Annotated in this window: 56 protein-coding genes; 31 read left to right on the top strand and 25 right to left on the bottom strand. The window is 66.6% G+C overall.

The window, feature by feature from the left end:
• Positions 1–418 precede the first annotated feature (418 nt).
• Positions 419–1,027 (bottom strand): TetR/AcrR family transcriptional regulator, encoded by a 609-nt coding sequence (locus tag QH276_RS27395; protein ID WP_280397955.1) that lies wholly within the window; start codon positions 1,025–1,027, stop codon positions 419–421.
• Positions 1,028–1,089: 62 nt separating this feature from the next.
• On the opposite strand from QH276_RS27395, the gene QH276_RS27390 reads away from it, so the two are divergent.
• Entirely contained in the window at positions 1,090–2,013 is a 924-nt protein-coding gene (locus QH276_RS27390) for an oxidoreductase (RefSeq protein ID WP_280397956.1), read from the top strand.
• Complete coding sequence (locus tag QH276_RS27385; protein ID WP_280397957.1) at positions 2,010–2,948, top strand: NADP-dependent oxidoreductase; 939 nt, start codon at positions 2,010–2,012, stop codon at positions 2,946–2,948. The genes QH276_RS27390 and QH276_RS27385 overlap by 4 nt, the downstream gene beginning before the upstream one ends.
• 111 nt (positions 2,949–3,059) lie before the next feature.
• On the opposite strand, the gene QH276_RS27380 is transcribed toward QH276_RS27385, so the two are convergent.
• The 3 genes from QH276_RS27380 to QH276_RS27370 form a co-directional block, all read right to left on the bottom strand.
• Positions 3,060–3,578, bottom strand: coding sequence for a hypothetical protein (locus QH276_RS27380; protein WP_280397958.1), 519 nt, complete (start codon positions 3,576–3,578; stop codon positions 3,060–3,062).
• A 21-nt stretch (positions 3,579–3,599) separates the two neighbouring features.
• Positions 3,600–4,496 carry an aminoglycoside phosphotransferase family protein gene (locus QH276_RS27375; RefSeq protein ID WP_280397959.1) on the bottom strand — a complete coding sequence of 299 codons (897 nt, stop codon included), beginning with the start codon at positions 4,494–4,496 and terminating at the stop codon, positions 3,600–3,602.
• Positions 4,497–4,560: 64 nt separating this feature from the next.
• A complete protein-coding gene (locus QH276_RS27370; RefSeq protein ID WP_280397960.1) occupies positions 4,561–5,196 on the bottom strand; it encodes a histidine phosphatase family protein in 636 nt (211 codons plus the stop codon).
• A gap of 328 nt (positions 5,197–5,524) precedes the next feature.
• On the opposite strand from QH276_RS27370, the gene QH276_RS27365 reads away from it, so the two are divergent.
• From QH276_RS27365 to QH276_RS27350, 4 genes are all read left to right on the top strand, one after another.
• Complete coding sequence (locus QH276_RS27365) at positions 5,525–6,145, top strand: DUF3558 domain-containing protein (protein WP_280397961.1); 621 nt, start codon at positions 5,525–5,527, stop codon at positions 6,143–6,145.
• An 87-nt stretch (positions 6,146–6,232) separates the two neighbouring features.
• A complete protein-coding gene (locus QH276_RS27360; RefSeq protein ID WP_280397962.1) occupies positions 6,233–7,492 on the top strand; it encodes a hypothetical protein in 1,260 nt (419 codons plus the stop codon).
• Complete coding sequence (locus QH276_RS27355; protein ID WP_280397963.1) at positions 7,489–7,851, top strand: hypothetical protein; 363 nt, start codon at positions 7,489–7,491, stop codon at positions 7,849–7,851. The genes QH276_RS27360 and QH276_RS27355 overlap by 4 nt, the downstream gene beginning before the upstream one ends.
• Positions 7,852–8,067: 216 nt before the next feature.
• Positions 8,068–8,520, top strand: a complete 453-nt coding sequence (locus tag QH276_RS27350) for a hypothetical protein (RefSeq protein ID WP_280397964.1) — start codon at positions 8,068–8,070, stop codon at positions 8,518–8,520.
• Here QH276_RS27350 and QH276_RS35620 read toward each other — a convergent pair.
• From QH276_RS35620 to QH276_RS27340, 3 genes are all read right to left on the bottom strand, one after another.
• Positions 8,469–8,978, bottom strand: coding sequence for an asparagine synthase-related protein (locus QH276_RS35620; protein WP_432278588.1), 510 nt, complete (start codon positions 8,976–8,978; stop codon positions 8,469–8,471). The two genes, QH276_RS27350 and QH276_RS35620, sit on opposite strands and share 52 nt — an antisense overlap.
• A gap of 132 nt (positions 8,979–9,110) precedes the next feature.
• Positions 9,111–9,944, bottom strand: a complete 834-nt coding sequence (locus QH276_RS27345; RefSeq protein WP_280397965.1) for an SDR family oxidoreductase — start codon at positions 9,942–9,944, stop codon at positions 9,111–9,113.
• A gap of 269 nt (positions 9,945–10,213) precedes the next feature.
• Positions 10,214–11,977: a protein kinase domain-containing protein gene (locus tag QH276_RS27340; protein ID WP_280397966.1), complete on the bottom strand. Its 1,764-nt coding sequence runs from the start codon at positions 11,975–11,977 to the stop codon at positions 10,214–10,216.
• 335 nt (positions 11,978–12,312) lie between these two features.
• Between QH276_RS27340 and QH276_RS27335 the strand changes: the two genes are divergently transcribed.
• The 6 genes from QH276_RS27335 (at position 12,313) to QH276_RS27310 (ending at position 17,591) form a co-directional block, all read left to right on the top strand.
• Positions 12,313–13,215 carry a TIGR04222 domain-containing membrane protein gene (locus QH276_RS27335; RefSeq protein ID WP_280397967.1) on the top strand — a complete coding sequence of 301 codons (903 nt, stop codon included), beginning with the start codon at positions 12,313–12,315 and terminating at the stop codon, positions 13,213–13,215.
• A 426-nt stretch (positions 13,216–13,641) separates the two neighbouring features.
• Positions 13,642–14,415, top strand: coding sequence for a hypothetical protein (locus QH276_RS27330; protein WP_280397968.1), 774 nt, complete (start codon positions 13,642–13,644; stop codon positions 14,413–14,415).
• A gap of 448 nt (positions 14,416–14,863) precedes the next feature.
• The gene (locus QH276_RS27325) at positions 14,864–15,799 is read left to right on the top strand and encodes an AAA domain-containing protein (protein ID WP_280397969.1); all 936 of its coding nucleotides are present in this window, start codon (positions 14,864–14,866) and stop codon (positions 15,797–15,799) included.
• A gap of 70 nt (positions 15,800–15,869) precedes the next feature.
• Positions 15,870–16,700: a DUF5710 domain-containing protein gene (locus tag QH276_RS27320; RefSeq protein ID WP_280397970.1), complete on the top strand. Its 831-nt coding sequence runs from the start codon at positions 15,870–15,872 to the stop codon at positions 16,698–16,700.
• Between the two features lie 52 nt (positions 16,701–16,752).
• Positions 16,753–17,220 carry an NUDIX hydrolase gene (locus QH276_RS27315; RefSeq protein ID WP_280397971.1) on the top strand — a complete coding sequence of 156 codons (468 nt, stop codon included), beginning with the start codon at positions 16,753–16,755 and terminating at the stop codon, positions 17,218–17,220.
• 182 nt (positions 17,221–17,402) lie between these two features.
• Entirely contained in the window at positions 17,403–17,591 is a 189-nt protein-coding gene (locus tag QH276_RS27310) for a hypothetical protein (protein ID WP_280397972.1), read from the top strand.
• Between the two features lie 18 nt (positions 17,592–17,609).
• Here the strand turns inward: QH276_RS27310 and QH276_RS27305 are convergent, their stop codons facing one another.
• Positions 17,610–17,972, bottom strand: a complete 363-nt coding sequence (locus tag QH276_RS27305; RefSeq protein ID WP_280397973.1) for a hypothetical protein — start codon at positions 17,970–17,972, stop codon at positions 17,610–17,612.
• Positions 17,973–18,481: 509 nt separating this feature from the next.
• Between QH276_RS27305 and QH276_RS27300 the strand changes: the two genes are divergently transcribed.
• Entirely contained in the window at positions 18,482–19,357 is an 876-nt protein-coding gene (locus QH276_RS27300) for a hypothetical protein (protein ID WP_280397974.1), read from the top strand.
• Positions 19,358–19,448: 91 nt separating this feature from the next.
• The gene (locus QH276_RS27295; RefSeq protein ID WP_280398008.1) at positions 19,449–20,858 is read left to right on the top strand and encodes an MFS transporter; all 1,410 of its coding nucleotides are present in this window, start codon (positions 19,449–19,451) and stop codon (positions 20,856–20,858) included.
• Positions 20,859–21,223: 365 nt separating this feature from the next.
• Here the strand turns inward: QH276_RS27295 and QH276_RS27290 are convergent, their stop codons facing one another.
• Complete coding sequence (locus QH276_RS27290) at positions 21,224–21,634, bottom strand: DUF6223 family protein (protein ID WP_280397975.1); 411 nt, start codon at positions 21,632–21,634, stop codon at positions 21,224–21,226.
• A 217-nt stretch (positions 21,635–21,851) separates the two neighbouring features.
• Between QH276_RS27290 and QH276_RS27285 the strand changes: the two genes are divergently transcribed.
• From QH276_RS27285 to QH276_RS27265, 5 genes are all read left to right on the top strand, one after another.
• Positions 21,852–22,958, top strand: coding sequence for a sensor histidine kinase (locus QH276_RS27285; RefSeq protein WP_280397976.1), 1,107 nt, complete (start codon positions 21,852–21,854; stop codon positions 22,956–22,958).
• Positions 22,955–23,659, top strand: a complete 705-nt coding sequence (locus QH276_RS27280; protein ID WP_280397977.1) for a response regulator transcription factor — start codon at positions 22,955–22,957, stop codon at positions 23,657–23,659. The genes QH276_RS27285 and QH276_RS27280 overlap by 4 nt, the downstream gene beginning before the upstream one ends.
• A gap of 250 nt (positions 23,660–23,909) precedes the next feature.
• Complete coding sequence (locus tag QH276_RS27275; protein ID WP_280397978.1) at positions 23,910–24,440, top strand: hypothetical protein; 531 nt, start codon at positions 23,910–23,912, stop codon at positions 24,438–24,440.
• A gap of 25 nt (positions 24,441–24,465) precedes the next feature.
• The gene (locus QH276_RS27270; protein WP_280397979.1) at positions 24,466–25,098 is read left to right on the top strand and encodes a nuclear transport factor 2 family protein; all 633 of its coding nucleotides are present in this window, start codon (positions 24,466–24,468) and stop codon (positions 25,096–25,098) included.
• Positions 25,095–26,066: a sigma-70 family RNA polymerase sigma factor gene (locus tag QH276_RS27265; protein WP_280397980.1), complete on the top strand. Its 972-nt coding sequence runs from the start codon at positions 25,095–25,097 to the stop codon at positions 26,064–26,066. The genes QH276_RS27270 and QH276_RS27265 overlap by 4 nt, the downstream gene beginning before the upstream one ends.
• A gap of 107 nt (positions 26,067–26,173) precedes the next feature.
• Here QH276_RS27265 and QH276_RS27260 read toward each other — a convergent pair whose 3' ends face one another.
• Entirely contained in the window at positions 26,174–26,953 is a 780-nt protein-coding gene (locus QH276_RS27260) for a glucose 1-dehydrogenase (RefSeq protein ID WP_280397981.1), read from the bottom strand.
• A 140-nt stretch (positions 26,954–27,093) separates the two neighbouring features.
• Between QH276_RS27260 and QH276_RS27255 the strand changes: the two genes are divergently transcribed.
• The 3 genes from QH276_RS27255 to QH276_RS27245 all read left to right on the top strand — a co-directional run bounded on the left by QH276_RS27255 (position 27,094) and on the right by QH276_RS27245 (position 29,176).
• Positions 27,094–27,738, top strand: coding sequence for a TetR/AcrR family transcriptional regulator (locus QH276_RS27255; protein WP_280397982.1), 645 nt, complete (start codon positions 27,094–27,096; stop codon positions 27,736–27,738).
• A gap of 141 nt (positions 27,739–27,879) precedes the next feature.
• Entirely contained in the window at positions 27,880–28,602 is a 723-nt protein-coding gene (locus QH276_RS27250; RefSeq protein WP_280397983.1) for a hypothetical protein, read from the top strand.
• 130 nt (positions 28,603–28,732) lie between these two features.
• On the top strand, positions 28,733–29,176 hold the full coding sequence (locus QH276_RS27245) for a nitroreductase family deazaflavin-dependent oxidoreductase (RefSeq protein ID WP_280397984.1): 444 nt from the start codon (positions 28,733–28,735) through the stop codon (positions 29,174–29,176).
• A 214-nt stretch (positions 29,177–29,390) separates the two neighbouring features.
• Here the strand turns inward: QH276_RS27245 and QH276_RS27240 are convergent, their stop codons facing one another.
• The 3 genes from QH276_RS27240 to QH276_RS27230 are packed head-to-tail and all read right to left on the bottom strand — an operon-like array spanning position 29,391 to position 31,269.
• Positions 29,391–29,909, bottom strand: coding sequence for a hypothetical protein (locus QH276_RS27240; RefSeq protein WP_280397985.1), 519 nt, complete (start codon positions 29,907–29,909; stop codon positions 29,391–29,393).
• Positions 29,910–29,930: 21 nt separating this feature from the next.
• Positions 29,931–30,776: an aminoglycoside phosphotransferase family protein gene (locus QH276_RS27235; protein WP_280406939.1), complete on the bottom strand. Its 846-nt coding sequence runs from the start codon at positions 30,774–30,776 to the stop codon at positions 29,931–29,933.
• Positions 30,688–31,269: a histidine phosphatase family protein gene (locus QH276_RS27230; RefSeq protein ID WP_280397986.1), complete on the bottom strand. Its 582-nt coding sequence runs from the start codon at positions 31,267–31,269 to the stop codon at positions 30,688–30,690. The genes QH276_RS27235 and QH276_RS27230 overlap by 89 nt, the downstream gene beginning before the upstream one ends.
• Before the next feature lie 208 nt (positions 31,270–31,477).
• Between QH276_RS27230 and QH276_RS27225 the strand changes: the two genes are divergently transcribed.
• Positions 31,478–32,107, top strand: coding sequence for a DUF3558 domain-containing protein (locus QH276_RS27225; protein WP_280397987.1), 630 nt, complete (start codon positions 31,478–31,480; stop codon positions 32,105–32,107).
• A gap of 158 nt (positions 32,108–32,265) precedes the next feature.
• Here QH276_RS27225 and QH276_RS27220 read toward each other — a convergent pair whose 3' ends face one another.
• A complete protein-coding gene (locus QH276_RS27220; protein ID WP_280397988.1) occupies positions 32,266–32,505 on the bottom strand; it encodes a hypothetical protein in 240 nt (79 codons plus the stop codon).
• A 19-nt stretch (positions 32,506–32,524) separates the two neighbouring features.
• Between QH276_RS27220 and QH276_RS27215 the strand changes: the two genes are divergently transcribed.
• A complete protein-coding gene (locus QH276_RS27215; RefSeq protein ID WP_280397989.1) occupies positions 32,525–33,130 on the top strand; it encodes an SDR family NAD(P)-dependent oxidoreductase in 606 nt (201 codons plus the stop codon).
• Positions 33,131–33,161: 31 nt separating this feature from the next.
• Here QH276_RS27215 and arfB read toward each other — a convergent pair whose 3' ends face one another.
• Positions 33,162–33,590, bottom strand: coding sequence for an alternative ribosome rescue aminoacyl-tRNA hydrolase ArfB (gene arfB, locus QH276_RS27210; RefSeq protein ID WP_280397990.1), 429 nt, complete (start codon positions 33,588–33,590; stop codon positions 33,162–33,164).
• A gap of 199 nt (positions 33,591–33,789) precedes the next feature.
• Between arfB and QH276_RS27205 the strand changes: the two genes are divergently transcribed.
• Positions 33,790–34,611: a CPBP family intramembrane glutamic endopeptidase gene (locus tag QH276_RS27205; protein WP_280397991.1), complete on the top strand. Its 822-nt coding sequence runs from the start codon at positions 33,790–33,792 to the stop codon at positions 34,609–34,611.
• 77 nt (positions 34,612–34,688) lie between these two features.
• Here the strand turns inward: QH276_RS27205 and QH276_RS27200 are convergent, their stop codons facing one another.
• On the bottom strand, positions 34,689–35,288 hold the full coding sequence (locus tag QH276_RS27200) for a helix-turn-helix domain-containing protein (RefSeq protein ID WP_280397992.1): 600 nt from the start codon (positions 35,286–35,288) through the stop codon (positions 34,689–34,691).
• Between the two features lie 116 nt (positions 35,289–35,404).
• Between QH276_RS27200 and QH276_RS27195 the strand changes: the two genes are divergently transcribed.
• Positions 35,405–36,424 (top strand): alpha/beta fold hydrolase, encoded by a 1,020-nt coding sequence (locus tag QH276_RS27195; protein WP_280397993.1) that lies wholly within the window; start codon positions 35,405–35,407, stop codon positions 36,422–36,424.
• A gap of 49 nt (positions 36,425–36,473) precedes the next feature.
• On the opposite strand, the gene eccCb is transcribed toward QH276_RS27195, so the two are convergent.
• Positions 36,474–40,793 (bottom strand): type VII secretion protein EccCb, encoded by a 4,320-nt coding sequence (gene eccCb / locus QH276_RS27190; protein WP_280398010.1) that lies wholly within the window; start codon positions 40,791–40,793, stop codon positions 36,474–36,476.
• Positions 40,786–41,157 carry a hypothetical protein gene (locus QH276_RS27185; RefSeq protein WP_280397994.1) on the bottom strand — a complete coding sequence of 124 codons (372 nt, stop codon included), beginning with the start codon at positions 41,155–41,157 and terminating at the stop codon, positions 40,786–40,788. The genes eccCb and QH276_RS27185 overlap by 8 nt, the downstream gene beginning before the upstream one ends.
• Before the next feature lie 224 nt (positions 41,158–41,381).
• Between QH276_RS27185 and QH276_RS27180 the strand changes: the two genes are divergently transcribed.
• Entirely contained in the window at positions 41,382–42,188 is an 807-nt protein-coding gene (locus QH276_RS27180) for an LLM class flavin-dependent oxidoreductase (RefSeq protein WP_280397995.1), read from the top strand.
• Positions 42,189–42,287: 99 nt separating this feature from the next.
• Here QH276_RS27180 and QH276_RS27175 read toward each other — a convergent pair whose 3' ends face one another.
• Both QH276_RS27175 and QH276_RS27170 read right to left on the bottom strand, forming a co-directional pair.
• Positions 42,288–43,013 carry a dienelactone hydrolase family protein gene (locus tag QH276_RS27175; RefSeq protein ID WP_280397996.1) on the bottom strand — a complete coding sequence of 242 codons (726 nt, stop codon included), beginning with the start codon at positions 43,011–43,013 and terminating at the stop codon, positions 42,288–42,290.
• 253 nt (positions 43,014–43,266) lie between these two features.
• Positions 43,267–44,301 carry a DUF3558 family protein gene (locus tag QH276_RS27170; RefSeq protein ID WP_280397997.1) on the bottom strand — a complete coding sequence of 345 codons (1,035 nt, stop codon included), beginning with the start codon at positions 44,299–44,301 and terminating at the stop codon, positions 43,267–43,269.
• A gap of 556 nt (positions 44,302–44,857) precedes the next feature.
• Here QH276_RS27170 and QH276_RS27165 point away from each other — a divergent pair.
• Entirely contained in the window at positions 44,858–45,214 is a 357-nt protein-coding gene (locus QH276_RS27165; RefSeq protein ID WP_280397998.1) for a VOC family protein, read from the top strand.
• 245 nt (positions 45,215–45,459) lie between these two features.
• On the opposite strand, the gene QH276_RS27160 is transcribed toward QH276_RS27165, so the two are convergent.
• Positions 45,460–46,065, bottom strand: coding sequence for a dihydrofolate reductase family protein (locus tag QH276_RS27160; RefSeq protein ID WP_280397999.1), 606 nt, complete (start codon positions 46,063–46,065; stop codon positions 45,460–45,462).
• Between the two features lie 222 nt (positions 46,066–46,287).
• Here QH276_RS27160 and QH276_RS27155 point away from each other — a divergent pair, with 222 nt between their 5' ends.
• Positions 46,288–47,151: an alpha/beta fold hydrolase gene (locus tag QH276_RS27155; RefSeq protein ID WP_280398000.1), complete on the top strand. Its 864-nt coding sequence runs from the start codon at positions 46,288–46,290 to the stop codon at positions 47,149–47,151.
• A gap of 50 nt (positions 47,152–47,201) precedes the next feature.
• Positions 47,202–47,345, top strand: a complete 144-nt coding sequence (locus tag QH276_RS27150) for a hypothetical protein (protein WP_280398001.1) — start codon at positions 47,202–47,204, stop codon at positions 47,343–47,345.
• A 64-nt stretch (positions 47,346–47,409) separates the two neighbouring features.
• Here QH276_RS27150 and QH276_RS27145 read toward each other — a convergent pair whose 3' ends face one another.
• From QH276_RS27145 to QH276_RS27135, 3 genes are all read right to left on the bottom strand, one after another.
• Positions 47,410–47,994, bottom strand: coding sequence for a dihydrofolate reductase family protein (locus tag QH276_RS27145; protein WP_280398002.1), 585 nt, complete (start codon positions 47,992–47,994; stop codon positions 47,410–47,412).
• Between the two features lie 369 nt (positions 47,995–48,363).
• Entirely contained in the window at positions 48,364–48,915 is a 552-nt protein-coding gene (locus tag QH276_RS27140; protein ID WP_280398003.1) for a CAP family protein, read from the bottom strand.
• 168 nt (positions 48,916–49,083) lie between these two features.
• A complete protein-coding gene (locus tag QH276_RS27135) occupies positions 49,084–49,680 on the bottom strand; it encodes a hypothetical protein (RefSeq protein WP_280398004.1) in 597 nt (198 codons plus the stop codon).
• 157 nt (positions 49,681–49,837) lie between these two features.
• Between QH276_RS27135 and QH276_RS27130 the strand changes: the two genes are divergently transcribed.
• Positions 49,838–50,401, top strand: coding sequence for a TetR/AcrR family transcriptional regulator (locus QH276_RS27130; RefSeq protein WP_280398005.1), 564 nt, complete (start codon positions 49,838–49,840; stop codon positions 50,399–50,401).
• Positions 50,402–50,443: 42 nt separating this feature from the next.
• Here QH276_RS27130 and QH276_RS27125 read toward each other — a convergent pair whose 3' ends face one another.
• The gene (locus QH276_RS27125; RefSeq protein WP_280398006.1) at positions 50,444–50,836 is read right to left on the bottom strand and encodes a hypothetical protein; all 393 of its coding nucleotides are present in this window, start codon (positions 50,834–50,836) and stop codon (positions 50,444–50,446) included.
• Between the last annotated feature and the right edge of the window lie 186 nt (positions 50,837–51,022).

The following is a 51,022-nucleotide window of genomic DNA, read 5'->3' as shown; positions in this document are numbered from 1 at the left end:
GCGTAGAACTCGGCGGTACCGTGCGTGGCCTCCCCGATCAGCACGTACCGGGCATCGCCCACCAGGTCCAGCAGGGCCTCGTCGGACGGCACCTCGCCGTCGAGCGGGGTGGCGGGGGCCGCCCCCCCCGCCGCCGCGGGTCTGGCGTTCCTTGCGCTCGTGATCATGCTGCCGGCCACACGGAGCCGTACTGCTGGACCGGCCAAGAAGTCAGCGGCGCCGGAGACTGTCTGATTCCCCCCTCGGACAGTAGGCACTCGGACTCGTTGCCGGAACCCGAAGTTGCACACAAGCGCGAACCCGACGAGACGCCGCCCGGCGCCAGGTTTCCGGTAGCCCGACCTCGCCGGACGCACTCCGAAAGGCTCGACTGAATCACACTGTCGTCACTCATGATTCACAACGGACAGATCTTTCGTCAGATACCTGCCCTCTCCGCGCTATCGTCCACATCGCCCTGCGGGAATTGCGCAACAGCCTCATCGATGAACCCACCGAGCCGGTCGGCGCTGATCATGCCGCAGTTGACGAGCCCGGCCAGCCCTTGAAGGGTGGCGAAGAAGATCAGCGCGGTCCGCTCCGGGCTCGTGCTCCGTGGGTCGCCGGCCAGGCCGCGTTGGAACACCAGCAATATCGGCGAAAAGGCGGCCTCGGCACTCTCGCTCACAGCGTCGCCACCTTCTCCGTGTTTGTGGGCGAACATCAGCTCGGCCAGGTTCGCCTCGGAAGTCACGAAGTCGAGGTAGGCCCGGGCAATCGAGTGGATCTGCGCACGATAGTCGGGCGCACCTTCGACAGCGCCCCGTAGCCGGGCGCCGAGCAGTGCGAACCCTTCGACGGCCAGTGCGTCGTGAAGCTGCTGACGGTCCGGAAAGTAGCGCCGCACAGCGGCGTGCGTAACGCCGATGGTGGCGGCCAGCTCGCGCAGCGACAGCTCCGCGGCTCCCCTCTCACGCACCACCGGCATGGCTTGCTCCAGGACGGCTTGGCGCAGGTTGCCGTGGTGGTAGGGGCGGGCAGGCGTCATGCGGGCAGTTTACCAAGTATGTATCCGTTGACTAGATAGTATCCAGTGGGTACATTGGCGATATGCTCACACTCGCCTCTCCTTCGCAGATACCGGATCAGACCGGCCGCACCGTCATCGTCACCGGCGCCGGCAGCGGAATCGGCCGTGCCGCGGCGGCCGCCCTGGCCGCCAAGGGCGCACGGCTCATCCTCGCTGTCCGAGACCAGGACAAGGGCCGTGCCGCCGCCGCCGAGATGAGCGGCACGGTCGAAGTCCGCCCGCTCGACCTCAGCTCGCTGGCATCGGTCCGGCAGTTCGCGGACGGCATCGACAGCACAGTGGACGTGCTCATCAACAACGCCGGCACCATGACCGACTCGCTACAGCACACCGCAGACGGTTTCGAACTCCAGTTCGGCGTCAACCACCTGGCGCCCTTCGCGTTGACGAACCTGCTGCTGGACCGAATCACCGACCGCGTCGTGTCCACCTCGTCGACCGCGTACCGCACCGCGCAGCTCGACTTCGACGACATGCAGTGGACACAACGCCCCTACCAGCCGTTCGGCGCCTACGGTGCGTCGAAGTTGTCGGTCCTGCTGTTCACTGCCGAACTACAACACCGCCTGAACGCGGTCGGTTCGCCGGTTATCGCGACCACCGCGCATCCTGGTTGGGCCGCCACCGGCTTCCGGATTACCAGCGGAAACCGGCTTCTCGACGCCCTGTCGGCCCTCTTCACACCCATGCTCGCCCAGAGTTCCGACGCCGGTGCGCTTCCCACCCTGCTGGCGGCCGTCGGCGACATTCCCGGCGGCAGTTTCGCCGGCCCGAGCCGCTTCGGCGGTGTACGCGGACCGGCCACGGTGGGCCGGATATCCCCCGTGGCCGAGGATCCGGACGCCGCCACGCGGCTCTGGCACGTCTCCGAACACCTCACCGGCACGCGTTTCCCCTTCGCCTCGCCGACGCCCGCCCCGGCAACAGACGCCGCGGGCGCATGACGATGCAGCGCATCCAGTACCACCGGTACGGCGGACCCGAGGTGTTGCGGCTGGACAACTTCGAGCCCCGGCGGCCGGGGCCACACGAGGTGCTTGTGCGCGTGCGCGCCGCATCGGCCAACCCGATGGACTGGAAGATCCGCGGCGGCGCGATGGAGATGGTGACCGGCCGCGCCTTCCCACGTGGATTCGGCACGGACTTCGCGGGCGTGGTGGAAGCGGTCGGAACCGATGTTGCTCGACTGCGGGTCGGCGACGAGGTACTGGGCGGCACGAGCCCCGAAGGGGCCGGGTCTTTCTCCGAGGTGGTCGTCGCCGCGGAAAGCGGGGTGGTCCACAAGCCCGCAAGCCTCTCCTTCGAACAGGCCGCAGCCATCCCGACAGTCGGCATCACCGCCTACCAAGCGATAGTCCGCGAAGGCAAGCTGAACGAGGGACAGGCTGTGTTCATCCACGGCTGTCTCGGCGGCGTCGGCCGGGCCGCGGTCCAATTCGCGCTGTCCCGAGGGGCGTCGGTCGCCGGTAGCTGCCGCCCCACCGCAATGGCGGAAGCCCGCGCCTTGGGCATCGACCCGATAATGGGATTCGACTTCGACCCCGAGAGCGTGGCGGGACGGTTCGACCTCGTCCTCGACACCGCAGGCACGTTGCCGACGGAGGCGACGATAATGCTCACCGAGCGCACCGGACACCTGATCGACATCAACCCGAGCCCATCGAAGTTCGCCCGCAGTGCGGAACCCGGGCCGTACCGATTGATGATCGCCCAACCTTTCACCGCCGACCTCGACGCCGTCGCACATGCCGCTGGGCTGGGGACGCTCCACGTGCCGATCGCCCGAACGGTGCCACTGACCGAGGCGATCCCGGCGCTCACGGAACTCGAACTTCACCACTTCCCGCGGGGCGGCAAACTCGTTGCTGTCACCGAGTGACCTGACCGCTATCCGGCCCCTCTCCCCTGCGCCGGGGTCATCGGGTTGGGGGCGTTCGTCGGGACCCGAAGGCACAGATAGCAGAGATGACGTATACGAATCGGGCCGCGTTCAGCAATCCAGCCGGTACCGCACATAGTCCTGGTGGGCCGCACCGACGTGAATGCTGTTCTGATCGAGACCGTTGGTGATGTGCAACTGTCGGTCAGCGAAGGCGAACTCCACGGCAACCGTGCCCCTGGCCAGGTCACGGCCCGCTGGATGCCACTCGAGCAGGGCGACTTCACGCAACTCGTGACCGACGAACTGCCCGAGCCGCTCGTCGGCGAAGGACCATTCGGGTGTCAGCTCGGACGTCTCCCAGCCGGTGATCGCCGCCGCGGTGTCGATCGTGTTCCAGCCGATCGATAGTTCATCGAGCTTCCAGTGACAGATCTCCACCCGCATGCCCTCGAACTCCAAGACGACCGGGCAGTCGGCGAACCAGTCCCCGTCCTCGGCGAAACGCACGAGCGCGAACCCGGTGAGACGCCGCCCGGCGAGCGCCGCCAAGCCTGAGCCATGTTCCCGGCGGATCGCTTCGATCCCGGCCAGGAACGACGGATCGAAACCAGAGATGCCCATTCTCACGAGTCCGATTCTCCCCGTTCGTCACACGCCCTTCAGAACACGCTCGAGTGCCGCCCGGCCGGCAGGTCCCCAGTGCGCCTTTCCGCCCGGAAGACCCCGATCTCCGTTCTGCCCCATGAGCATCAGAAACAGACTTTTCATGGCCGCCAGCCCGCGGGCCCGCTGGACCGCCGCCTCATCCGCGTGCGCGTACATGTCGAAGAACCGCGCGGCCTCGCCCGCGGGCAGCAGCACCCAGGCGGCGGCGAGGTCCCACGCCGGGTCACCGGCGAACAGGTCACCGAAATCGACTATGCCCGAGAGCGTTCCATCCGAGACGACGACGTTCGCGGGATGCAGGTCGCCGTGCACCCACACCGGTGGACCCTCCCAGGCATCGGCGGCGACGGCATCGTGCCAGACCGCCCGGACATCAGTAGCGAGGTCGGCAGGGGCGACGGCTTGGCAGAATGCCTCGAAGCCGTCCGTGCAGTCACCGAGATGGGTGCCGCGGTCGGTAGCGATCGGCGCCTCGGCGGGTGCGGGAACATGGAGTGCCCGTAGGAATGCTGCCAGCGTATCGGCCGCATGGGTGCCGCGGCTGATCGTGGCGTGGTCGAGCGGTTCGCCGGGAACCCATGTCATCACGGTCCAGTGTTTGGGGAAACGCTCGGACGGTTCACCGAATCGCACCGGGGTCGGCACCGGCAGTGGCAGGTGCGGGGCCAGCACGGGGAGCCACCGTCGCTCCTTCAGCTGCAAGTCCGGGGTGGGGTCCATGCGCTGCATACGTACGGCCAACTCGTCCCCGAGGCGCCACATCTGGTTGCCCCAGCCACCCGCAACCTCGCGGATGGACAGCCCCGCGAGGTCGGGATGTTGCGCCCGCAGCAGGTCACGGACCAGGTCCGCGGTGATCTCCAGCTCGGTGCCGGTCATGCGGTGTCACTGTACTGAGGCGGTGTGGTGGCCTGACTACGGGATGGACGGTGATCGTGATCGGTCAGTTCTTATCGGTTTTCAGATGGCTGGTGTCTGCGAGGGCGACCAGTGCGCGGTTGCGCCAGTAGTCGTCGAGGCGTAGATGGGTGATCGCACCGGGTGTTGTCGCGAAGGAGGCGAATCCCACCGCATCGACGGGGATCTGCATCCAGCTGGTCACCACGAACGTCAGCGCGTATCCGTGGGTGACCACGATGTGATCGTGACCGATATCGGTCATCAAGGTACTGATGCAGGCACCGACCCGGGTTGCTACCTCGCGCCGTGTCTCGGCACCAGCGATAGGGCCGCGATGGTCGAGGCGGTCATGGTCCGGCGCGGGGATCTGCCGCTGGGCGAGCCACTCGTTCGGCCGGCCTTCGGCTTCGCCGAAGCTGATCTCACGCAGGCGCGGATCCGCCGAAACCGGGGCAGCGAGGACTGTGGCGAGAATTCCGGCGGTTTCGGCGCATCGGGACAGGTCGGATGTGGTGATGCGGATCGGTCGCAGTGGGTCGCGGCGGCGGCGGAGTTCCTCGGCGATCAGGTGTGCGTCGCGCCGTCCGGGCGGCGTCAGGTGCGAGTCGTACCAACCGCCGACCAGGTCGGTTTCGGTGTGGTCGGCATGCGGGTGGCTCACCACATAGAGATTCTGCATATTCCCTCGTTGGATCTGGTTTGTCGGCAGGCCCGCGACGCCGGCATCCGCCCGGCACCTCGCCCCAGCCGGCGGTCGGCAACCGTGGCAGGTGTTCATATCCAGGTGGATTCACACCGCCCGCATCGGCTTCGAGCGTCACTTCGGCTCGATAATCGGCAGCCGCTCCCCCACCCCACTCGTCGAACGCACAACTCGGAGCACCGAACCTCTACATCGAGGGTTCCGCGCGACCGATTCAGCGGAATTGTGCCATCATTACCGACTGCTGGTGACTGTCTGTACCCGAGGGGGGCGGACGATAATCTCGATGTTCGGGGGTTCGACGATGAGGACGATTTTCGCTGCCGGTTGCCTGGTGATGGGTGCGCTGGTACTGACGGCGTGTTCTGGTGGTTCTGTGGACCAGGAAGCAACGACGGAGGCTTCGTCGCCGACAGCGGCTGCGGGAACGAGCGTCTCCGTGCAGGTCAGTGTCCCGCCCGCACCGGCACAGACCGGCGCGAAACAGGTCCGGTTCGACCCGTGTGTGAGCGTGGGCGACGATCCGGTGGCCAGGGCCGGATTCGCCCCGGAGACCCGCGAAAGAGCCACCGCTGAAGGTGTCGGCATCTTCACCGAAATCGGCTGCCAGTTCTGGCGCGAAACCCTGGTCGACGGCGAGAAGCTTCCCACCGGCGCGGTATCTGTGACATCGAGCGACTTGACTCTCGACGATATCCGGAAGAACCCCGGTCACGAGGTTTTCAGCTCGGACCCGATCGGTGGGCGCGCGGCGGTGCTGTATCGAACTCCGGCGAATCCCGGCGCCTGCTCGGCAGCCGTCGAATCAACCGACGGGATCTTCCGGGTGGGCATCATGACACTGCCGGCGGTACCGGCTCCCCCACCCTGCGATGAGATCCGTCGGATCACCGAGATTCTGAGCGAATCACTCGGCACCAACTGAAACCTGGAACCCGGCCGCGATCTGTCCGCCCGATCCGATGGCCAGGGCCTGCAGGCAACGTAGAACGAACGGAATCAGAGGATATCGATGACCGAGACGTTATCGGCAAATTCCAGCGAGATCGCCGGCCTGGGTGTTCTCCTCGCCTCCATCGGTGCCGACGTCCAAGCGACGTCGGATTTCGTGGCGAAGGAAGGTAGAGCGGCAGAGTGGCTGCACGGGCCGATCATCGACACGCTCGTGGCCCCGATCAACGACGCGGCCGACTGGATGTCTCAGCGGCACCGGGTGCTTGCCGAGACCACGACCGGCAGCGGGACGGAACTCAACAAAGCCGCCTGGATGTATCACCACCAGGATCAGAGAACCTATGCGGCACTGAATGCGGCCACCGAGTCAGCCGCTCCGGGAAACGACAGCACCGAGGAGATCGGCGTCACCGCGCAATACGCAGGTGCCGTCAGCTATCCGAAACCGGAGTCGTTCAAACTCGAGGCGCCGGCTGCGAACAAGGAGGAGCTCGCCGGTCTCATCGCCGAGGTTTTCCCGGTGCTCGGTAACGTGAACGAGTCCATCAAGAGCATTACGCGCGCAGCGGGAACCGAATACGACCCGTTGGTCAAATGCCTGGAGCCGATACCCGGAAACTGGTCCGAAATCCGCAGGCTAGGCGAGGTGTACAAAGCGGCCGGCAATGGAATCGAAGCATGCGGCAAAAACCTCGAATCCGGGGTGAAGCGGATCGACGGAAGCACAAACGGCCAACCCAATTGGGACGGCGCGGCCGCCGTATCGTTTCACGACTGGGCCACCAAGCAGATCGCGGCGATGAAATGGGAAGGACCGGTCGGCCGGGTCGTCAGTGACTGTGCGGGGGAAGTCTCCGACATGATCAGGGACGGCATCCGCATCATCCTCGAGAAACTCTGGGGGATGCTCAACAAGTACGTCGACTTCGACGACATCAAAGGAGCCCTCAAGTCGGTCGCGAACATCCTTTCCGCGGCGGTACCCGGGCTCGGAGCCGCTCGTATCGCCAAACTGGTCGTAGATATCGGTCTCCTCGTCAACGCCGCGATCGACGTGGTAGGCAAGATCAAAGAACTCGCCGACGCATTCAAGAAACTCCTCGACATCATCAAAGATCCGGTTGGCCAGCTGAGAGAGAACGCGAAACAAAAGCTCGAGGAGGCCGTCGCGCCCGTCACCAGCAAGATCGACGACGCGACCCGTGCCGTGGCCGTCGGCCAGGATATTGCACAGATCGCGGATTACGGCGCCACCACCAATCGGCCCACCCAGTCCTACGACGTAGGCTCCGGCACCGCACCCTGGGAGAACGCGTGAGCAAACCACAATGGGGCAGCATGCGGGAACCCGATATCGATCCCGCGGTCGACGCGATCGCCCGCAAGGTCATGGATGCGGTAGACAATCTGCGTACGGCCACGATCCGCTTGGCCAGGCTGGACGTCGAGCAACTTTTCGACGGACCCACCGAGGTCACGGAGGAATTCATTTCCATTGTCGCCGGGATGGACACAGCGTCCCCGGCGCTCAAGGAATACGCCGAGCGAGTCGCCAGCGAAGAACTCCCCGCAGTTCACCTGGACGTGGACTCCCGAACCACCACAAACACCCACACCACCACCGACGCCCACCTGGCCGTCACCCCAGACTCCGACCCGGCGTCCGAGAACGGGTGAAACCGTCGTCGGACCCAGCGACTGGCCTGATGATTTCGACGAATATCCCGGCGAGCAGCGGTGGCGCTGAGATGAACGCTGTTTGTATTCGATTGCCGTATCGGCCGGCGTATTCCCGGTCGAATCCGAGGAGCTGACATGGGGCGGCCTGGCCGGATGGTCGGCCCTATGTCACTGGTGTGGACACTGGGTGTCCCGGTAGCTGCAGTGGCGTTCATGGCCGGCGCGTTGAATCTGGGTGCCGTTATCGCCCGGGCGATCGGTTCACCGGTCGCCATGGCGCTGTTTCTACCGGCGAGCGCGTTGGTGGGCATCGGGGCGTGGATGTTTGTGCTGGCCGCGGCATGGCGACTACGCCGTAGCTATCTGCTGCGCACCGGGGATGCGATAACTGCGGCGGTGGTCGATTCCGAACTACAACGCAAGCACAGTCGTGCGCCGTTCGGATTCGACCTGTGGCGAGTCCGCGTGGAAGTCCATTTCCTGCACCCGGATACGGGCGGTGACTCCCGGATACAGAAACAATTCTTCTATTTTCAGTACCAAGAGACAAAGGCACGCGCTCTGATCGAACAGTTGCATCCCGGCGCCTCGGTTCCAGTCGTTGTCCGCCGAAACTACGCCATGTTCGATATCCCCAAGCGCCCGGTCTGGGCGGATATCTGGTAAACCCGACCCTCTGGGTCGGCTTCAGGGCAATTGACCCGACGGACCAGGCGCGGCCTGCGATCGTTGTGACGGTATCCGTACACATACGCTCCCGGCTCGGGAAGCGACAGCGAAGATGGCCCTCCGAAGACGTGGTCTCCACCGTGGCCCGTCAGATGCACTCGCGGACCGCGGGCCGACGCCAGTCGCGCGAGCGCACCGACACGGCGTCTGCCGACAATCAGCGGTGAAGGCTCGTTCAACCAGGTCGGCCCGTCCCACAGCCCGGCATAGGTGAGCGGTAACTCGGAACTCGGCAGAACTATGTGTTCCACCTGTGGTAGATGCCGTGCCGCCCGGAGCGCCCGCTCGAGGTCCTCGTTGGCGGAATCACGCCCCTGCGCGGTCACGGCCGTGACCTGCGCGGAGCCCGCGGCTGCGAGGAAGCTGATGCCCCGGACTGGCCGGGGCCTTTCCATCCGATTGCGGCCTTGGTCATGGCATCGCTCAGGCCGGGAAATGGTTCGGCCGGTCAGATAGGACCGGTGCGGCCAGCACACTACCGTAGGCCAGCACAGGAGTGGGCCGATTGCATTCCACGGACCGGCACCTCACCGGAAAGCGTCGATATTCTCCTCGGCCCACTGCGTGAAGGTCCTGGCCACTGAATCGGTCACCCTCGGGACCGTGTCGCGCACCTGCAGCAGAGCGTCGTTGACGTCGCCGCCGGTCACGTCCAGGACGGCGTCGGCGGCGTCTTCGCCGAAGACCGCGACCATGCTCGGGCGGGCATCCTCCCGGGTGATCTCGGTGAACTCGATGTCCTGGTTCAGCAGCCCGGCGATGGTTGCGACCTGTTGACGCGCACTGACCGGTGCGGGACCGGTCAGTGCATACCGTTGCCCCCGGTGGCCAGGCTCGGTCAGCGCGACCCGGGCCACCGACGCAACGTCAGCGGGGTGAATGGTGGGCAGCCCGATGTCGGCATAGGGCACTTGAACGGGTTGACCCGTTTGGATAGTCGATGCCCACATCAGGGCATTGGATGCGAACTGCGTCGGCCGCAGGATTGTCCACTCCATTCCGCTGGCCTCGAGGAGCTTCTCGACTGCCGCGTTGTCGGCAGCGGGACCGAGGTGGGGGTGGGTCTCCACGGTGATCGACGACACCAGCACCACATGCTCGACACCGGCCCGGCGAGCGAGGTCGATGATCTCGGCATCCGTTCCGAGTCCCGGCACGAGAAACATCGACCGCACCCCGTCCAGCGCGGCCGTCAGCGAGGAGACGTCGGCCAGGTCGCCCTGGACTGCCTCGACTCCAGCCGGAAAGGCGGCTCCAGCGGTGTCCCGGGTGAATGCCCTGATCGGCCCGGAGCCGGACGCGCGCAACTCCTTCAGCAACGAGCGTCCGATATTGCCGGTGGCTCCCGTGACCAGAAACATGAGCATGTCCTCTCGCATGGTAATCAACTGACGCCCACGCTAAGACCTCAACTTAAGTAGAGGTCAAGAGGGAGCGGAAAGTGATGGCGTAGCGGGTATTCCACGGGGTCTGCACTGGTCGAACCGTCCGATCGGTACCGCAGAGAAAATATCGATCGACTCGGCGGCGCGGGCAATGTCGTCAGCGGTCGCATTTGCCGGGGACAGGCCGGGGAGGCGAGCACGCGGCGCCACGCCGAGTACACGCTCTGGAGGAAACGGTTGCGCAGTCAGCCCTGGATGTCGATGCCGTTGAAGACGAGGTTGCTCAGTCGTTCACTTCGGCCGTCGTAGTCCAGGGGTAGGAGACTGTCGATGACCTTCATCCCCTCGTCGGAGATTGTGCCGAACACCGTGTATTCCGGATTGAGTTGTCCGTCGGCGAAGAACAAGTCGAAAGTAGCGCCGAAGAAGGAAAGACTACCCATAACCAGATAGCCGCGACGGTACTGCAACTCGATGAAGGCCTCGGAATCCAGATCGTAACCAGGGCTTTCACTGTTGCCGCACGCAATCCACTCCACGCGCCCTCCGCCGCAGCGGACTCCGTCGAACTCGCCCTGCTCGACCAGGCTGATGAAACTGTTGACCGTGCAAGGCGCCAGTGAGCGGTCGAGAAGTAGCGGGATCGCTCCCGCATTGGTGTTGATCGTCGCCCGGACGGTGCCTTTGGAAGAAACCGGGCCATCGTCCGGGCGCTTCACCCTGGGTTCCTTGCCGTCCGGTTTGTACCGGCAGTAGACCGGATCGGGTAACGGAGTCGGGCGTACAGGCGGCGGCACGAAACCGGCTGGGATCTGTGTCGGTTGAGGAGTGGTCGGCTGCGGAGGTGGCTGCTGCGCAGTGGAGTCACCATCGCTGTGTATGAGGCCGGGGAGATAAATCGCCGCAGCGACCACCATCGTCACCACCGCGAAGATCACCGCGGCGCCCGAGGCGACTTTCCGCCGACCGGCCGCCCCGGCCCTCCAATTGTGTGAACTCCTCTGCGGGTTCCGTCTGGGGCTCGGTAAACCGGAGGCCAATGGAGAGTCGCGAGAAGGTGCGGTGGTTGCGTCAGGTGGATATGGAGGTGGCGCGGTGTGAGCATGCGCTGACGCCGGTGCTGGACCCCCGGCTGCCGACCCGGGTTCCACGATGCCGGCCGCGACCGACGGTGTGCCCGCGAGCGCCGCGCGGGCCGCTGCGGCAAGTTCACCACAGGAGCGATACCTGTCGGCGGGTCGTTTGGCCAGCGCGGTGGCGATGACCACATCGAGCGCGGCCGGCAGATCCGGGCGTAACACGCTGGGACGCGGCGGTGGTTCGTTCAGGTGGGCGGCCATCACGGCGGCGTGCGTATCACGGGGAAACGGTCGCTGCCCCGTGAGCAGGTGATGCAGTGTGCAGCCGAGGGAGTAGACATCGGTGCGGCGCTCGGAGGGCTGAGCGAGAAATCGCTCGGGTGCCGCGTAGGCGAAGGTTACGGCCAGCGTGGACGCCGTCACCGATTCGTCGAGTGCACGGGCGATGCCGAAATCGGTGAGTATAGCCCGGCACTGCCGGCGTGGGTCGGGCCCGATCAGCAGATTGGCCGGTTTCACATCGCGGTGCAGGACGCCGGCGGCGTGGGCGGCATCCAACGCGTGCGCGGCGTCGGCGATCAGTTCCACCGCCAGATCCGGGGCCAGACCGTCCGGGTCCGCGGCGAGCAGGGCGTTGGCGTCCCCGCCGCTGATGTACTGCATCGACAGCCACAGATCGGGATCGCCGGGGTCGCTGCGATCGTAGACGGCAACGATATTGGGATGGTCGAAGCGTGCCGCCAGCGCTACTTCCCGCTCGAAGGCGATACGTGCTTTCGGATCGGCGGCCAAGGCATCGTTGAGGACTTTCAGCGCCACATGACGTTCCAGCCGCGGATGGCGAGCAAGATACACCACGCCCATCCCGCCGGACCCGAGAGGTCGATCGATGACGAACCCGCTGAACTCATCCCCCGACTGCAAAACCACCTCGGCTCCTGAGGTTTTGGGCGTCTCGCACACCCGCGCCGATCGAATACCTATGTGCCATCAGCGAATATAACCTACGTGGTCGCCGACCGCGCCGCTCCGGCGCCGGGCGCGGTGAGGCCCGAGAGAGGTTCCACTCCGTGCGAAACCGCGCGCCCCCGGGTTCGGGACAACCCACGTGGTCGCGGGCAGAAGCACCGGACACCGACCGCCGGAGATACCGTGCCCCGTCGATGCTCGTGCGATAACACTCCGAAGTCTGCCCGGGATAACCGGCATGAGTGACGAAGCGACCTGTGCGCGTGGGCAACACGGCCGCGGGAGCCGGGCGGAAGATGATTCGGAGGACTAGAGTGCCTACTGCCGAACTGTCGGAAGCGGTCCCGAGCCACTACGCCCTTGGTACAGGGAACCCAGCCGACGACTTCCTGTGGCTCATTGTGCCGATGACGGCATTCGCTGTGGGGCTGGCCTTCTGGCTGCTGCGCCGGGTACCACCTGCCGCTGCCGAACCGCCGGGCAGGCAGCTGACCGTGTACGAGATGGCACTGTTGTACGGCGAGGAGCGTGCCGTACTGGCCGCGGTGATGCTGTTGCGCGCCAAGACATTGATCGGCTCGGACGGATTGCCCTCGCGTCGGTGCAGTGTTGCCGAGCACGCACAGTTCGACCCGCTCACCGGAGCGGTGTTCAACTACCTGCACATGCCAGGGCAGACCATCGACAAGCTGACGTGGATGGTGCACGGGCAGCTGACCCAACTCCGGGAAGAGCTGACACAGCGCGGGTATCTGGCCGACGGCCGTGCCCAGCGGAAGGCTCGCAGAGCACTGATTCCGCTGTGGGTCGCGACCCTGCTCAGCACCGTCATGGTTGTTGCCGCTTATCCCGACGACGGCGTCTACCACAATCTCTACCCACTCGTGCCGCTCCTCAGCTTTTACGGCACTCGGTTTATGAGCCGAAGGCTGCGGGTTACTCTCACATCGCTGGGCACAGCGGTCCGGCAGCGCGCAAGACACGAACTGCGCCATCTCCGACCGCAACATCAGCGGTGGGCGGAGGGGGCAGAGCCATATGAACAGTACGGGCCGGAGGGAGCCGCCATGGCCGCTGCCGTGTTCGGAGTCCCAGCATTGCGGACACTCGATTGGAGGCTGGCAGCGCAGGTCAAAGCGTCGAATAGTGCTTCCCGCTCGGACGGCCAGGGTGGGGACGGCGGTGACGGCGGCGAATAGTCCTGGTTCGCGGCCGTGCCGGAGACCGCGATACCGATGGCCGCGCCGACCTCCCGCGAGGCATTGTTGACCGCCGAGGCGACCCCGTGCTTCTCCGGGGGCGTGCCGTTGATGATGGCGGCGGTCGCGGGGGCGGTGCACAGCGGTGTCCAAGTGCATCTCAACGTATGGATCACGCGGCGATCCGGCCATGCGGCAGGTGGTCGAGCCGACCATGGCGCCGATCACTCCGCCGATGATTCCGAACGGGCCGGCCCATGAACCGAGGCACACCACGGCCACCCACGCCGGGGCCGCTCCGCTGCAGCTCAACACGAGGCAAAATTTTCCGTCCCCAGTCGTGCGGGCGTACTCGAGTTGTCCAAGATTGGGGTCCCCAGCGCGTTCCGGTCCCCATCCGGATCGCCACACACCTCAGGAGGTCCGATGTCCCAGCCCGGGCAGCCCGGTCCGCTGCCGGAGGCCGGCCGGCCCATGCCGCAGCAGATGCTCACACCCCCCGGGCAGCCGTATCCACCGCAGGGACACTGGGCGCCCATGCCCGGGCAGCAACCGTATACTCCCGGCCCGCAATGGGCCCCACCTCCACCACCGCGCTCGAATCGCGGCGGAGTCATCGCACTCGTCCTGGTACTCGTCCTCGTCGTACTCGGCGGTGGTGGTGCCGGCGCCTACTTCCTGTTCGCCGCCGGAAGCTCCGATGACGATCCGGTGGTCGACACCTCCCGGGACCTGGCCGAGGCCCCGATGGGATGCGGATTGTTCACAGAGGCCGAGATCGCGCCGTTGATACCCGGACGGTTCACCACGGAACCGACGGCCATCTTCGGCGGCAACAAGGAATACGAGAACTCCGCGCAGTGCATGTACTCCAATCAGGACACCGCCCCCGACAGCCTGCCCACCGCCTTCCTCTCTGTCACCACCCGGCTCCACAAGGCCAACCCCCGCGAGTCCGGACTCGACAAAGCAGTCGACGATCTGCGCCGTAAGACGGGCTCGCCCGCCGGAGTCCCCGGAGCCGATGACGACAAGTTCCGGGAAATCGAGAGCAGCAGGAACCGAATCATCGCGGCCGAAATGTCAGTCCGATACCGCAACGTCGTCATCACCCTCCACTACACCCACTACGCCCTCGGCGAGAACCAGTTCACCCAGCCACTACTGGCCCTCTCCGCGCTGGGGCTGGAGAAGCTGTGACCGCGACTCCGGCAGCTACGATCGCGCTACTCATGTCCGATCGACTGCCGGACGCGGTCGCCCTCCCCACTACGCGCGGGAGAATGGCTCGTCGCGAGCCCTGCGGCCGACAAGGAGCTGGCCCGGCAACGAACACCGCCCGAATTCGTCGTGGTAGCCGAGAGAACCGCTGGGAGCATCTACACTCGTTGAGGCGCAACACCTTTCAGGTGTCGCGACGTGTCGATTCGGAGCGGGTTCAGGGGTGGAAATGGCAGCAAGAGTGGGAGGCTCGGCTCCGCCGGCGAAGCCAGGATCTGTAGTTATGCCGGAAGCCGAGCAGCGCAGCGGCCGGCGGTGATCCGGTGGCCGAATCCGAACCAGCCCCTTTTCCCGGTCCCGGATCTCCTGCGAGCGGTGCGCGCCGAACTCCGCAGCACTGAACGACAACGCCGGCTCGGGCGACAAGGTGGCACTCCATGACGGCCGGCGGCTGGGAACCAACGAGTACGTGTTCAGCTGCAAGGCGTGGAAGCAGTCGCTCTCCGGTAAAGACCTGCTGATCAAGCGAGCTCGTACGCGAACTGCCCGAACCGCCTGGGAGAAGGCTGAAGCCGCACCGATGCCGGGCGGCAGTATCCGCGTGGTGACGGAGGCCGATCTCGGCGCGACGATTCCCTCCGCGACCTTGATCGAAGATGACACGGTCGGCCTGGAGAAACTTGCCGAACGGCTGGAGCAAACGAGTGAACCGAACGATTCCTTTCACGCGGCGACCGCGGGCCGGCTCGTCGGCCTCGGTTCGCCGCACATCGACCGTTGTGCCGGACCCGAGCAGTTCCTACCCGGTTACCGCGACAGGACTCCCAACCTCCGCCAGCGTCGCGCCGTCGAGCAGGCCTTGGCCAGTGAGGCAACATTCATCTGGGGCCCGCCCGGCACAGGCAAAACCGAGGTAGTGGGCTGCATAGTCGAAGGCTGCTACCGGCAAGGACTGAACATATTGTTCGTCGCGCCGACGAACGTCGCGGTCGATCAGGCGCTGCGGCGTATCTGCGATCTTCTGTGCAAGGAGGAGCAGTTCGACACCGGTATTGTTCAGCGCAAGGGCGAGATCTCGGTCGAATCACTGACCCGGCAGTATGGCGACAGAATCGTGCCCGAACTCATCGCGGAACGTCTGTCGGTAGAGCTCGATGAGCAGATCACCGGCCTCCGAGTACGAATGGACGCGGTAGGCGCCGATATCGCGGCACACGAGCAGGCCGAAGCTCTTGCCGAGACGCTTTCGGCCCTGCGAGATAGGCATATCCGGCTGGAACAGGCAGTGGCTCAGCTCGAAGCGGCTGGGCAAGCAGCCCAGGACACGGTCAACTGGCTGGAAAGAGGCCGGATATTTCTATGAGGGCACTCGGCTGGATTCCGATACCTGCCGGCTTCTCAACGTCGCACTGAGCCGGGCCCAAGACCACTTGGTGGTCGTTGCCAACGTGGATTTCCTCCGGTCGAAGCTCGTATCGGAAAGCCCGGCAATGCGGATGCTCGACCAGCTCGAAGCCGAGGCACAACGGCTGTCAGTGGATGATCTGATCCCCATCAGATCAGCCGCCGATCTGGCGAATCTCGATGAAGAACAACTGGCTCGGCCCGTCTTCTTCCCCGCGGACGAGGTCGACCGGGCGATCGAATGGGATGTTCAGGCAGCCCGCAAAAGCATAGAAATCTATTGCGCATTCCTGAATCCGGCACCGGTCCGGCGCTGGGCGAAGCAGTTCTCGGCTCGCATCGCCGAATCGATTCGAGTCACCGTCTACACTCGACGCCACGATGACGATCCCAGGGCCGCGCAACTTGCCGACGAACTGAAATCCTTCGGGTGCGAAGTGATCGAGCGGGAACGTATGCACGAGAAAGTGATGATCGTGGACGACACCGTTCTCTGGCACGGCTCCCTGAACCTGCTCGCCAGCCGAGGCCCGACGGATCTGATGATGCGGATAACAGATCCGGCCTCCTGCGCACGAGTGCGCCATATCGTCGATCGGGCACGGATGGAACGACCGGCACGGAAGCCGTATACGCGACAGTCCTCGACAAACTCGCCGGAGAAGGCACCCGCCGCGGGCGCGGACATCAAGCCTGGCGGCGTGGTCGGCGGTCGAAGGTATCTGGAAGTTCCCTACGCCGAGAAGGACGAAGCGAAGGAAGCGGTGCGGGCGAAATTCGATTGGGATCTCAAACTATGGCACGTCGATGCCAGTATCGCGATCGATAGCATCGCCCGATGGTTGCCGCCCACCGGGTAATCGACCTCAGCCCGCACGAACTCGACGCCGTATTGGACATTAGGTTCAGTGAATGAGCTTCAGACTCGCGGCATACGCCGTCTGCCTCGAACGGGGCCGGGTGTTGCTCGCTCGTCATGTCGCCGGAAACGGCGAGACTACCTGGACACTTCCAGGCGGTGGGGTCCAGCATGCGGAGGATCCCTTCGATGCGGTGACCCGAGAGCTCACTGAGGAGACCGGCTATGACGGGGTCGTCGAGCGCCTGCTGGGCGTGGATTCGAGGGTGATACCCGCCGCCGTTGCTCGTGCGGGAGTCGAGCATCAGAATGTCGGGGTCTACTACCGCGTCCGCATCACCGGCGGCCGGCTTCGGGCCGAACCGAACGGGGAAACCGTCGAGCCGACCTGGACTCCGCTCGGCGAGGTGGCCTCTCTACGTCGGTCATCGCTTGTCGATACCGGATTGACTCTGGCGCAGACACTTCCGGCGACCGGTCACATCACGCTCACTCCGGTCGGCGGATTGATCCAGCACTGAGGCACGCCCGAGAGCTGGGCAGCCGACACTTTCGCATCTCGAGTGTGCGCGATACCCAGTGGACGAGCCTCGGCGAGTGTGCCGTCGACGAGAACCGACATATCAGGTTGTCGACAGCGGAGATTCGTTCCCTGATAGGACGCAATTTCACCCAGTACGTAGCCTCGATGCCACGGTGCGCAATGAAGTCGGTGCTCAACGACGACCGCGAGGCGCTTCTGATGGTCCGGCACCAGTGGATCATCGACACCGCAGTCGGTGTGTATCGGGCGCTGCTGGAGGACCGCGGGTCGGTGGCCGGCCGCACGCCCGAATCGGCCGGACTTCGTTCACCGAATGGCTCGACGCCACCTACCCCGTCAAAGGGCTGACCCCGCGGCCCCGTTCGATCAGCAGTTCTGCGGGGCCCGCCAGGCGTCCTGGGCGTAGGTGGTCGAGCCGACCATGGCGCCGATCACGCCGCCGATGATCCCGAACGGGATGGCTCCGACAAAGAAGACGGGAATACCCGCGATCGCGCCGCTCCCGGTCCCGAGCAGGGCGCCCAGGCCGGCCCGGAGTTCGATGGAGTCACCGGGCGCCATGCACGCCGCGACAGGCGCCGCCCCCTCGGGCCCCGGAGCAGCGGGGGCCGGTACCGGCGCGGGCGCCGGGGCGGGCCCGGCCGCGGCGACGCCCCCGGAACCGACAATGAGCAGCGGGGCAACGACGCTGCCGAGCACGGTGCGGGTCAATATCTGTGAACTTTGCACGGTAGATCCCTGATCAGTCGAAAAACGCAGTGTGCGACCTGAGTAGTCAGATCTGCGACCATAATGTCGTATCGGCCGGGGTAATGCTCACTTTCGGTATCTCGGCGGAGCTAGCCGGAAACCGTGCTCGCCGGTGATCCGGCCCACTCCGCCTGCCTCCTGCACAGGTATAAACCGGTTTCCGTCCTCCCCCATTGGCTCGAGGGAGTTGCCGGCCGACTCTCGAATCGGCCGGCTGCGCTCGGTGCTTGCGGCGTGGGCGAGGTGGATCGCTGCGACGGCCGGCCGGCGGTCTCCTGGTTCTCCGGCCTCCCTTGGGCCACACAGCACTACCGGACGGGGCGGCCCGAAGCCCCAGAGCCCGATATCCGGCGTCGGGCGGTGCGGCGAGCACGCGAAGGAGACTGCGCGGTGCGCGCATCGAGCAAGCCACAATCGACACTTGCATATACCCCCTGGGGGTATTACATTTCCTCCTGTCGAACCGAGAAGGACCCAGGAGGCCCGCCGTGAATGCCACCACCCACCACACCGCCCACGCCCATCCCGCAGCGAACGTTCATGCCGCGCACACCCACCACACAGCAGACCCCCACGCCCATCACGCGGCGGACGCTCATGCCCACCACACCCCGGACACCCACGCCGCACACGCCGGCGCGGTTCCGGGGGGATTGCAGATCACCGAGGCCGGTTACACGCTCGAACTCGAAACCCCGATCGTCGACGCCGGTCACATCGATTTCCGGTTCCGGATCCTCGGCCCGGACGGCGCGGCGGTCACCGATTTCACCGCCATCCACGAGCGTGAGCTCCACCTGATCGTGGCGCGCCGGGAACTGACCGGCTTCCAGCATGTGCACCCGGTCCGCGACGAGCACGGCACCTGGTCGATTCGCCTCGAGGTGACCGAACCCGGCGCCTATCGGGTATTCACCGATATCGCACCCCGGGCGCTCGGACGCACCCTCACCCTCGGTGCCGACCTCGCCGTCGCGGGCCGGTACGCGCCCCGTCCCACCCCCGCCCCGGAGCGCACCGTCACGGTCGACGATTACCAGGTCACCGTCGCGGGCGATCCGGTCCCCGGCGAGGGCCGCGTCCTGACCTTCACCATCCACAAGGACGGCACGCCGGTCACCGATCTCGACCCCCACCTCGGCGCGTACGGGCACCTGGTCGTATTGCGCGCCGGCGACCTCGCCTACGTCCACGTCCACCCCAGCGGCGAACCCGGGGACGGGATCACCCCGGCCGGGCCGGGTATCGACTTCCACACCGTGGTGCCCGGACCCGGAACATACCGGTTGTTCCTCGATTTCCGGCACCACGGAGTCGTGCGCACCGCGGCATTCACCCTGAACGCAGCACCGGCCGGCCACTGACCCGAAACCCTCCGGCGATCGCCGGAGGCACCGGCCGACCGCTCTCTCTCGATACCCTACCCGGGTAGAGTAAATAGGATTTGTCATGACAATGCAGACTCGCCCCACGACACGAAAGTGGTGGGCCCTGGCGGTGATCGCCGCCGCTCAGTTCATGGTCATCATGGACACCTCGATCATCGGGATCGCGCTCCCGCGTATGCAGGCCGATCTCGGCTTCTCCCCGGAAAACCTGACCTGGGTGTTCAACGCCTACGTCATCGCGTTCGGTGGACTGTTGCTGCTGGGCGGGCGGATGTCCGATCTGCTGGGCGCCCGCCGGATATTCGCCACCGGCTGGGTGGTCCTGCTCGCGGGATCGGTCGTCGCGGGCGCGGCGGGCACCGTAGCAGTCGAATTGGCCGGGCGGGCCGTACAAGGTGCCGGCGCGGCACTGATCGCACCGTCGGCGCTCACCCTGCTGATGACGCTCTTCGGTTCCTCCCCACACGAATTGACCAAGGCGCTGGCCGTGTACGGCGCCGCGGCACCGGCCGGGGGCACCGCCGGCGTGTTTCTCGGTGGCGTGCTCACCGAATACATCAGCTGGCCGTGGGTTTTCTACATCAATATCCCGATCGCGCTCCTGGCACTGATCGCGGTTCCGGTCCTGATGCCCAGCGCACCGGCCCGTCCGGGGTCGGTGGACCTGCTCGGCGCGGCCACCGCCACCGCGGGTCTCGCCACCGCCGTGTACGGCATCGTCCGCGCACCGGAGGCCGGCTGGGGCTCGGTGCAGACCTGGGTAGTACTCGGCGCCGCCGCCGCGCTGCTCGCCGGTTTCGTGTCCCTGCAGGCCCGCCGCCGCGAACCGCTGATGCCGCTGAGTATCTTCCGTGCTCCCGGCCTGGCGGCGGCCAACCTCGCACAGCTACTGCTGGGTGCGGCGTGGGTGCCCATGTGGTTCTTCCTGAACCTGTACCTGCAGCAGGTCCTCGGCTACAGCGCCTTCCCGTCCGGCGCGGCACTGCTCCCGATGACCACCTTGATCATGCTCGGCATGGTTGTGCTCGCGCCCCGGGCGATGCAGCGCTTCGGCGCCAAACCGATGATCGTGACCGGCCTGGCCGTTCTCGGTCTCGGATTGGGCATCATGTCGCTGGTCCGGCCGACCGGCAGCTTCTGGATCGACGTCCTGCCCGCCTCACTGGTCGCCGCAGGCGGAATGTCGCTGGCCTTCATCCCCTCGCTGGGCACCGCCATCAGCGCGGCACGGCCGGAGGAAGGCGGCCTGGCCTCGGGCATCGTCAATGTCAGCTACCAGATCGGCTCCGCGCTCGGCCTCGCCGCGATGACCGCGCTGGCCGCCGCGTCCGGCGCCGACCAGCTCACCGATCTGCCGCAACTCACCGACGGCTACTCGGCGGCCTTCCTGGGAGCGGGCGCGATAGCGCTGGTGGGCGCCGGATTGACTGCCGCCACCATGGCGTCACCGGCGAAAACCACCTCGACCATCAGCTGACAGTTCCGGTCCCCGCCGTCGCTGTCGACCTCGGCACGGGAGTAGTCGGCATCGACAGCACCACAGCGGGCGGGTCCTCCACGGAGGGCCCGCCCGAATCGCGCGGCCGGTCCGCAGAACCGAGACACCGTGGCGGCGCGAAGCTCCTGGAGAACCCCGATGGTCACCTCACTGTTTGCCCACCGCGACTTCTCACCTCCCCGATCTCGGCGCTGTTCGGCACCGGATTGACGACCGCGGCACTGGAACTGCTCCCTACGAACCGGCCGGAGCCGATTCGGCGGCTGTTCTCGGTCTCCCGCTCACCATCATTATGGTCGTGCACGTCACGGTCGCGCCCGTCGTGGGCGCTGGATGCCGTGATCTCAGCCGGTGTGGCGGCGGGAGCGAGCCAGCGCGAGGGCGCCGAGGATGGTGCCGGCCAGTCCGAGCATCACCGCGATAACGGCGGCGACTATGCCGTTGCCGGTACCCGGCCCGCCGTCGGCGGTGGCAGCGAACAGCCCTCCGGCGACCACGCTGATCAGACCCGTCACCACGGCCACGACAGCCGCCGTCGGCCCGGCGCCGCTGCGCCTTCCGGAGCTGGTCAGCGCCCGGGCACCGCTGATCACGCCGATCAGTCCCAGCAGCGCGGTCAAACTGGGACCCACCCGACCGGAAGTCATACCCGTGACGGCCGGTTCGGCCGAAGCATGGGCGGCGGCCGGTAGCGCGAGTACGAGAGCAGCGGACGAGGTGGCTGCCACGGTGGTGAGCAGGTGACGGACGGACATGGTGTGCTCCTCGGTGGAGTCGATGGGACTCGTCCGATCATGCGGGGTGACCGCACCGCCGGACATCGTGCGGCGGTAGACAATGCGCGCTGCCACCGGTGCGGTAGCCGGGCGCTCGGACTGCACCGCGGACCAGCGGATGTACTGCGGGTGCAGTAGGCCCCGGATCCTCCGTGCGCGGGATTCGCACCCGCGAGATTCCGAATAGGGTGCACGCATGAGCCGGAGAACCATCAGCGACTGGGCGATCGCCGGCGCAGTGGCGGCGATTCTGGTGTTCGCCGGGCTCTCCGAGCAGCACTCCGTCACGCGGCTCGAGCCCTGGGGTTATCTCCTACTGGCAGCGAGTGGTCTCGTCTTGGCCGCACGGCACCGGGCTCCGGACGCGGTCTTGGCTGGGACCGGGCTCTGCGCACTGGGCTACCAGGCCACCGGATTCGATGTGCCGGCCGTCGCGTTCCTCATCGCGGTCTACACCGCGGTCCGGGCCGGGCGCCGGGTCACCGCCGCGCTGGCGGCGGTGATTCTGGTGGCCGCGCTGCCACTCGCCGCGCTGGTCTCGGTGCACGACCTGGGCGATGCGTTCGCGCAGGCCCGCGGCGCCCTCGAGCTGGCTTGGCTGATCGCGGCGGCGGCCGCGGGTGAGGCGCTGCGCCAGGCCGAGCGGCGGGCCGACGAGGCCGAACGGACCCGGGAGGAGACGGCGCGGCGGCGCGCCGACGAAGAGCGGTTGCATATCGCGCGGGAGCTGCACGATTCGCTCACCCATCAGATTTCGGTGATCAAGGTGCAGTCCGAGGCCGCCGTCCATGTGGCCCGCAAACGCGGCGAGGAGGTTCCGGAGGCCCTGCTGGCGATCCGGGAGGCCGGCCGGGAAGCCGCCCGGGAGCTACGCGCGACCCTGGAAGCTCTGCGCGATGATCGCGCAAACCGGCCGCACGGCCTCGCCGAGGTCCCCGACCTGGTCGGGCGGGCTCGCGCGACCGGTCTGGCCGCGACCCTGACGATCGACGGGCGGCACCGGGATCTGCCGGCCACGGTGGATCGGACCGGCTACCGCATCGTGCAGGAATCACTGACCAATATCGCCCGGCACGCCGCCGCCGAATCGGCCTGGGTGCGAATCGAATACCGGCCCGACGCACTGGTGATCCGCGTGGACGACAACGGCAGGGCGGCACCCGGCACCACGCCGGCTCCCGGCGTCGGGCTGCTCGGGATGCGTGAGCGGGTCGCCGCGCTCGGTGGCAGCCTGCGGGCGGGTCCGCGCAGCGAGGGAGGTTTCCGCGTCCTGGCCGAACTCCCCGTGGAGCACACCGCATGATCCGGGTCATCCTGATCGACGACCAGCCGCTGATCCGCAGTGGCTTCCGGGCGCTGCTCGACTTGGAAGACGATATCGAGGTGGTGGCCGAGGCCGGCGACGGGAGCGCGGGCCTGGCAGCCGTCCGGCAGTACCGGCCCGATATCGCGCTCGTCGACATCCAGATGCCGGTCGTCGACGGTATCGAGACCACCCGGCGTATCGCCGCGGACCCGGCGTTGACCGGCGTGCATGTGGTCGTGCTGACCAATTACGGGCTGGACGAGTACGTCTACGAGGCGCTGCGCGCCGGTGCGGCCGGGTTCCTGGTCAAAGACGTCCATCCGGACGACTTCCTGCATTCCATCCGGGTCGCCGCCCGGGGCGACGCGCTGCTCGCACCGTCGATCACCCGCCGACTCATCGACCGCTACGTCACCCGGCCGCCGCTGAGCCCGGATACTCGGGCCGGGCTGCGGGAGCTGACCAATCGGGAACGCGAAGCCGTAGCCCTGGTCGCGCAGGGCCTGTCCAACGACCAGATCGCCGATCACATGGTGATCAGCCCGCTGACCGCGAAAACCCATATCAATCGGGCCATGACGAAACTGCACGCCCGCGACCGGGCCCAGCTCGTCGTCCTCGCCTACGAATCCGGCCTGGTGCATCCGCGCGGCAGCGAGCCCGCGGAGGACGAGCGGCGCCGGTCTCAGCGCGATTGACGCGATCCATCATGCGCACTGAACTCTCCCACCAGGGGTAAAACGCGGGAGTTCCGGGCCGAACGCAACAGAGCGATGAGTTTTGCCGACATCGACGCTCTACCGGAAGGAAGGGTTGGAACCTCACACAGGAGCACATCGTGGAACCAGTTCGTACATATGCGGTCACCGCCGCGACGGGGCACGTCGAATCGGAGGTCTGATCGAGGGTCATGCCAACATCGAGGCTCAGCTCAATACAGTGCCAGGATTGAACCTCGTCCATCTGCAACCGCCGAGCTACTTCGAGATTTTCTACTACTTCCTGCAACCGCTGCGGAACGAACGAGTCCTGCGCACACCGCTGGGCACGGACACCGCACTGCAACTTGTCGCGGCGCGCGATGTTGCTGCGACAGCCGCACAACTTCTCGGCGATCTCCGGTTCAGGGGAACCAGCATTTTCCCGGTCCACCCGATACGTGCGATCACACTGCGTGAAATCGGTGACCTTCTCACCGAGAATCTGGGAGAGCAGGTCGAGGTCGAGCAGATCAGCGCGGAAGCCGATATCGATGAACTGATATCGGCCGGCACCGGACGAAGTTTCGCGACACTACTCAACGAAACCTGGGCCCTGGCAACCGCAACGGGCCGAGCACCGCAGACAGGCCCTCGGCCGGCGACAGCGGCCGAGTACCGGATCGAAGACTTCATTCGAGACGAGCTGGTACCAGCGATCCGGAACGACCTGCCCATCACGGACTATTCCGCGGCGATACGCCCCCGACGCACTGCGTGAGCGGTGCCGACCAGAGGAGTTCGATATGAACAGAACAGTTGTCGTGCAGTACCGGACCCGGGACGAGGCGACGGCCGAGAATCGGCACCTGATCGAGGCGGTGTTCGCACAACTGCATCGTGAGCGGCCTGCCGGAGTGGAGTACACCGCCTACCAGCTCGACAACGGACCGGAATTCGTGCACGCCGCGACCTCCAGCGCCGCGGCGGCCCTGCCCGGTCTCGATTCATTCGTACAGTTCCAGCGCGATATCGGAGCGCGGGTGCTGGGCAAGCCGGAGGTCCGCGAGGCCGCGGTCATCGGTTCCTATCGTCCGGTCGCGACAGGCGTCGCAGTCGCGGTCGATTTCGTCGAGGCGTTCGGCAAGCGGGACATGTCCACGGTGGCGGACCTGCTGCACGAGAACGTCGTGTTCGAAAGCCCGCGCACCCGGCTCACCGGCGCCCCGGCGGTGCTGGCGGCCATCACCGAGTTCTCCCGGGCGGTGACCGGAGTCGACATCCTCGACGCCTTCGGAGACGAGGAACGCGCGCTTGTCTGCTATGACATGCACACCGGCCCCTTCGGAACTCTGCGCACCGTGGACCACATCGTCCTGCAGGGTGGCCGGGTCTTTGCGGACACCGTGGTCTTCGACACCAGCCGGGTCACCCCGTGACGCAGACGCAGCAGCCTTTCGAGGTTGCCGCCGACCGATATCGAGGGGAACTGTTCGGATACTGCTATCGCATGCTCGGCTCGCCACACGACGCCGAGGACGCGGTGCAGGAGACGTATTTGCGGGCGTGGCGCGGGTACGACGGGTTCGAGGGCCGTGCTTCGGTGCGCACCTGGCTGTACCGGATCGCTACCAGAGTCTGTTTGCAGGCGTTACAACACCGAACCCGTCGGGCGCTGCCCTCCGGCCTGGGAGGTCCGGCCACCGACCCGCTCGGCCCGCTGGAACCGCATCTTTCCGAAACCGCCTGGGTCGAGCCCGTTTCCGATGCCGAGCTGGATCCTGCGGCTGTCACCGAGGCTCGCCACACCACCCGGCTGGCGTTCGTCGCCGCACTGCAGCACCTGCCGGGGCGGCAGCGGGCTGTGCTGGTCCTGCGGGATGTGTTGGTGTTTCGCGCCGATGAAGTCGCCGACCTCCTGGACACCACGACCGCCGCGGTCAACAGCGCATTGCAGCGTGCCCGCTCCCAGCTGGCCAAGTCAGCGCCGCTGGGCTACGACCTCGCCGAACCTGCGGACCCGCTGCGCCACACGCTGCTGGAGCGTTATACCGAGGCATTCGAGAATGCCGATATCGATGGGCTGTTGCGGATCTTGGCCGAGGACGCCGTACTGGAGATGCCGCCCATACCGGCCTGGTTTTGTGGGCGCGACAACATCGCACAGTTCCTCCGTACCAGGCTCACCGGGCCCGGCGCGCTACGGCTGGTGCCGACCTCCGCGAACGGCCAAGCTGCCTACGGCCTGTACCAGCGCGGGCACGACGGCGTGCATCAAGCCCACGCCCTGCAACTGCTGACCATCGCGCCGGCGGGGGTGGCACGGATCGACATGATTCACGATGCGACGCTGTTCCCTCGCTTCGGACTGCCCTCCTCGGCACCGGGTAAGGACTCGGTCGACTAGTAGCTACTGCGCCATGTGGGGGGCCACTGCCTGATCGGGTGACGCGCCCTGACCGGCCCGAGCACCACGACATGCGGAGTCGTTCGATCCGGTCGTGTCCGCGGTGCTCAGGCGGCCTCGGCCGGAAGGGCGGGGCCGAGGAGGAGTCCACCGTCGATGACGTACTCCGACCCCGTGATGAACGACGCGTCCGAGGAGGCGAGGAACAGGAGAAGCCGGGTGACGTCGGCCGGCTCCCCGAGCCGGGGGATGGCGAACGGCTCGGGCGAGTAGAAGTCGGCGATTGCCGCGGTGGCGCCGGCTGCCGGTTCCTGGATGAAAGGGGTCGCGATCACGCCGGGGTGGATGGTGTTCACCCGGATGTTGTCGCGGCCGAGTTCGAGTGCCGCCGTTCGGGTGAGTCCTCGCACGGCCCACTTACCGGCAACGTACGGCGCGTAGTGGGCCGTGCCGCCCAGACCCATGGTCGAGGCGATATTGACGATGGTTCCCCCTCCCGCGTGGCGCAGCGCGGGAGCGGCGGCCTTGATGCCGAGGAAGGTCCCGGTGAGGTTGACGTCGAGGATGCGCGACCACGTGGCGTGGTCCGTGTTTTCGATTGTCGCGGGCGGGTTTTGCACGCCCGCGTTGTTGACGAGCACGTTCAGGGCGCCGAAGGCGCTTTCGGCGGCTTGCACAGCGGCCGACCACGAGCTTTCGTCCCGGACGTCGAGGCGGGTGAAGCGGGCGCGGGGGCCGAGCTCGTCGGCGAGCGCGGCGCCGCGTTCGGCGTCGGTGCCTCCGATCACCACATTCGCCCCCTCCGCGTGAAAGGCGCGCACGTGGCTCGAGCCCTGGCCGCCGGTCCCACCGGTTACGAGCACGGTCTGGTTGTCGAAGCGGGGCATCAGGCGTTCCTTCGGTACGTGGATGACCAGGCCCACCAGTGATGGACGGCGAGCCAGTGGTGAGTCGATCGACTCACCATCCCTGACACTAGGTCGGCCGCTATGGTGAGTCAAGCCACTCACCTCGTATGCTCGGCCCCATGAGCAAGGTCGTGACGACATACCACCAGCGCGTCGCCCAGGAGAAGCGCGCGCTGATCGTGACCGCCGCGACCGCACTGTTTCTCGAGCTGGGCTACGACCGGACGTCGCTGGCGCGGATCGCCGAGCGCTCGGGCGTTTCGCGGGCCACCTTGTTCAAACAGTTTCCGAGCAAAGCCGTCCTGTTCGACGCCATCGTGACCGAGTCCTGGTCGACCGGCGACGAGGAGGATCCGCCACAGACAGGCAACATCGTCGAGGGGCTCCGCATCATCGGCCGCCGTTACGCCCAGCTGCTGGGCCGCCCCCAGATGACCGACCTGTTCAGGATCGTCATCGCCGAGCTGCCGCGGTTCCCGGAGCTGGCCGATGCGCAGTTCACGCACGGGAAGATGCCCTACTTCGAGTCCGTGCGCAGCTACCTCTTGGCCGAGCACGAGGCGGGAACGGTGCGGGTCGAGGACGCGGACCTCGCAGCCACCCAGTTCCTGGGCATGATCTCCAACTACGTCTTCTGGCCGGCACTCCTGGTGCCGGGCTGGAAGGTGAGCGCCGAACGCGTCGCTCAGGTGGTCGACGAGGCAGTCCGCACCACCGCTGCCCGCTATGCCACAACAGGGCACGGGGCATCAACCAACGACTGAGTTCCGCCGTCGGCTGATGCCATGTGGCGGCAGACGGACCGGCTCGGGCGCATCGGCGGCTCGCAGGCTCGGGGGGTCGAAATGTGCTCCCGCACTTGGCCATGCCGCCACGCACCGGCACCTACGTGGTTCGATTCGTCGGTGTCGGAAATTTTCGATCCGGAGACAGCCGCCTTGCTGGCGGAGCTGTCCACCAGCGGAACAGATCCCAGGGTATGGACGGAGTTGTGGAACGAGCTCTACCACCGATACGACAATGAGGTGGCGTGCGCGGCCCTGCCCGAACTCGCCGCCATCGCCGGCGCCGGTACCTCGCACGATCGCTTCGAAGCAGTTTCACTCGCGGGGGCACTGCTCGCGGCAGCCGACCCCTACACTGCCGAGATCCGCGAACGATACGTCGACGAGATCGCTGCCCTACACACGGAGGCGCTGGCCGAACTGACCGAAAGCAGCCCTGAAGAGGATCACGAGCCGGACAGCTTCCTCTATCGGGTGCAAGCGATGCTGGCCTTCGAGGACGCAACAGCGTGGTCGTCGAAGCTGGTGGAGCTCCTCGAAGAACAACTCGAGATCGAATGCCCGATCTGCTGGGCGGCGATGACCGTCCACCTCGGCGGTCCCGGATTCTTCACCTGCACGAGCGGTTTCCCCCTCGACACCGTGACCAGGCGACCGGTGGTCGCGGCAGATCCCGGCCGGATGACGGGCCTCGGTGATCGTCTCCACCGAATCGCCGTCGGCGGAGGGCAGCGGGTGATTGCCCGGCAACTCACGTTTCTGTTCGGCCGCGCCGTCTGCACCGAAGGCGGTCACGAATTCATACCCGCCGCCGCTGTCGAAAAGGCAGCCCTCGACCCTTGACAGGTTAGTGAACACTAGCGCATTCTGGGCTAGTGTTCACTAACCTACGCTTTGGAGTTCTCGTCATGCGTATCAATGTGTTCGGGCCGGCGTTGAACAGGCGACCCACAACTACCTCTGGAGACGCCTCATGACGAACAAACCCAAGCGACGCTTGATCAATGCCGTGAACATCGCCGTCATCGCCCTGCAGCGGGTCGGCATAGTGTTCGGGCCCATGCAGTTACTGACCGTCGCAGGAAGGCGGACCGGGCAATCGCGTACGTTCGCGATTGCGGTCGTGCCGGTCGCAGGTCAGCGCTATATCGTGCAAGCCTTTCCGAAGGCAGCCTGGGTGGCCAACGTACGTGCGGCCGACCGGGTCACCCTGACTCGCGGTCGTCACTCGACACAGGCACGGCTGACCGAGCTGCCGGTCGAGGCCCGCCGCCCGATACTGCGCCGACTGGTCGAGGAGAGCCCACCCAGCGTCGGCAAACGCTACGCCGACAACGGCCTGTCACCCAGCCCCACACCCGACGATGTGGCCGACAGCGCCGCACGGATTGCGGTGTTTCGGGTAGATACGATATGAGCCCACATCGAGGGTGACTCCGCACCGGGGCCGCATCCGCCGGCCCCTCAGCTCGTCCACCTCGCCGACACCGAACGACTGCCGCGCGACTACCACCGCAAGTCGGTCGGCACCCGGACCTTATTCGAGCTGATCGGACTTGAACCACCTGCACCGAGACGAGTGTGGTTGACCGTGAAGGGAGGACCGAAAGCGGATGTAGGCCGAGCTGTGTTCAACCCTCCGGCCGGTGCCGCACATAGTCCTGGTGGGCCACACCGATGTGAATGCTGTTCTCATCGAGACCGTTGGCGATGTGCAACCGCCGGTCAGCGAAAGCGAACTCCACCGCAACCGTGCCCCTGGCCAGGTCACGACCCGCTGGGTGCCACTCGAGCAGGGCGACCTCACGCAACTCGTGGCCGACGAACTGCCCGAGCCGCTCGTCGGCGAAGGTCCACTCGGGTGTCAGCTCGGAACTCTCCCAGCCGGTGATCGCCGCCGCGGTGTCGATCGTGTTCCAGCCGACCGAGAGCTCATCGAGTTTCCAGTGACAGATTTCCACCTGCGTACCGTCGAAGTCCAAGACAACCGGACAGTCGGCGAACCAGTCCCCGTCCTCGGCGAAACACACGAGCGCGAACCCGGTGAGACGCCGCCCGGCAAGCGCCGCCAGGCGTGAGCCGTGTTCCCTGCGAATCGCATCGATCCCGGTCAGGAAGACCGGGTCGAAACCGGAGATGCCCATTCTCACGAGATCCGATTCTCCTGTTTGTCACACACCCTTCAGAACACGCTCGAGTGCCGCCCGGCCTACAGGTCCCCAGTGCGGCTTTCCGCCCGGCAGGCCCCGATCTCCGTTCTGTCCCATGAGCATCAAAAACAGACTCTTCATGGCTGCCAGCCCGCGGGCCCGCTGGACCGCCGCCTCATCCGCGTGCGCGTACATATCGAAGAACCGTGCGGCCGTGTTCACAGGCAGCAGCACCCATGCGGCGGCGAGGTCCCACGCCGGGTCACCGGCGAACAGGTCACCGAAGTCGACAATGCCTGAGAGCGTTCCGTCCGAGACGACGGCGTTCGCGGGATGGAGGTCGCCGTGCACCCACACCGGCGGGCCCTCCCACTGGCCGGCGGCGACGGCATCGTCCCAGACCGCCCGGACGTCGTAAGCGAGGTCGGCAGGGGCGACGGCCCGGAACAGAGACTCGAAGCCCCCAGTGCAGCCCCTCGGATGGGTGCGGTCGGTGGCGACCGGCGCCTCGGGGGGTGCGGGAACGTGGAGCGCCCGGAGGAAGGACGCCAGCGTATCGGCCGCATGGGCGCCGCGGCTGATCGTGGCGTGGTCGAGCGGTTCGCCGGGAACCCACGTCATCACGGTCCAGTGTTTGGGGAAACGCTCGGACGGTTCACCGAATCGCACCGGGGTCGGCACCGGCAGCGGCAGGCGCGGGGCCAACACCGGTAGCCACCGTCGCTCCTTCAGCTGCAAGTCCGGGGTGGGATCCATGCGCTGCATACGTACGGCCAACTCATCCCCCAGGCGCCACATCTGGTTGCCCCATCCACCCGTCACCTCGTGGATGGTCAGGCCCGCAAGATCGGGATGTTGCTCCCGCAGAAGCTCTCGGACCAGGTCTTCGGTGATCTCCAGCTCGGTGCCGGTCATGCGACGTCACTGTACTGAGGCGGTGTGGTGGCCTGGCTTCGGGAGGAGCGGCGAATGTGATCGGTCGGTTCTCATCGGATTTCAGATGGGTGGTGTCGGCGAGGGCGACCAGGGTGCGGTTGCGCCAGTAGTCGTCGAGGCGTAGATGGGTGATCGCGCCGGGGGTTGTCGCGAAGGACGCGAATCCCACCGCCTCGACAGGGATCTGCATCCAGCTGGTGATAACGAACGTCAGGGCGTATCCGTGGGTGACCACTATGTGGTCGTAGTCGAGATCCGCCATCAACGTACTGATGCAGGCGCCGACCCGGGTGGCGACCTCGCGTCGTGTCTCGGTACCACCGATGGGACCGCGGTGGTCGATCCGGTCATGATCCGGTGCAGGGATCTGCCGCTGAGCGAGCCACTCGTTCGGCCGGCCGATGTCAGGCGCGAGTCGTACCATCCGCCGACCAGGTCGGCTTCGGTGTGGTCGGCGTGGGGGTGGCTCACCACGTAGAGATTCTGCATGGTCCCTCGTTCAGATCTGGTTTGTCGGGAAGCCCGCGAGGGACGTGGTAACCGATTCGGCGGTTTGTGCCATCATTACCGACTACTGGTGACTGTCTGTACCCGAGGGGCGGACCACAATTCTTATGTTCGGGGGTTCGACGATGAGGACCATCTTCGCTGCCGGTTGCCTGGTGGTGGGTGCGCTGGTAGTTACCGCATGTTCTAGCGGCTCTGTGAACCACGAGGCAACGACGGAGCTACCGGTGACCTCGTCGCCGACAGAGGCCGCGGGGACGAGCGTCTCCGTGCAGGTCAGTGTTCCGCCCGCACCGGCACAGACCGGCGCTGAACGGGTCCGGTTCGATCCGTGTGTGAGCGTGGGCGACGATCTGGTGGCCAGGTCCGGATTCGCCCCGGAGACCCGCGAAAGAGCCACCGCCGAAGGTGTCGGTATCTTCACGGAAATCGGCTGCCAGTTCTGGCGCGAAACCCTGGTCGACGGCGAGAAGCTTCTTACCAGCGCACTGTCGGTGACATCGAGCGACTTGACGCTCGACGACATCCGGAAGAACCCCGGTCACGAGGTTTTCAGCTCGGACCCGATCGGCGGGCGCGCGGCGGTGCTGTATCGAACTCCGGCGAATCCCGGCTCCTGCTCGGCAGCCGTCGAATCAACCGACGGAATCTTCCGGGTGGGCGTCATGACGCTGCCGGCGGTACAGGCTCCCCCACCCTGCGATGAGATCCGTCCGATCACCGAGATTCTGAGCGAATCGCTCGACACCAACTGAATCCTGGAATCCGGCGGGGGTTCCGTCCGCCCCGAAACCGATTGCCAGCGCGTCATTTCGGCGGCAACCGCCGGGGATCACGGCTGTCTCGAATTCGGATCGAGGATTCAGGAGCCCCTTGAACTCGACCGTGGGATTGCGGGGTGTTCGGGCTGGGGTCAGGTGGGCGTGTGGGCCTGTGTGCGCGGGTCGACCGCGAGGATCGATTGCAGGATCGAGCGGGCGGCCTCTCGTTCGGCGATGTCGCGGTTCATGCGATCGAGTTCGACACGCAGGTCCTCGGCCATTTCCGCGCAGGTGGGCGCCAGGTAGCGGCCTTCATCGACCATGCAGGGCAGCACTTCGGCGATCACCCGGGTCGGTACGCCGGCCGCGATCAGGATGCGGATACGTCGCACGGATTCCACATCGGATTCGGTGAACTCGCGGTATCCGCTGGGCCGCCGTTGCGGCGATGCGACGAAACACGCAGATATCGCCGAGCTCGGCCGGGTGGTCGAACAGCGCCTCGGTGACATCGACCATCTCTTCGTCAATCATGGTGTCGCCGAATTCAAAATCCTCGACGAGGCGACCGTGGAGCATTGGGACCGTGTCTTCGACGTCAATGCCAAGGGGGCGTTCTTCACGGTGCAGCGACTCGCCCCACTGATCCGCGACGGTGGCAGCATCGTCTTCACCACGGTGTCCAACGACCGGATCTTCCCCGGACTCAGCGCCTACTCTGCGGCGAAGGAGGCGGTGCGCGCATTCGCGAAAGTGCTTGCCGCCGAGATGCTGCCACGCAATATCCGGGTCAACGCTGTGGCTCCCGGATTCATCCTGACGCCGAGCATGGGTGTCGCGGAACTTACCGAGCACCAGCGCGCGGAGTTCCTCCGCGACGGAAAGGAAACCACGCCGATGGGTAGGCCGGGCACCGTCGACGAGGTCGCATCGGCCGCGCTCTATCTGGCCGGCGCGACCTTCACCACGGGCACCGAATTGGTCGTCGACGGCGGGTTCGCCCAAGGGCTCGGCTGACTCGCAGATCGCAACCTATCTGGACGAGGCGCTAGTCGTCGGGGAAGGCGCGGCGGTTTCGCTTGGTGAGGCCGCGCCGCTTCTTCGCGGCGATGCGACGTTCCTCGGCGCCGCGCGAGGGTTTGGTGGCGCGGCGGACGGGCGGCGGGGCGGCAGCGGCGTCACGTAGTAACGAGGCCAGGCGGTCGCGGGCGGCGGCGCGGTTCTGCAGCTGTGCGCGGTGCTCCGAGGCGGCGATCGTGAGAACCCCGTCGACCAGGCGGGTTGCCAGGCGATCGAGCATCCGGGTACGCAGCCACTCCGGCACGGAAGGCGAGTTGGCGAGGTCGAACGACAGCTCGACCCGGCTGTCGGTGGTGTTGACATGCTGCCCGCCCGGGCCGGACGAGCGTGAGAACCGCTCGCGTAACTCGGATGCGGGTATCACCAGCGTCCGAGTCACGGTCAGGTCTGCTGCCATGATCCGATGCCGTCTTTCCGATTCGCGAGTCCACTCTCCGGGGTGGGCTGAACAAGACCCTGTCGTTCACGATAGCGGCGACCTTGTCTACGGGTAACTCACTCCCGAGTACTACCGGGAAAGGCTCCTGCGGAGTGATGTGGCTCGGTTCGGCTCGTTCATAGTCTCGCCGTACTGCACCACGGCGAGAGGACTTTCCATGGCCATCCCCACCGACCGGAAACCGCCCATGCAGCGGTTCCGGGTGCCGGTTCTGCTCGTCGGGACGGTCGTGTTGCTGATCGCCGCCCGGGGGCTGGACGCGCTCGTTCCGGGTGTGCCTGTGCTGCGTTTCTGCGTCGGGATCGGCGCGGCCGCCGGGGCGATCCTCGCCTACACATGGCTATCCCGTCGTGTCGAGAACCGGTCGGAGGTCACCGAACTGGCCGCCGCGGGGCGGTGGAGCGGGCTGGGGTCCGGCGCGCTCATCGGCGCCGGGGCTTTCCTCGCAACGATGGTGCTCGCGGCCGTGTTCACCGATGTCGACGTCACCAGTGGCTCGTTCGGGGCGTGCCTGGGCGTGGCCGGCTCGATGGCCTCGGTGGCGGTCACCGAGGAGCTGCTGTTCCGTGGCGTGGTGCACCGCGTCCTGGAGGAACGGACCGGCAGCATCGTCGCGATCGCGGTCTCGTCGCTGATTTTCGGCCTGACACACGCGGTGAACAGCAACGCCACGTTATGGGGCACCCTGGCCATCGCAGTCGAAGGCGGCGCGTTGCTGGCCATCGCCTACACCGTCACGCGGTCGCTGTGGCTGCCGATCGGTCTGCATTTCGCCTGGAACTTCACCGCGTCCGGCGTGTTCGGCGCTACGGTTTCCGGCGCAGCCGGCGAACCCGGCCTGCTCCGCACCGTCCTTTCCGGACCGGAGGTACTCACCGGTGGGGCCTTCGGCCCGGAAGCGAGCCTCTTCGCACTGCTGTGCTGCCTGGTCCCGGCGGTGTGGCTCCTCCGCAGGGCGGAGCTCCTCACCCGGCGCTGACCGGTTCACCACCGGATCTCCCGCAATCCTGCCGCCGCGGCAGGTTTGTGGCGGCCCTGAGCTCCGAGACCGGAGTTCTATTGCGCGTCGTCCGGTGACCGCTGCGAGCCGGGGCGCACATGTGCGCGCGTGCCGTGCGGGCCGAACAGGATCAGCAACTCGACTGCACCCCCGTCGGCGCCGCCCAGCCAGTGGGGCAGGGATGTATCGAATTCGGCGGCCTCCCCGGCCGGCAACGTCATGTCACGGTCACCCAGGACCAGCCGCAGACGCCCGTTGAGGACGTACAGCCATTCGAAGCCGTCGTGCGTCTGCGGTGTGGGCTCCAGCGGTTGCGACCGGGCCGGAATCATCATCTTGAACGCCTGCACCCCGCCCGGACGCCGGGTGAGCGGGATGTACACCATTCCGGATCGGTGGATCGGCTTCAGGTGGATCCGGGGATCGCCGGTGCGCGGGGCACCCACGAGATCGTCGAGTGGAACATCGTAGGTACGCGCCAGCGGTAGCAGCAATTCCAGACTGGCACGGCGTTGCCCGCTCTCCAGCCGGGACAGCGTGCTCTCGGAGATTCCGGTCTTTTCCGTCAGGTCGGCGAGGGTGATTCCGCGGTCACGGCGCAGCGCGCGTAACCGCGGGCCCACCACATCGAGTACTTCTTCCGTTTCCCGGTCCATCCGGGCATCTTGCCGTAACCGCAAGACTTCGTGCCAGATGGCGACGTGATCGGTGAGACTGAACCGGCCCCGTTACCAGGGGCTTCGATGGTTTCACCTGTACAGAACGGACCACGATGACCACCGCAACCCGGCCACCGGCGCGTCAGGCACTGCGCATGGCGGCGGCCGCCGCGATCGCCTGCCTGCTCACAATCTTCACTGCGGCATGCGGCGCGCCGACCGCCGCCGAGATTCCCCCATACGCCGCGGCCACTCACGAAGACCCCGACTTCGAAGGCACCTTCCGCCACGAATTCGCCGATATCGACGGCGTCCGCATGCACTACGTGACCGGCGGCAGCGGTACACCGGTGGTATTGATCCACGGTTGGCCGCAGACCTGGTACGGCTGGTGGCCGATCATGCCCGAACTCGCCGAGCACCACACCGTCTACGCCGTCGACCTTCCCGGGCTGGGTGACAGCACCGGGTCGCCGACCGGCTACGACAAAGCCACCCTCGCCCGGTACATCCACACCTTGATCGCCGAGCGGCTCGGGGTGCGCGACGCGCGCGTCGTGGGACACGATTTCGGTTCCGCGGTGGCGTTCCAGTACGCCGCCCAGTTCCCGGACGACACCGCACGACTCGGCTACTTCGACCTCCCGCTACCCGGCCCGGCGATCGATGCCGCCACCTATCGGACACTGAGCTGGCATATCGCCTTCCATTCCCAGCGGCGGGTTCCCGAGGCAGTGGTGGGCGACGACGTCCGCGAATACCTTGCCCTGTTCTACCCCCAGGTCGCCTTCGGTGGAACAGCTTTCGGCGGTACGTCGACCCGCTCGCCGTTCACCGCGGCCGAGATCGACGAGTACGCCCGGACATACGCCCGCCCCGAGGCACTGACCGGCGGTTTCGAGCTGTACCGCAGCCTGGACGTGGACGTCCACACCACCGTCGTGGCGCCACCTGTCCGGGTCCCGACTCTGCTGCTGACCGCCTACGGACAGCTCGATCCGGTCCGTGCCACCGTGGCCCCGCGGATAGCCGATATCGTCCGGGCAATCGACGTTCCGAACGCCGGGCACTGGCTCATCGAGGAGAACCCACGGTTCGTCACGACGGAACTACTGCGTTTCCTCGACGGCTGAACTCGCCCGGGGTACAGGCCGGCCCTGCGGTCGCTGCGGGTACGGCGCGCTAATCGGCCGGCGTCTGGGCGATCTGCACCATTTCTTGTTCCCGCCTGCGAGAAACGAGGATTCCTCGACCTGGAGGTAGTTTTGCCGGCCGGACATCACCCATCACGATTCCCTCGTCGCGGGAGCCGCTCATGATCAGTGTTTCCGCCGCGAGATTCTTCAACGCACCGAGAATCGGATCGTAGAGGGCACGCGCGACCCCACCGATCCGACGCGCGACGATCAGGTGCATCCCGACATCGCGGGCCTGCGGTAGGTACTCCAGCACGGGAGCCAGCGGATTGTCGCCACTGGCCACCACCAGGTCGTAGTCGTCGACTACGACGTAGATCTCCGGCCCGCGCCACCAGCTGCGCTCGCGTAGCTCTTGCGGGGTGATTTGCGGACCGGGCAGCCGCGATTGCAGTAGAGACGCCAGATCGCGCATATTGGTCTTGAGACCCTCGGCACCGGTCGCGTAGGCGGCGAGCCGCTCCGGGGCGACGGCGCCCAGCAGGGTGCGCCGGAAGTCGACCAGGATGAGCGCGGCGTCACGCTGCGCGTTGGATTCCGTAATACCGGTCACGATAGTGCGCAGCAGCGTCGTCTTGCCGCAACCCGCATCGCCGAAGGCCATGAAATGTGATTCGGCCTCGAAATCGAGGAGAACGGGCTGCAACTCGGATTCACCGAGGCCGACCACCACTTTGGCCCTCCCGAATCGGATGCCGAGATCGCGGGCCGCCGTGAGGGCCTGCTCGCGCGGGAGATGCGCGGGCAGCAAGCGGACCTCGGGGGCACGGCGGTTGCCGTAGCGGTCACGTAGCATCTCGGCACCGCGGGCCATCCCGGTGGTTACGGTGCCCGGGTCCGAGTCGGAATCCAACCGCGGGAGCGCCACCAGTATGTGCAGTTGCTCCACGGTGACACCACGACCGGGCCGGTCGGCAGGCACCTGATGGGCGATACGCCTGCCCATGTCCGAGTCGGACGGGTCGGCGAGCCGCAATTCCAGCCGGGTGCCGAGGCGGTCCTTCATCGCCGGCCGGATCTCGGCCCACCGGGTGGCCGAAATGATCACGTGGATACCCACCGGCAAACCCTGTCCGGCAAGCGCTGTGATCTGCGATTCCAGCAGTTCGTACTCGTCGCGGACTGTCCGCCAGCCGTCGACCACCAGAAACACGTCACCGAATTGATCGACCGGCGCAGCGCCGGCTTCGAGGGCGGCGATATTGCGCCGCCGGAACTCTGCCATCGAGTCGATGCCGAGTTCGATAAAGCGTTCGCTGCGCTGCCGCAGCAGCGTCGTCAATGCGGCGATCGTCCGGCGCACCCGGTCGGAGTCGCGGCGGTCGGCCACGAAACCGACGTGCGGTATCCCGGCCAGCCCGGCCATGGTGCCGCCGCCGAAGTCCAGGCAGTAGAACTGCACCTGTTCGGGGGTATAGCGAGCCGCGGCCGCTATGACGATCGTATGCAGGGCGGTCGACTTACCCGACTGCGGACCGCCCACCACCGCGATATTGCCCCGTGCCCCCGACAGGTCGAGGGTCAGCACATCACGGCGGTGCTCGTACGGCTTGTCGATCACGCCGATCGGTATCCACACCTGATCGTGCCGGTTCGCCCACGGGGAGTGTTCCGGATCGGGCAGCAACATATCCACCGTCGGGGACTCGTCCAGCGGCGGCAGCCACAGCTGATGCGACGGCCCGTCATGTCGCGGTATTCGGGCGACAATGGCGTCCAGCACCGATCGTTGCTCGAAGCTCCCGGTGTCCGAGCCCGGGGTGAGCCGCTCCGGCCCACTCACATACGCGGCTTTGAACCGTATCAACTCGCCGGTATCGGCCCTGAGGTAGCCGGAGCCGGGAATGCCGGGCAGCTGATAGGCGTCTGGGGTGCCCAGGACGGCGCGGGACTCGTTGGCCGAGAACGTACGCAGACCGATTCGGTAGAACAGGTGCGACTCCAGTCCGCGCAGCTTGCCCTCCTCGAGCCGCTGCGAAACCAGCAGGAGATGCACGTGCAACGACCGGCCGAGCCGGCCGATCATCACGAGCGATTCGACAAAATCAGGTTTCTGTACCAGCAGCTCGGAGAACTCGTCGATGACGACGAGCAGTGCGGGCAGCGGTTCGAGCGGAGCGCCCGCGACCCTGGCCCGCTCGTAGTCGGCGGCATTGGCGTATCGACCGGCGGAGCGCAACAGTTCCTGCCGGCGGTTCAACTCCCCGGCCAGGGCATCTTTCAGGCGGTCGATCAGCGCGAGCTCTTCTTCCACATTCGAGATCACCGCGGAAACGTGGGGCAGTGAGTCCAGGCCGAGGAATGTCGCACCGCCCTTGAAATCGACCAGCACCAGGTTCAGCGCCTCCGGCGAATGAGTGGTCACCAGTGCGAGCACCAGCGTGCGCAGCAGTTCGGACTTACCGGAACCCGTCGCACCGATACACATCCCGTGCGGCCCCATTCCTCCTTCGGCCGCTTCTTTGAGATCCAGTTCGACGATATTGCCGGTGGGGGTCACACCGATCGGTACGCGCAATCGGTCGCGCCCCGTCCTGGGCTGCCACCGCACGGTGATATCGAGATCATTACCCGAGACCAGTCCGAGCAATTCGGCGAAGTCGACCTCGGCGTCGACGCGAGGGTACTGCGCATCGGACAAGTACGGCACCTGGCGATGCCCCCGGACCCGTTCGACCAATTCCGCCGCCCCATCGGATATCTCCGACAGGGCCGGCAGCTCGGGGTCCAACTCCCGCAGATCGGGCATGGCTATGCGAAAGGGCCGCTGCCGGAACAATGCCCAGCCGGGCCCGTCCGGGAGGCGAGCGGCGCGCTCCGGATGCTGCCGAGAGTCCGCCGGGCGATTCAAACGCAGTTCGATATGCGCCGAGAACAGGTCGGCCAGTTCAACGGGTACCTCGGTCCAGTCGCGTGCGGTCACCACCGTATGCACGGCATACTCGGGTCCCGCACTCGCGAGATGCCGGACTCGGCGATCGAATTCCGCGATGTGCTCGCGGAAATCCTCCAGCCTGTCGATGAACAGGAAGATATCGGGAACAGGCTCGGCAAGCGTGGAACGCACGGCCCGCAGACTCGCCGGCGAATCAATACTGTGTTTCCGGTATATGTTCCTGCGGCGGCGGATCTCGCCGGCGATCCGGTCGAGAACGGCCTCCACATCCGCGGGCTCGTCATCGCCTACCGCGCTCGCAATATGCGGCAATGCGCTCATCGAACCCAACCGGTTACCGGATTCCAGCACAAACAACGTCGCCTCGTCCCATGAATGGGTCAAGGCCAGGGCCCCTGCGAGCGTACGCAAGAATGTGCTCTTTCCAGAGCCTGCACGGCCGACGATGACCAGGTTCCGGTCCGCACCGGCCAAATCCAGCCACACCGTTTCGCCGGAAACTCCGTCGGTGCGCCGCTCCTGCCCCACGGGGACCTTCAATTTCCCCGTACCCCACCAATTGGCCGCACGCAATCCGCCGATCGAGTCCTGTTCGAGCCGGCCGACGAGTGTGCCGAGCTGCACCCGGTCACCGACCTCGAGGATAGTGGAGTACCGCCGCCGGACGCGGGCGATATGCACCTCGTCGCGGAACACTCCGTAATGGTTCGGTGTCTGCCGCTGGGTCCGGCTCCGGACCTCCTCGCTGGCATACACCCACAGGTCGTGCACGCCGATTTTTCCGCTGCCGCGATCCGCCAAACCGGTGTCGATTCCTTTGATCAGCGCCGAGGTGAACTCCGACAGCGGGGCCGAATCGCCACCTCGGCGCTCGGTGGCGGTCTCCACGCCGCTCGACGCCGTCAGTACGCAGATACCGTCGCCCGCCGCGAGATCCTGGGCAACATCATCGATGGTGGGCACCACCGACTTCATCACTTCGGTGCCGAGAAAGGCTCCGCTGTAACAACAATCCAGGATGATGATCTTGGCTGCCGCCGCTGACTCCCGGATCAACTCGCGGATGAATGCCGACGACACAGCCGTACTGCTCGGCATCTGCGGATCGGTGTTCCCGGCGGCCAGATACAGATTCTGCCGGGTACGCAGGCCGTGACCGGAGAAATAGAACAGGACGACGTCCTCCGGTTCGGCCCCACGGAACAACCGCTCGATGCTCCGCTCGATTTCCGCCTTGGACTCGTTCACCAGTAACTCGGTCGGCCGGAATTCACCGATCTCAGGGTCCCGCAACAGTTCCCGAAGCTGCTCGGCATCGGAAATCGGTGCATACAGCCGCGGCAACCCATCGAAATGGTAAGTATCGTTCGCTACGAAGAGAGCGAGTCGCCGGCCGTCCGGACTAGTCATCACGCAGCAGAGCGTCGACCTGCTCGACGATCGCATCGACCTGACCGCGATCCGGCGCGACGATGGTGATCTCCCGATCCCCCTTCTTGATCGTGACCGATTCCGCCTTGGTCCGTTCCATGAACCGAAGCAGGACATCGCGGATCGCCCACGCTGTCGTTCCGACGGCACCGCCGGTGAGCAGCAGCTGGCCGAGTTGCTCCACCGCGCCGGACTTCTCCCCGGGTTCTGCGGCCGTCGTCACTCGTCGAGCGGCCACTCCCCTGATCTCGCCCAGATCGGCCTGCAACTCGCCAACGAGCTCGTCCAGCCGATCACCCCCTCGTCCCCGCCCGGGGTCTATCGCCAGAAGCACATCGCTCACCGTTCAGCACCTTCCGCCACCCACACTCGCAGAATCACTTTACTCAGACCACGGATTGCACGGCGCGGGATCACTTCCGAAACCACCTGCACAGTAATGGCTCAACGCGTCTGCGCCGGAAGACCCCGGTAGAGCCGGGTGTATACGAACTGGGCCGCACCGATGAATTTCGGGCGGGGCCGTCGTCTGTTCCTCTGGACCGACCGGAAGACAGGAGTCCGAATATGACGAGACCGTTCCGATTCGGGGTTGTTGCTCCGCTCACCACCGACGTGCCGACGTGGCGTGACCGCGTACGCCGCAGTGCTGACAACGGCTACTCGACGCTGCTCGTACCCGACTTCCCACAGACGCAACCGGCACCCGGCCCGATGCTGGCAACCGCCGCTGCCCTGACCGATCTGCGCGTGGGCACCTGGGTGTACGCCTCCCCGTTCCGCCCGGCGTGGTTGACGGCATGGGAAGCGCACTCGCTGTCGCTGCTGACCGAGGGCCGTTTCGAGATGGGCATCGGCACCGGCAGACCCGGAATCGAGGACGAGCTGCGCGACAAAGGAATGCCTGCCGTACCGCCACCGTACCAACGGCTGGCACAGGTGCGGGAGACGGTTGAAACGTTGCGAGACCTCGACGGCCCGGATCGGCATACGCCCGTGGCCATGGCGGTACTCGGTCCGAAGGCCCAGGCGCTGGCGGCCGAGGTCGCGGATACGGTCACCTTCGTGTTGGGGGCTCAGCCGCGGCACGAAGTCGAGCGGATGGCGCGCGAGTTCCGCGCGGGCGCCGACGCCGAGCTCGCGCTGGCTGTACCGGTGGTCGGGGACTCTGTCGCTGCGTACATGACGGGCCCCGATACCGACCCTGCTGCGCTGCGCGCCGCAGACGCGATGACCGTCCTCCCGGACGATCCGGCAGCCGCCGCCGAGGAAATCCAGCGCCGCAGGGAGCAGAGCGGCTTCTCCTACTTCGTTTTCGGCGCCGATTCCGCCGACCGCCTTGCTCCGGCCGTCGCCGAGCTCGTCGGCCGGTAGTCACGAGGTAAGAGGACGATACGAGACGGCTCCCGCCTCGGCGCCCGGACCGGGGCATCTGCGTTGCGGAGCACTCGGCCTACCGGGTTGCCGGCCGGATCACTTCGTGACGGGCATGCACTCGGCGAGTAGGTCGACGATGTCGCGCCAGGCTCGCTGCGCATGCTGCGGGTGGTAGCCGACGCCGGGGAGCACGGCCTGGTCGACCGGCGGATGGTGGAAGGCGTGCAAGGCCCCACCGTATACCGTCAGACGCCAGTCGACGCCCGCGGCCTGCATCTCGGCGGTGAACGCGTCTCGCTGCGCGGGCGGCATGATCGGATCTTCCGACCCGACACCGGCCCACACCGGGCAGCGAATGCGCGCCGCTTCACCCGGCCGGCCCGTGGTCAGCGCGTTGATTGTCCCGATCGCGCGCAGGCCGACCCCGGCGCGCCCGAGCTCCAGCGCGATCGCGCCCCCGGTGCCGTAGCCGATGGCGGCGATCCGGTCCGGGTCGGTTCGCGGCTCGGCGCGCAGCACGTCCAGCGCCGCGTGGCCGATGCCCCGCATCCGGTCGGGGTCGGCGAGCAAGGGCGTGATGCGCGCCAGCATCTCCTCGGGGTCGGCGAACCAGCGCCCGCCGTTGATGTCGAAAGCGAATGCCACGTACCCCAGCTCGGCCAAGGCGTCGGCCCGACGACGCTGAAAGTCGTTGAGCCCCGGACCCTCCGGTCCGATCAACACCGCGGGCCGCCGATCGACCCCAGCCGGAAGCGCGAGATGCCCGACCATGGTCAGGCCGTCGGCCGGGTACTCGACCGTGCGCGTTGCCACCGTCGTCATGGGGCTCGACTGTAGTGATCGTCGCGGCCGGTCGCGCCGGTGTTCACTGCCGGCATAACCACGCGATGAGCAGAGCGAACCCACCGGCCTTTCCACCAAGCGCCGAACGCATCGGATCGATTTGTCGCACTGCTCGAAACGGCCGGACCGCCCGGTTCGCCGGTGTTTCGCAACGATCCCGGCCGGCACCGCAGCAGTGATCTCGGCGGCCGGCGGTCCCGACCGAACTCGACCCGTTCAATGCGGTTTCCGGTCAACGGCCGGGAGGGAAGTGCCGGGTCAGCGGCACTGTCAGATGGGTGAGTTCGGTGCACGGTGCGTCCCGGTTGCCCGACGTCTCGGTCGAGACCTGCACCTCCACGACGCCGGTGACGATGCCGTCGTCTATGCCCTGAGGGATGTCGAACAGGAGGGTGCACGGTGTGGCGGATACGCCCTCGGGCACAGCAAGCAGGGCACGCCGGTCGCCCACCATGACCGGCCGGGGCTGGGTGAAGACCTCGTAGGCCCACTCCGTGAATCGACTGTCCTTCGTGAATACGGCCACCTCGTAGGATGGACCGGACCACCGGCACTGTTTCGACTCCGGAAACGGGGTACTGGTCTTCTCGGACTGCGGGTCCAGGCCCGCCGCCGTGAGATCGGCCTCGGGGATCGTACACGGATCCCACACCTGTTGCGGCGCCATCGGAGTGGTGCTCTCCGGGGCCGTGCTCGCGGCGGATGGAGAGCTGGTTCCGGACTCGGGCCGCAACGTCTCGCGCGGCAGACTCGCCGAAAGATTGTGCAGCAGTGCGGTCGCGATGGATTCGGCGCCGGCGGCGAGTTCGGCGCGCAACCCCGGTGAGTCGGCGCTGGGCGGGATGCCACTCGCCCCGGACCAATTCAGACCTTGGGTGCGCACGTTGACGTCGAGGTTCCCGAGCCTGGTCCGCACCGACACCGCAACCTTGTCCGTCCCCGCGGTCAGGGTCGCGATTTCGGCCTGATCGCCGAGGCCGGGAACGGGTGTCGGAGCTCCACTTGCCGAGGAGGGTTCTGCCTCGGCGGATGTCGTGGGCGGCTCGGCCAGGATCGGATGCGTCCACACCCTGAGCAAGATCTCCGCCGTGCGCGAAAGCGGCACCGGCGTGGACACCTTGTCGGGGTGCGGAATCGGATCCTCGAAGGTGACCGCGCAGGCGAGGGTCTGCCCGGCCGAGGTGGCGAACTCGGACGTGGTGACAGGCTGCGCGTCCACCGTCGCCAGGGCGCCCGCGAATCGCTGCAGAGCATCGCCCGCTGCCACGCGGACCTCGGCGCAGGAGGCGGGTAGTGCCGCATATCCGGATGGGTACTGCGGCCCTGTCGTACCGCCACACGAGCAACATACGGCGACCACGGCCGCTATGACCGCGATGCCTCGCAGTGAACGCGACCGGCCACCCGCTCGGAGCCGGGCCGCAAGCCGGGTGGCACCGGCTCGGGCGATCGCGATTTCTTCCGGTGTGTCGATACCGGGTGGGGTGTGAGCGGAATACATGAACCGATCTCCTGTAGCGAGTGCGGGGTACGCGTCAGTACACGGTCACCCCGCTCAGTGCCCGATGCCCAGTACATCCGGGCAGACGTGGCGGCACTGTTCGTCCGCCAGTACGTCGTCACGTTGTCCGGCAGGCCGTCCCTGGACACGCGAGGTTCGGCCGGACCTACGGCCAAGACAACGATCACGCAACCAATGGTTGCACAAAGGCGCGAACCGTGAGAATGTATTGCGCAACCAATTGTTGCGCACTTTGGGTGAGACCACCCAGGACGTCGGCAGCTCGCCGGCGTCGAATCAACCGAATCGGAGAGTGAACGAAATGCCCACAATGCCCGCCGGAAGCATCCTGCTCGGGAGCGCACAGGCCGAGAACCTGCGCGCCTGGTACCGCACCGCGATCGCACCCGACCACACCGGTGACGGGCCGATTGTCGCCGGGAACCTGTGGCTCGTCATCGAGCAGCGCGACGACGTCAGCGAGCGCAACCCCGAGCCGGGCAGGTCGATCCTGAACTTCCACGTCGACGACTTCGCCGGCTACGAGAAACAGTTGAACGCCGCAGGGGTCGAATGGGTCGCGCCCGCCGAGGACCGGCCATCCGGCAGGTTCGCGACGTTCGAAGATCCCGATGGCAACTACCTGCAGATCATCCAGCTGCGGCCGGACGCGATGTGACCGCGCTCGTTCGCACCGCTGATCGGCCGGTCGCATCGTCGAGGACACGGTTGCCCACCGGCCTCGACCACACTCCGCTGCATCGACAGCAGTGGGCAGCAGCCCGGCACCACCGACTCCGCTACGCCCCGGGACGGCGAGTGTCGCCGTGCTGCGGCCCGCGAGCCGGATAGCGCGTGCGCGAATCGCCGGATCCGGCCCCGGCCCGGCGGTGGCCGGCGGCCGGACCGGCGGATGGGAGAACATCATGCGGGGGCGCCGAGCGGCGGGTGCTCGAGCACGCGGGGCTTGTACTCGACCAGCTGGAGGCCGCTGTCGAAGGTGCGGTGCTCGGTCATCTCGAGGGCGACGTCCGGATAGCCGTCGTAGATGCGTTCTGCGCCCGTGGCGCCGGTGATCACCGGGAACATCACAACCCGGAAGCGGTCGACGAGTCCGGCTCGCAACAGGGAACGGCTCAGGCTGAGGCTGCCGATCGTACTGAGGATCCCCGAACCACTCGACTTCATGGCGCGGACCGCCTCGACGGCGTCGTCGCGGACCAGCGTGCAGTTGGCCCATTTCAGTGGCTCCTCGAGCGAAGAGGAGAACACGATCTTGGGCGCCTGTGTGAGCTCATCGACCGACGCCTCTTCCTCGGGCCTGAACTCTTCCTGGCCCGGCGGGACCTCACCGGCGGCGAAGCCCGACATCAGGCGGTAGGTGTTGGCGCCCATCAGGTACGTGACCTTGGGCTGCTCGCCGAGCCACGCAAGGTACTCCGGGCCCTCGAGGCCCCAGAAACCGGGCCATCCCTCTCCTGATGCGTAGCCGTCGAGGGAGGTGATGAAGTCGACGAGAAGCTCCGACATTGCGGTGTCCTTTCCTAGGGTGTCATGAGCTTTGACCGTCCGGGAGCCACGAACTCATCGGTCGCGCTGTGGGATAACGGAAAACTCATCGCCGGATCGAAACCGGAGATCCCTGTTCTCATAAGGGGCCGCTCCCGTGCTGCCGCACCGTTCCCTCCGATGAATTTCGAGGGAATCCGCCGTCGACACTGTTGAGTATGCCGACAGACAAGGAGCCCAGGTATGACGAGTCCGCTTGGATCGGGCGTGTCCTCGGTACGGGTGAACGGTGTGGATCTGGGCATCCAGAGCTTCGGCCGCGCGGACGATCCGCTCGTCCTGCTGGCCGGCGGCACAACGATGTTGTCCTGGCCCGATGCGCTGTGCGAGCGGCTCGCGTCGGGCGGGCGGCGCGTGGTGCGCTACGACCTGCGCGACTCCGGCGCGTCGACAACCCTCGACCCGGAAAACCCCGCCTACAACCTGCGGGATCTCGCTGCCGATGCGGCCGCGCTGGCCGGGGCGCTCGGCGCCGGGACTGCCCACCTCGGTGGAATCGGCGTCGGGGGGATGGTCGCTCAGATCGCCGCGCTGGACCACCTGGACGTGTTCTCCGCTCTGACGCTCGTCGGCACCCGGCCGGTGGCGCCGGGACCGGTCGACGAGGACTTGCCCGATCACGACCGCGCGGTCATGGGCCCGCTGTTCGCCCGCCCCTGGCCGGACTGGACCGACCGGGACGCTGTCGCGGCGTTCGCTGCCGAGGGCGCCGAGCCGATGGGCAACGATCCACAGCAGGCCCGGGAGACGGCCGGCCGTATCTGGGACCGGACGCCGTCGAGCGATCCCGCGGTGCACCAGGCGAATCAGCTCGGGATGGTGTTCTCCCGGATCGACTGCACCCCACGCTGGCGCGAGCGGCTCGGCGAACTCGACGTGCCCACGCTCGTGGTGCACGGTCGCGCCGACCCGTTCTTCCCGGTCGGCAACGGTGCCGCGCTCGCCGCCGAAATCCCCGGGGCGCGGCTGCTGGTCATCGACGATATGGGCACCGCTCTGCGCCACACCGCGGCCGACCGGGTCGCTGCCGCCATGCTCGCCCAGTAACCGTATTGCTGGTGAAAAGAGAAGGATTCCAGCCATGAGCGACGTCGGAAATGCGCTTCAACTGGATCGAATCCGACCTCGCGGCCCTGGCGCCGGCCGAGGCGCGCGAACTCGTCGTCGATGCATGGCGCATGGTGGTCCCGAAGAAGCTCTCCCGGGCTTACGACCTCCCTCATCCCCATGGGCCCGAGTAGGAGAACCGCGCGGTCCTGCTGCGCGCCGGTACACCGAGCGGACGCTGCCCCTGGCCGCTGATACTCAGCGCCTGGTCTCATACCTGGTCAGGACCACGCCACCGGGAAATGTCCGGGTCTCCATCAGGGTCAGGTTCACCCAGTTGTCCAAGGCCGCGAAGAACGGGGTACCGCCACCTACCAGAACCGGATAGGTGACCAGCACGTACTCATCGATCAGCCCGGCCCGCATGGCCGCCCCGGCGAGCGTCGCGCCGCCGATATCCATCGAGCCGCCATCCTCGGCTTTGAGCCGGGTGATCTCGGCGACCGCGTCGCCGGTGACCAGGCGGGTGTTCCAGTCGACCGCGCGGGTCGCCGAGGAGAACACCACCTTCGGCATATCCCGCCAGCGGCGGGCGTACTCGATCTCCGCCGGCGTGGCACCCGGCCGCTGGTCTGCGGTCGGCCAGTGCCAACTCATCGCCTCCCACAGCTTGCGCCCGTACAGCGCCAGGCCCGTCGCTGCCACCCGGTCGGACCACCACTGGAACAGCTCGTCACCCTGCGACGAATCCGGGCCCTCACCCCCGCTCCAGCCGAGGTCGTCGCCGGGCGCGGCGGTGTAGCCGTCCAGGGTCACATTCATGGCGAAGCTCAGTTTCCCCACAGTGCCAGCCTCTCGTAAGTCGGTACTCGATAGGAAGACCGGCGCGGCGCGGAAGAATCATCGGTCGGGTTCTCCCGCAGCCACCGGCGCCGTGGGAGAAAGGAGGCGCTGCCGGAGGTCGCGGCACCGGCGCAGTTCGCGCTCGAAGCGGTAGGCGGCGTTGGCGTGGAGGTACCTCGCCGGGGTCGGGCAGTTCGGTCAGGTATCGGCGGTCACCGGGAGCGAGCAGGTGGCCGCCGGATCGGCGCGCGCCATACCGGCCTAACCGCTCAGCAGGCGGCGGATCTCCACGTCCGGATACAGGGTGGTGCGGCTTCGCCGAGCTGATCGACGAAGGTGCGCTGCGGGAATCGGTGGCCCGTGCCCCGATTACGGGCGCTGTACGTTTTCCCGGAAGTGCCGGTTGTTGTCGCCCATCATATTGCCCGGCCGATTGTATTGCGCGACAACGTATTGCCCGCCCTTGCCGCCGGTGTTACAGGCGACTCCCACCCCGAGCTTCGTGCTCGCCTTCCAGACCACCTGCGTGAAATGCCCGGTCTCGCGGGAGAAGCCGGTGGGTGTGTCGAAGTTGTAGTCCTTGATCTCGTCGTACCACGCTTTCGTCGCGGAGAAGCCGGTATGCCGGGAGCCCCATATGACGGCGAGGTTCTCACCGTTGCCCGAGCCCTGCGAGTGCTCGAATTTCTGTGTGTCGGCCAGATGCTCGGCCCACCGCCGGGCCGAGGCCGACACCGCCGGGTCGAGCACCATCGCGGGTGCGCCGTGCTTCGCCCGGTACTGGTTGTGAGCGGCGAGCATGTCCTGCGCGAACGCTGCTCCGCCGCAGGCCGGGTCCACTCCGGCAGCGGCCACGCCGGTACCGCCGACAGCGGCAACCAGCACGGTCAGACAAGCCGACAAAATCCGTCCACGACGCATTGCGATCTCCCGGGAGGTAGGTGAGACGAGCAGAAGGCGAAGCCGAGACCAGCGCGGATCAATCGGAAACCATCAGCGCACTGAGTTTCTCGGCGATCAACCTACACCGGGCTGCAGCCTTCCGGGTGCGTACGGGGTTCTCACGGCCTCGTCGACCGAGGCGCTGTCTCAGCGACTCAGTGGTACGGCTTCGCCCTCGGGCCTGCGCAGGTGCAGACGGATCGCCGAGATCAGGAAGAAGATGCCACCCAGCGTCGCGTAACCGGCGAGAGCAGTGAGCGAGGCATTCGACGCTCCGGCCATCATAATGAAACCGCCGCCGGCGAAGACGGAGATGCCTCCGCTGAGGATCATCGCCCACTGACCGCCGAGCCGATAACGCAGGAGCGCGACGATCAGCTGGACGATACCGGCGGCGACCGCCCAGACGCCCCACACTCGCAGCACGGCCGGGATACCGGAGGCGGCCGCGAAACCCAGGCCGACGGCAGCCGGCAGGCTCACCACCATATTGATGTAGAGCGGCACCCGGGGGCGGATGGAGCCCGAGGAACGGAAGTCGATCACGGCCGCGGCGACATCGAACAAGGGATAGATCACCAGCAAGGCGACGGCCGCGGGGGCGACAGTCGTCGCGAGCATCGCCGTCAGGACCGCCCACACGATGGCGAAACCGAAACGGACGAAGTACAGGTTCCGCAGAGCCGTGTTTCCGGCCGGCGCATCTACCACAGCTGTGGCGGTGGGGGCAGAGGGACTGGACATGAGACTCCTTGACTTCGTGCAGCGGTGAATGCCATCCGCAGCAGAGAGAAAGAACGATCGGTATACCAGCGTGAGCGCACCTTTACCGAATGTCAAGACCGATCGTTCTTTCTGTTAGCCTCGTGAGTAGCCGCCTCGGCCCGAAGGGAGTAAACAGATGTCGGAAGCACGGTCCCGGCTGCTCGACACGGCCACCGAGCTCTTCTACACCGAGGGGCTGCACTCCGTGGGCGTCGAGCGCGTACTCGCCGAGGCACGGGTCACGCGAGCCACGCTGTACCGGCATTTCAGCGGTAAGGACGACCTTCTGGTCGCCTACCTGGCCCGGGCCGACGAGGCCGTCCGGGCACAACTCGCCGCCGCCCGCCACCCGGCTTCGACCCCGGACGACATCATTCGATCCGTCGGCCGGAACATCGCCGACGATATCCGCCGACCCGGTTTCCGCGGGTGCGCTTTCCTCAATGCCGCGGCCGAATATCCGGACCCGGATCACCCCGTCCACCGCGCCGTTCTCGAACACCGGCAGTGGTTCCTGGCATCGATGACGGAATTGTTCACCGCCACCGGGAAAATCGACCCGGAACCCGCCGCGCGGCACTTCGTCATGCTGCGCGACGGCGCCATGGCCGCCGGGTGCCTGACCGATCCGGAGCCGATCGCCGGAACATTCCTGCGCGGAGTCGAAGGACTGCTGGAGTACCGCAGTCGTCAGGAATAGCGTTGCGCGATATACCGCATAGCGGTGCAGCGCGCGGTGTTGTCAGGGCACGAAAACCTCGGCCGTGCCGGGGACGCTCGGGCGGTCGGTGCGCAGGGTGAGCGCGACCCGGCCGGGGCCCGAGTCCACGTGCAGGTAGAACGGCCGGGAACTGGTGTGGCCCGCGGGGATGAACTGGCTCACCGAGCCGCTGCGGCCGGTGTCGAGATTGCGCCAGTCCACGATCGCCGTGACGTCACAAGCCAGCAGAGTAGGCGCCCAGTCGCCCAGCGGGGAGAAGCCCTGGGTGATCCGCAGTTCGATGGAATGGGCGGTCCCCGGGAAGACGTGGTACTGCGACAGCGGGCCGTCGTAGGCGACTCCGGCCGCACTCAGCATGCCCACGCAGATACCGTTGCCCAGCGTCCAGGCCGGGGCGGTGCGGACCTCGTTCATCGCGCAGCTTCGCGGGCCGACATTCGACACCCCGAGCTGGCAAGGCTCGGCGGGGCCGGCCACCCCCGGCGCCCCCCCCCGCCAAGCCCCCCCCCCCAACCCCGGGGGGGGGGGTGTGGGGCGTTTTGGGGGGGTGGGGGGTGCGGGGAAAAAGCGCGAGACATTGGGGGGGTTTAAATTTTGCAC

The sequence above is a fragment of the Nocardia carnea genome (genome assembly GCF_029869215.1).
In the GTDB taxonomy this organism is placed as follows: domain Bacteria; phylum Actinomycetota; class Actinomycetes; order Mycobacteriales; family Mycobacteriaceae; genus Nocardia; species Nocardia carnea_B.
Note: the sequence above shows the minus strand (reverse complement) of the source record. Positions and strands in the feature narration are given on the sequence as shown.

Coding starts and splice junctions, on each gene's coding strand:
- QH276_RS27125 (WP_280398006.1), bottom strand. CDS start 50,836: ATGAACGAGGTCCGCACCGCCCCGGCCTGGACGCTGGGCAACGGTATC.
- QH276_RS27180 (WP_280397995.1), top strand. CDS start 41,382: ATGACGAGACCGTTCCGATTCGGGGTTGTTGCTCCGCTCACCACCGAC.
- QH276_RS27385 (WP_280397957.1), top strand. CDS start 2,010: ATGACGATGCAGCGCATCCAGTACCACCGGTACGGCGGACCCGAGGTG.
- QH276_RS35620 (WP_432278588.1), bottom strand. CDS start 8,978: ATGGAAAGGCCCCGGCCAGTCCGGGGCATCAGCTTCCTCGCAGCCGCG.
- QH276_RS27365 (WP_280397961.1), top strand. CDS start 5,525: ATGAGGACGATTTTCGCTGCCGGTTGCCTGGTGATGGGTGCGCTGGTA.
- QH276_RS27225 (WP_280397987.1), top strand. CDS start 31,478: ATGAGGACCATCTTCGCTGCCGGTTGCCTGGTGGTGGGTGCGCTGGTA.
- QH276_RS27135 (WP_280398004.1), bottom strand. CDS start 49,680: ATGTCCAGTCCCTCTGCCCCCACCGCCACAGCTGTGGTAGATGCGCCG.
- QH276_RS27330 (WP_280397968.1), top strand. CDS start 13,642: ATGTCCCAGCCCGGGCAGCCCGGTCCGCTGCCGGAGGCCGGCCGGCCC.
- QH276_RS27130 (WP_280398005.1), top strand. CDS start 49,838: ATGTCGGAAGCACGGTCCCGGCTGCTCGACACGGCCACCGAGCTCTTC.
- QH276_RS27165 (WP_280397998.1), top strand. CDS start 44,858: ATGCCCACAATGCCCGCCGGAAGCATCCTGCTCGGGAGCGCACAGGCC.
- QH276_RS27350 (WP_280397964.1), top strand. CDS start 8,068: ATGGCCGGCGCGTTGAATCTGGGTGCCGTTATCGCCCGGGCGATCGGT.
- QH276_RS27200 (WP_280397992.1), bottom strand. CDS start 35,288: ATGGACCGGGAAACGGAAGAAGTACTCGATGTGGTGGGCCCGCGGTTA.
- QH276_RS27290 (WP_280397975.1), bottom strand. CDS start 21,634: ATGTCCGTCCGTCACCTGCTCACCACCGTGGCAGCCACCTCGTCCGCT.
- QH276_RS27375 (WP_280397959.1), bottom strand. CDS start 4,496: ATGACCGGCACCGAGCTGGAGATCACCGCGGACCTGGTCCGTGACCTG.
- QH276_RS27335 (WP_280397967.1), top strand. CDS start 12,313: ATGATTCGGAGGACTAGAGTGCCTACTGCCGAACTGTCGGAAGCGGTC.
- QH276_RS27310 (WP_280397972.1), top strand. CDS start 17,403: ATGAAGTCGGTGCTCAACGACGACCGCGAGGCGCTTCTGATGGTCCGG.
- QH276_RS27255 (WP_280397982.1), top strand. CDS start 27,094: ATGAGCAAGGTCGTGACGACATACCACCAGCGCGTCGCCCAGGAGAAG.
- QH276_RS27160 (WP_280397999.1), bottom strand. CDS start 46,065: ATGTCGGAGCTTCTCGTCGACTTCATCACCTCCCTCGACGGCTACGCA.
- QH276_RS27230 (WP_280397986.1), bottom strand. CDS start 31,269: ATGGTACGACTCGCGCCTGACATCGGCCGGCCGAACGAGTGGCTCGCT.
- QH276_RS27245 (WP_280397984.1), top strand. CDS start 28,733: ATGACGAACAAACCCAAGCGACGCTTGATCAATGCCGTGAACATCGCC.
- QH276_RS27345 (WP_280397965.1), bottom strand. CDS start 9,944: ATGTTTCTGGTCACGGGAGCCACCGGCAATATCGGACGCTCGTTGCTG.
- QH276_RS27295 (WP_280398008.1), top strand. CDS start 19,449: ATGCAGACTCGCCCCACGACACGAAAGTGGTGGGCCCTGGCGGTGATC.
- QH276_RS27280 (WP_280397977.1), top strand. CDS start 22,955: ATGATCCGGGTCATCCTGATCGACGACCAGCCGCTGATCCGCAGTGGC.
- QH276_RS27175 (WP_280397996.1), bottom strand. CDS start 43,013: ATGACGACGGTGGCAACGCGCACGGTCGAGTACCCGGCCGACGGCCTG.
- QH276_RS27140 (WP_280398003.1), bottom strand. CDS start 48,915: ATGCGTCGTGGACGGATTTTGTCGGCTTGTCTGACCGTGCTGGTTGCC.
- QH276_RS27285 (WP_280397976.1), top strand. CDS start 21,852: ATGAGCCGGAGAACCATCAGCGACTGGGCGATCGCCGGCGCAGTGGCG.
- QH276_RS27155 (WP_280398000.1), top strand. CDS start 46,288: ATGACGAGTCCGCTTGGATCGGGCGTGTCCTCGGTACGGGTGAACGGT.
- QH276_RS27205 (WP_280397991.1), top strand. CDS start 33,790: ATGGCCATCCCCACCGACCGGAAACCGCCCATGCAGCGGTTCCGGGTG.
- QH276_RS27150 (WP_280398001.1), top strand. CDS start 47,202: ATGCGCTTCAACTGGATCGAATCCGACCTCGCGGCCCTGGCGCCGGCC.
- QH276_RS27360 (WP_280397962.1), top strand. CDS start 6,233: ATGACCGAGACGTTATCGGCAAATTCCAGCGAGATCGCCGGCCTGGGT.
- arfB (WP_280397990.1), bottom strand. CDS start 33,590: ATGGCAGCAGACCTGACCGTGACTCGGACGCTGGTGATACCCGCATCC.
- QH276_RS27370 (WP_280397960.1), bottom strand. CDS start 5,196: ATGCAGAATCTCTATGTGGTGAGCCACCCGCATGCCGACCACACCGAA.
- QH276_RS27395 (WP_280397955.1), bottom strand. CDS start 1,027: ATGACGCCTGCCCGCCCCTACCACCACGGCAACCTGCGCCAAGCCGTC.
- QH276_RS27315 (WP_280397971.1), top strand. CDS start 16,753: ATGAGCTTCAGACTCGCGGCATACGCCGTCTGCCTCGAACGGGGCCGG.
- QH276_RS27260 (WP_280397981.1), bottom strand. CDS start 26,953: ATGCCCCGCTTCGACAACCAGACCGTGCTCGTAACCGGTGGGACCGGC.
- QH276_RS27195 (WP_280397993.1), top strand. CDS start 35,405: ATGACCACCGCAACCCGGCCACCGGCGCGTCAGGCACTGCGCATGGCG.
- eccCb (WP_280398010.1), bottom strand. CDS start 40,793: ATGACTAGTCCGGACGGCCGGCGACTCGCTCTCTTCGTAGCGAACGAT.
- QH276_RS27270 (WP_280397979.1), top strand. CDS start 24,466: ATGAACAGAACAGTTGTCGTGCAGTACCGGACCCGGGACGAGGCGACG.
- QH276_RS27390 (WP_280397956.1), top strand. CDS start 1,090: ATGCTCACACTCGCCTCTCCTTCGCAGATACCGGATCAGACCGGCCGC.